At 60.8% G+C, this 55,666-nt stretch carries 59 protein-coding genes (1 of these 59 cut by a window edge); 22 read left to right on the plus strand and 37 right to left on the minus strand.

Features of this window, described 5'->3' with window-relative positions; translation table 11 throughout:
- Nucleotides 1–261: 261 nt before the first annotated feature.
- Nucleotides 262–1,092 (minus strand): hypothetical protein, encoded by an 831-nt coding sequence (locus WA070_RS14440; RefSeq protein WP_422634630.1) that lies wholly within the window; start codon nt 1,090–1,092, stop codon nt 262–264.
- A gap of 332 nt (nt 1,093–1,424) precedes the next feature.
- Here WA070_RS14440 and WA070_RS14445 point away from each other — a divergent pair, with 332 nt between their 5' ends.
- The 5 genes from WA070_RS14445 (at nt 1,425) to WA070_RS14465 (ending at nt 3,711) form a co-directional block, all read left to right on the plus strand.
- On the plus strand, nt 1,425–2,177 hold the full coding sequence (locus WA070_RS14445) for a hypothetical protein (protein WP_422634631.1): 753 nt from the start codon (nt 1,425–1,427) through the stop codon (nt 2,175–2,177).
- Nucleotides 2,178–2,209: 32 nt separating this feature from the next.
- Nucleotides 2,210–2,707, plus strand: a complete 498-nt coding sequence (locus WA070_RS14450; RefSeq protein WP_422634632.1) for a hypothetical protein — start codon at nt 2,210–2,212, stop codon at nt 2,705–2,707.
- Between the two features lie 87 nt (nt 2,708–2,794).
- Complete coding sequence (locus tag WA070_RS14455) at nt 2,795–3,214, plus strand: hypothetical protein (protein ID WP_422634633.1); 420 nt, start codon at nt 2,795–2,797, stop codon at nt 3,212–3,214.
- Between the two features lie 31 nt (nt 3,215–3,245).
- Entirely contained in the window at nt 3,246–3,479 is a 234-nt protein-coding gene (locus tag WA070_RS14460) for a hypothetical protein (RefSeq protein ID WP_422634634.1), read from the plus strand.
- 4 nt (nt 3,480–3,483) lie between these two features.
- Nucleotides 3,484–3,711 (plus strand): hypothetical protein, encoded by a 228-nt coding sequence (locus WA070_RS14465; RefSeq protein WP_422634635.1) that lies wholly within the window; start codon nt 3,484–3,486, stop codon nt 3,709–3,711.
- Between the two features lie 1,053 nt (nt 3,712–4,764).
- Here WA070_RS14465 and WA070_RS14470 read toward each other — a convergent pair.
- From WA070_RS14470 to WA070_RS14505, 8 genes are all read right to left on the minus strand, one after another.
- The gene (locus tag WA070_RS14470) at nt 4,765–6,705 is read right to left on the minus strand and encodes a DUF3732 domain-containing protein (RefSeq protein WP_422634636.1); all 1,941 of its coding nucleotides are present in this window, start codon (nt 6,703–6,705) and stop codon (nt 4,765–4,767) included.
- A complete protein-coding gene (locus WA070_RS14475) occupies nt 6,705–7,217 on the minus strand; it encodes a three component ABC system middle component (protein ID WP_422634637.1) in 513 nt (170 codons plus the stop codon). The genes WA070_RS14470 and WA070_RS14475 overlap by 1 nt, the downstream gene beginning before the upstream one ends.
- The gene (locus tag WA070_RS14480) at nt 7,217–8,434 is read right to left on the minus strand and encodes an ABC-three component system protein (protein ID WP_422634638.1); all 1,218 of its coding nucleotides are present in this window, start codon (nt 8,432–8,434) and stop codon (nt 7,217–7,219) included. Before WA070_RS14480 ends, WA070_RS14475 begins: the two co-directional genes overlap by 1 nt.
- A gap of 278 nt (nt 8,435–8,712) precedes the next feature.
- Complete coding sequence (locus WA070_RS14485) at nt 8,713–10,485, minus strand: ADP-ribosylglycohydrolase family protein (protein WP_422634639.1); 1,773 nt, start codon at nt 10,483–10,485, stop codon at nt 8,713–8,715.
- A complete protein-coding gene (locus tag WA070_RS14490) occupies nt 10,449–11,111 on the minus strand; it encodes a DarT ssDNA thymidine ADP-ribosyltransferase family protein (protein ID WP_422634640.1) in 663 nt (220 codons plus the stop codon). The genes WA070_RS14485 and WA070_RS14490 overlap by 37 nt, the downstream gene beginning before the upstream one ends.
- The gene (locus WA070_RS14495) at nt 11,108–12,511 is read right to left on the minus strand and encodes a 3'-5' exonuclease (protein WP_422634641.1); all 1,404 of its coding nucleotides are present in this window, start codon (nt 12,509–12,511) and stop codon (nt 11,108–11,110) included. Before WA070_RS14495 ends, WA070_RS14490 begins: the two co-directional genes overlap by 4 nt.
- A 333-nt stretch (nt 12,512–12,844) precedes the next feature.
- Nucleotides 12,845–13,519 (minus strand): hypothetical protein, encoded by a 675-nt coding sequence (locus tag WA070_RS14500; RefSeq protein ID WP_422634642.1) that lies wholly within the window; start codon nt 13,517–13,519, stop codon nt 12,845–12,847.
- Nucleotides 13,520–13,555: 36 nt separating this feature from the next.
- A complete protein-coding gene (locus WA070_RS14505) occupies nt 13,556–14,683 on the minus strand; it encodes a competence protein CoiA family protein (protein WP_422634643.1) in 1,128 nt (375 codons plus the stop codon).
- Nucleotides 14,684–15,095: 412 nt separating this feature from the next.
- Between WA070_RS14505 and WA070_RS14510 the strand changes: the two genes are divergently transcribed.
- Genes WA070_RS14510 through WA070_RS14520 form a run of 3 tightly spaced genes read left to right on the plus strand, consistent with a single transcriptional unit; the run spans nt 15,096 to nt 19,250 of the window.
- Entirely contained in the window at nt 15,096–16,832 is a 1,737-nt protein-coding gene (locus WA070_RS14510; RefSeq protein WP_422634644.1) for a hypothetical protein, read from the plus strand.
- Between the two features lie 44 nt (nt 16,833–16,876).
- A complete protein-coding gene (locus WA070_RS14515; protein WP_422634645.1) occupies nt 16,877–18,166 on the plus strand; it encodes a hypothetical protein in 1,290 nt (429 codons plus the stop codon).
- A gap of 1 nt (nt 18,167) precedes the next feature.
- Nucleotides 18,168–19,250, plus strand: a complete 1,083-nt coding sequence (locus WA070_RS14520; RefSeq protein WP_422634646.1) for a DUF2235 domain-containing protein — start codon at nt 18,168–18,170, stop codon at nt 19,248–19,250.
- Nucleotides 19,251–19,471: 221 nt separating this feature from the next.
- Here WA070_RS14520 and WA070_RS14525 read toward each other — a convergent pair whose 3' ends face one another.
- From WA070_RS14525 to WA070_RS14540, 4 genes are read right to left on the minus strand one after another with little or no spacing between them, the layout of a single operon-like run.
- Nucleotides 19,472–19,945, minus strand: a complete 474-nt coding sequence (locus tag WA070_RS14525; protein WP_422634647.1) for a hypothetical protein — start codon at nt 19,943–19,945, stop codon at nt 19,472–19,474.
- A complete protein-coding gene (locus WA070_RS14530) occupies nt 19,942–20,607 on the minus strand; it encodes a YoaK family protein (protein ID WP_422634648.1) in 666 nt (221 codons plus the stop codon). Before WA070_RS14530 ends, WA070_RS14525 begins: the two co-directional genes overlap by 4 nt.
- On the minus strand, nt 20,604–20,822 hold the full coding sequence (locus WA070_RS14535; protein WP_422634649.1) for a hypothetical protein: 219 nt from the start codon (nt 20,820–20,822) through the stop codon (nt 20,604–20,606). Before WA070_RS14535 ends, WA070_RS14530 begins: the two co-directional genes overlap by 4 nt.
- A complete protein-coding gene (locus WA070_RS14540; RefSeq protein WP_422634650.1) occupies nt 20,819–21,085 on the minus strand; it encodes a hypothetical protein in 267 nt (88 codons plus the stop codon). Before WA070_RS14540 ends, WA070_RS14535 begins: the two co-directional genes overlap by 4 nt.
- Before the next feature lie 55 nt (nt 21,086–21,140).
- Between WA070_RS14540 and WA070_RS14545 the strand changes: the two genes are divergently transcribed.
- The 3 genes from WA070_RS14545 (at nt 21,141) to WA070_RS14555 (ending at nt 22,054) form a co-directional block, all read left to right on the plus strand.
- Complete coding sequence (locus WA070_RS14545; protein ID WP_066768166.1) at nt 21,141–21,428, plus strand: helix-turn-helix domain-containing protein; 288 nt, start codon at nt 21,141–21,143, stop codon at nt 21,426–21,428.
- Nucleotides 21,428–21,733, plus strand: a complete 306-nt coding sequence (locus WA070_RS14550) for an alkylphosphonate utilization protein (protein WP_066768176.1) — start codon at nt 21,428–21,430, stop codon at nt 21,731–21,733. The genes WA070_RS14545 and WA070_RS14550 overlap by 1 nt, the downstream gene beginning before the upstream one ends.
- Before the next feature lie 81 nt (nt 21,734–21,814).
- Nucleotides 21,815–22,054: an acyl carrier protein gene (locus WA070_RS14555; RefSeq protein ID WP_066768168.1), complete on the plus strand. Its 240-nt coding sequence runs from the start codon at nt 21,815–21,817 to the stop codon at nt 22,052–22,054.
- A gap of 137 nt (nt 22,055–22,191) precedes the next feature.
- Here the strand turns inward: WA070_RS14555 and WA070_RS14560 are convergent, their stop codons facing one another.
- Nucleotides 22,192–22,758, minus strand: coding sequence for a hypothetical protein (locus WA070_RS14560; protein ID WP_422634651.1), 567 nt, complete (start codon nt 22,756–22,758; stop codon nt 22,192–22,194).
- A 598-nt stretch (nt 22,759–23,356) separates the two neighbouring features.
- Nucleotides 23,357–25,132 carry a hypothetical protein gene (locus tag WA070_RS14565; protein ID WP_422634652.1) on the minus strand — a complete coding sequence of 592 codons (1,776 nt, stop codon included), beginning with the start codon at nt 25,130–25,132 and terminating at the stop codon, nt 23,357–23,359.
- 308 nt (nt 25,133–25,440) lie between these two features.
- Between WA070_RS14565 and WA070_RS14570 the strand changes: the two genes are divergently transcribed.
- The 6 genes from WA070_RS14570 (at nt 25,441) to WA070_RS14595 (ending at nt 31,143) form a co-directional block, all read left to right on the plus strand.
- Entirely contained in the window at nt 25,441–25,650 is a 210-nt protein-coding gene (locus tag WA070_RS14570) for a hypothetical protein (RefSeq protein WP_140419279.1), read from the plus strand.
- Nucleotides 25,651–25,859: 209 nt separating this feature from the next.
- Complete coding sequence (locus tag WA070_RS14575; RefSeq protein WP_422634653.1) at nt 25,860–26,534, plus strand: Fic family protein; 675 nt, start codon at nt 25,860–25,862, stop codon at nt 26,532–26,534.
- A gap of 8 nt (nt 26,535–26,542) precedes the next feature.
- Nucleotides 26,543–27,715 (plus strand): hypothetical protein, encoded by a 1,173-nt coding sequence (locus WA070_RS14580; protein WP_422634654.1) that lies wholly within the window; start codon nt 26,543–26,545, stop codon nt 27,713–27,715.
- Nucleotides 27,716–27,717: 2 nt separating this feature from the next.
- Nucleotides 27,718–28,029, plus strand: a complete 312-nt coding sequence (locus WA070_RS14585) for a hypothetical protein (RefSeq protein WP_422634655.1) — start codon at nt 27,718–27,720, stop codon at nt 28,027–28,029.
- Between the two features lie 17 nt (nt 28,030–28,046).
- Nucleotides 28,047–30,149: a peptidase domain-containing ABC transporter gene (locus tag WA070_RS14590; RefSeq protein ID WP_422634656.1), complete on the plus strand. Its 2,103-nt coding sequence runs from the start codon at nt 28,047–28,049 to the stop codon at nt 30,147–30,149.
- 601 nt (nt 30,150–30,750) lie between these two features.
- Nucleotides 30,751–31,143 carry a hypothetical protein gene (locus tag WA070_RS14595; protein WP_422634657.1) on the plus strand — a complete coding sequence of 131 codons (393 nt, stop codon included), beginning with the start codon at nt 30,751–30,753 and terminating at the stop codon, nt 31,141–31,143.
- Nucleotides 31,144–31,145: 2 nt separating this feature from the next.
- On the opposite strand, the gene WA070_RS14600 is transcribed toward WA070_RS14595, so the two are convergent.
- The 22 genes from WA070_RS14600 to WA070_RS14705 form a co-directional block, all read right to left on the minus strand.
- Nucleotides 31,146–34,889, minus strand: coding sequence for a conjugal transfer protein TraG N-terminal domain-containing protein (locus WA070_RS14600; protein WP_422634658.1), 3,744 nt, complete (start codon nt 34,887–34,889; stop codon nt 31,146–31,148).
- A gap of 8 nt (nt 34,890–34,897) precedes the next feature.
- A complete protein-coding gene (locus tag WA070_RS14605; protein ID WP_422634659.1) occupies nt 34,898–36,322 on the minus strand; it encodes a conjugal transfer protein TraH in 1,425 nt (474 codons plus the stop codon).
- Nucleotides 36,323–36,368: 46 nt separating this feature from the next.
- Nucleotides 36,369–36,971, minus strand: a complete 603-nt coding sequence (locus tag WA070_RS14610; RefSeq protein ID WP_422634660.1) for a hypothetical protein — start codon at nt 36,969–36,971, stop codon at nt 36,369–36,371.
- Entirely contained in the window at nt 36,968–37,855 is an 888-nt protein-coding gene (locus tag WA070_RS14615; protein WP_422634661.1) for a conjugal transfer protein TraF, read from the minus strand. The genes WA070_RS14610 and WA070_RS14615 overlap by 4 nt, the downstream gene beginning before the upstream one ends.
- Nucleotides 37,852–38,448, minus strand: coding sequence for a S26 family signal peptidase (locus tag WA070_RS14620; protein WP_422634662.1), 597 nt, complete (start codon nt 38,446–38,448; stop codon nt 37,852–37,854). The genes WA070_RS14615 and WA070_RS14620 overlap by 4 nt, the downstream gene beginning before the upstream one ends.
- Nucleotides 38,420–39,310 (minus strand): type-F conjugative transfer system pilin assembly protein TrbC, encoded by an 891-nt coding sequence (locus WA070_RS14625; RefSeq protein WP_422634663.1) that lies wholly within the window; start codon nt 39,308–39,310, stop codon nt 38,420–38,422. Before WA070_RS14625 ends, WA070_RS14620 begins: the two co-directional genes overlap by 29 nt.
- Complete coding sequence (gene traN / locus WA070_RS14630) at nt 39,282–40,349, minus strand: conjugal transfer protein TraN (protein WP_422634664.1); 1,068 nt, start codon at nt 40,347–40,349, stop codon at nt 39,282–39,284. Before traN ends, WA070_RS14625 begins: the two co-directional genes overlap by 29 nt.
- A gap of 23 nt (nt 40,350–40,372) precedes the next feature.
- Nucleotides 40,373–42,304 (minus strand): hypothetical protein, encoded by a 1,932-nt coding sequence (locus WA070_RS14635; RefSeq protein WP_422634665.1) that lies wholly within the window; start codon nt 42,302–42,304, stop codon nt 40,373–40,375.
- A complete protein-coding gene (locus WA070_RS14640; RefSeq protein WP_253204236.1) occupies nt 42,301–42,486 on the minus strand; it encodes a hypothetical protein in 186 nt (61 codons plus the stop codon). Before WA070_RS14640 ends, WA070_RS14635 begins: the two co-directional genes overlap by 4 nt.
- A gap of 137 nt (nt 42,487–42,623) precedes the next feature.
- A complete protein-coding gene (locus WA070_RS14645; RefSeq protein ID WP_422634666.1) occupies nt 42,624–43,637 on the minus strand; it encodes a TraU family protein in 1,014 nt (337 codons plus the stop codon).
- Nucleotides 43,634–44,242 (minus strand): conjugal transfer protein TraW, encoded by a 609-nt coding sequence (locus WA070_RS14650; protein WP_422634695.1) that lies wholly within the window; start codon nt 44,240–44,242, stop codon nt 43,634–43,636. The genes WA070_RS14645 and WA070_RS14650 overlap by 4 nt, the downstream gene beginning before the upstream one ends.
- A gap of 40 nt (nt 44,243–44,282) precedes the next feature.
- Nucleotides 44,283–44,519 carry a hypothetical protein gene (locus tag WA070_RS14655; RefSeq protein WP_422634667.1) on the minus strand — a complete coding sequence of 79 codons (237 nt, stop codon included), beginning with the start codon at nt 44,517–44,519 and terminating at the stop codon, nt 44,283–44,285.
- On the minus strand, nt 44,516–44,926 hold the full coding sequence (locus tag WA070_RS14660) for a hypothetical protein (protein WP_422634668.1): 411 nt from the start codon (nt 44,924–44,926) through the stop codon (nt 44,516–44,518). Before WA070_RS14660 ends, WA070_RS14655 begins: the two co-directional genes overlap by 4 nt.
- Complete coding sequence (locus tag WA070_RS14665) at nt 44,923–45,252, minus strand: hypothetical protein (RefSeq protein ID WP_066764188.1); 330 nt, start codon at nt 45,250–45,252, stop codon at nt 44,923–44,925. Before WA070_RS14665 ends, WA070_RS14660 begins: the two co-directional genes overlap by 4 nt.
- Nucleotides 45,249–47,771: a TraC family protein gene (locus WA070_RS14670; RefSeq protein WP_422634669.1), complete on the minus strand. Its 2,523-nt coding sequence runs from the start codon at nt 47,769–47,771 to the stop codon at nt 45,249–45,251. The genes WA070_RS14665 and WA070_RS14670 overlap by 4 nt, the downstream gene beginning before the upstream one ends.
- Complete coding sequence (locus WA070_RS14675) at nt 47,768–48,415, minus strand: TraV family lipoprotein (RefSeq protein ID WP_422634670.1); 648 nt, start codon at nt 48,413–48,415, stop codon at nt 47,768–47,770. The genes WA070_RS14670 and WA070_RS14675 overlap by 4 nt, the downstream gene beginning before the upstream one ends.
- A gap of 23 nt (nt 48,416–48,438) precedes the next feature.
- The gene (locus tag WA070_RS14680) at nt 48,439–49,782 is read right to left on the minus strand and encodes a TraB/VirB10 family protein (protein WP_422634671.1); all 1,344 of its coding nucleotides are present in this window, start codon (nt 49,780–49,782) and stop codon (nt 48,439–48,441) included.
- Entirely contained in the window at nt 49,779–50,552 is a 774-nt protein-coding gene (locus WA070_RS14685) for a type-F conjugative transfer system secretin TraK (RefSeq protein WP_422634672.1), read from the minus strand. The genes WA070_RS14680 and WA070_RS14685 overlap by 4 nt, the downstream gene beginning before the upstream one ends.
- A complete protein-coding gene (locus WA070_RS14690; RefSeq protein ID WP_422634673.1) occupies nt 50,536–51,171 on the minus strand; it encodes a TraE/TraK family type IV conjugative transfer system protein in 636 nt (211 codons plus the stop codon). The genes WA070_RS14685 and WA070_RS14690 overlap by 17 nt, the downstream gene beginning before the upstream one ends.
- 5 nt (nt 51,172–51,176) lie before the next feature.
- Complete coding sequence (locus WA070_RS14695) at nt 51,177–51,443, minus strand: type IV conjugative transfer system protein TraL (protein WP_069064025.1); 267 nt, start codon at nt 51,441–51,443, stop codon at nt 51,177–51,179.
- Nucleotides 51,444–51,571: 128 nt separating this feature from the next.
- The gene (locus WA070_RS14700) at nt 51,572–51,886 is read right to left on the minus strand and encodes a hypothetical protein (protein ID WP_422634696.1); all 315 of its coding nucleotides are present in this window, start codon (nt 51,884–51,886) and stop codon (nt 51,572–51,574) included.
- A gap of 196 nt (nt 51,887–52,082) precedes the next feature.
- On the minus strand, nt 52,083–52,832 hold the full coding sequence (locus tag WA070_RS14705) for a DsbC family protein (RefSeq protein ID WP_422634697.1): 750 nt from the start codon (nt 52,830–52,832) through the stop codon (nt 52,083–52,085).
- Nucleotides 52,833–53,232: 400 nt separating this feature from the next.
- Here WA070_RS14705 and WA070_RS14710 point away from each other — a divergent pair, with 400 nt between their 5' ends.
- The 5 genes from WA070_RS14710 to WA070_RS14730 form a co-directional block, all read left to right on the plus strand.
- Complete coding sequence (locus WA070_RS14710) at nt 53,233–53,670, plus strand: hypothetical protein (protein WP_422634674.1); 438 nt, start codon at nt 53,233–53,235, stop codon at nt 53,668–53,670.
- Nucleotides 53,671–53,821: 151 nt separating this feature from the next.
- Nucleotides 53,822–54,232 carry a transcriptional regulator gene (locus WA070_RS14715; RefSeq protein WP_422634675.1) on the plus strand — a complete coding sequence of 137 codons (411 nt, stop codon included), beginning with the start codon at nt 53,822–53,824 and terminating at the stop codon, nt 54,230–54,232.
- Between the two features lie 18 nt (nt 54,233–54,250).
- On the plus strand, nt 54,251–54,865 hold the full coding sequence (locus WA070_RS14720; RefSeq protein WP_422634676.1) for a GntR family transcriptional regulator: 615 nt from the start codon (nt 54,251–54,253) through the stop codon (nt 54,863–54,865).
- A 175-nt stretch (nt 54,866–55,040) separates the two neighbouring features.
- Nucleotides 55,041–55,175, plus strand: a complete 135-nt coding sequence (locus WA070_RS14725; protein WP_156448003.1) for a benenodin family lasso peptide — start codon at nt 55,041–55,043, stop codon at nt 55,173–55,175.
- A 57-nt stretch (nt 55,176–55,232) separates the two neighbouring features.
- Nucleotides 55,233–55,666 carry the 5' portion of a lasso peptide biosynthesis B2 protein gene (locus WA070_RS14730; RefSeq protein ID WP_422634677.1) on the plus strand. 241 nt of this gene lie beyond the right edge of the window, so only the first 434 of its 675 coding nucleotides appear in the window; the start codon lies at nt 55,233–55,235; its stop codon lies off the right edge, out of view.

Here is a 55,666-nt window from a genome sequence, read left to right on the forward strand (position 1 = left end):
CCTGAAATTACCGTGATCTGACTCATCGCACCGTCCCTAGTACCGGTGCAAACACCGGCGCTTGCACCGGTGCCATCTCGAAATATCAGCCGATCACCGCAAGGTGGCCCTCACCGGAGCGATACGAAAAGTGGGGAGTGTGGTTACAATGTGGGGAAACTGGGTGAAGTGCTAGCAACTCCTCACTTTACCGCTGCCCCCACATTCCCCACTTCACCCAGTTTACCGGGTTCCCCTACGCGCATGTGCGCCCGCGTGTGGTCAATCAGCTTGCGGTTGTGCGTCCGGTGATGGGAGGTCGGCCCGCGCCAATATCCATTGCACGCGATTGGGATGGGCGCACTTCACGCAGACGACTGTGCTCGGTTGCTCATAATCCATTTTGAGAAGCGCACCTCGCGGGGCGAGTGTAATTGCGCCGCACGCCGCGCAAAGAATCTCCACCGAGTCCAATTCGAATGTGAAACTGGCGTCATCCTCCAATGTGACTTTGTAGCCCCGGCTGCATTTGGGATTGAAACAGGATATCGTTTGTCCAGATTTAAGCAGCCCAGCGCGTCTTTTATTCTTCTGACCACAGTGGCACTCGAATGAGACTTCCTCACCGAAGCCGGAAAAGGTCATCGTCCCCTTTGAGATGCGTTCCAACTCTTCAACGACAAGGTCAACCTTCGCGCGTATTCCCGCCTTGTCGCCGTATGAAGATATGTGGTCATCCTTGTGTTCGGGTAGCTTAACGTGAAGAGCTAGATTGGACAGAGCATTCCACATGCTCGCAATCACTCGTGGGCGAAAACCTACTTCGGTCCCAATTTCCGTATAGTCATCGTCCTCGGGCTTGATGCCTAGTGAAACAGGGCTTCCTATCATGAGGGTCATTGTCTTGCCGAGATTCTCGTCAACATCAGCCATGATCTTATTCATTACATAACTTGGTGACCAGCCGCGAAGTTCAGCGTGAGGTATGTAGTCATGACGCTGCCGAAGCCGATCATAACAAACCTTCTCTAAAGCGAGACGTGCTTCAAGAGCAGCATAGGTGACGCTTGCGTCAGTGTCGTCGGCGAGGAGAGATTTGATACGCTCGATCATTGGCGGGATATTTATCATTGCAAGATAGTGCCAGCGTCGCGACCGCTTGTCACCACATGCGGGCCGGCAACCGCCGCGCTAGGGCACGAGCCGCCGCCGTCGCCAGCAGTGGTGCGGCCATACCCGGCCCGCGCTGTAGCGGCGGCACAGCGGCCCACCCGCCTGTGGTCATCACCCGAAAATCGCCGACCCACAAATATGTTATGTCACGGCCACGCGCCGCAGAACTGAACTAAGTGATTGTTATAGCAAAATAATTGCTTGCGGACCTTCAAGCTCCCTCCCTAGCTTGTAGCCAATGTCTAGCCACATCCAACATGGGAGGCAGCCAAATGGCTGATGAAATCGACACCCGCGTAAGTCTCGATCTTGATCCAGAAGCCGCGATGCTCACCATCAATGATTACGACGACGACACCGCATCTTACGTCGCCACTGCCAAGTCGGCGTTCACCGAAGCGTTTACTTCGCTCCGCGCGATCCACGACGCCAAGGCGGCGGTGGCGGATGACCCCACGCTCAATGAGGCAGGGCAGCTTCTGAAGGTCGATGATTTTGCCCGCAACCGGATGCTCGCGAAGGTCTATCCGCTGTGGGACACCGCGTCGTCCAGCCTCAACGCCAAAGTTGAAGCGTGGGAGAAGGAGATGACGAAGGAGGTTGTGTCCCAGTCCTCGCAGATGGTGAGCGGCGAGATACGCGCCCACATGAAGGGCCTCAAGACCGGCGAGCGCCTAGCAGCCATCTCGCAGGCGATCCGCGATGGCGATTCCGTGGTGGCATCCGCCGTGCTGGGCGCGCCTGCGATGTTGAGCGGGCTGGACGAGGAGATGAAGCAAGTTCTGCTCCGCGAGTATCACGAGAAGTTCAATCCCGGCCTCGCCAAGCGCCTGCGCGCTGTCACCGCCGCCCGCGATCTGATCGACGGTCGGATGGGAGTGCTCAAGAAGGAGGTCGCAAAGGCGGTCGGCACCATCAAGATCAAGGGTCCGAGCTACGAGCTTCACGGTCGATATTCGGGTGAGATCACCCCCGGCCAATTGCGCGCACAACGGGACAATTCACACAAGCCGTTCACGGTCTGAGGCGCTTGTTCTAATCAAATCGAGGAAGTTCGATGACCGCCACAATCCAGCCCCCTTGGGGCACGGACTGGAAGCCTGCGCCTCCACCCGTTGCATCTGAACCTCGCGGTCCCGGCAACCCGTCATGGGTAAAAAATGGGCCAAGTCCCAACCCGAACGGACGACCCGCAGGCATTCCCGACCGACGCTTGCTGGCCACACAGCAGATGCTCGATGAGATGCGGAACATCGTGGCGGTGCTGATCGGCAAGGCGCTTGAGGGCGACAGCAACTCGGCCGCGATCTTGATGGCCAAATGCCTCCCCAGCATCAAGGCGCAGGCGGAGAAGGTCAGCTTCGACTTTGATGCGTCCGCGCCGATCAGCGATCAGGTCGCCCAGGTGCTGGACGCTGTTGCCGCTGGCACGGTCGCGCCGGACGTGGGGCGGCTCATTATCGACAGCATCGCTCGCCTCGCGGACGTTCGGGCATCGGAGGAACTGGCCGCTCGGATCGAGGCCCTTGAGGAGGCGAACGGTGCCCGAGGGTAAATCCAATTTTTCCCAGCATATTTTGCAAAAAAGCCGAGTGCGAACGGCGTTGGCGCAGATTGATGCATACCCCGACGGAGGCCGTTCATGACGACGATAACCACACAGCGGAACCGCGTCATCACGGAGGCACCGGAACACGATGACGTGTTTGTCCGCGTGTCGCTCACGGTGCCCGGTGACGAACCCGGCAGGCTGTCAGTGCGCCATCTGCGCTACCAGCCTGTCAGCGACTATCAGGCAGCGGTGGATTGGGCGGTCAGCATGGCGGACCAGATGGCATATCCCATCCATGTCGTGCCGCTTAGCCATAGCGACATTTTCCGCACGGGGCGCTGGACCCCGTTCCGCAACTTCATTGCTGGCATGGACGATCAGGAGCGCGGGAAACTGCGCCAGATTGTGGTCACCACAGCAGCAGAGGTCATGCGGGACTGCGACGACCCGGACGTCCGCGCCGACATGTTCGATGTCCTGCGCCAACTCAAGGTGACTTATGAAAGCTGACGAACCCTACGCGCCCATCGTGAAGTATGGAATGGCCACGGACGAAACGGACCGCATCGTCGCGCGCCACTTTGGCATCGTGGACGATGAAGCTGCCCTTGCTGGCGCACAGGCTGCCCACGACATCAAGATCAGCAAAGCGTTGCGTGCGTCGGCTGATCGACGGAGGCAGGCAGACACGCCAGCGCCTGCACCGCCCGCGCAACCTCTCGCTGAGGCGCTTGAGGAAGCGCAGGACTGGCGCGCGAAGCTCGGTCTGAGCTGACCACATGAGTCTCCGGGCACTCCAACGCCGCGTGAAGCGGATAGAGGATGCTCGGAAGCCGCGACCGTCGCCCTTCACAGTTTGGTTCGGCTCGTTCGACGCTTGGGTTGAACTGGAGGTTCTGCCCGGCATCGAAAGCGGTGCGCTGGACGGTGCCGACATGATCGTCATTGTCGCTGCCCTGCGGGCATGGGAGTGCGGCGGGGCATGGGATACTGCACATGCTCGCTGACGGTGAACCCGCGTGGCTACTAGCGTGGCGGCACCAGCAGGCTCAGCCGCCGCGCCCACCGGCACCCCCTGCGCCTCGTCCGAAGTCGGACGGCCTCCATGTGCCGCTACGGATGCGGGGGCAAGCTGCCGCCATTGGTATCGTAGAACCGGACCCGTGGCCGTTCGACGGTTGTCTGCGCCGGGAGCCAGTGATGGACGCCGACGACCCGCACCGCGTGGTCAGGAGGGTGGGCTGGCACCGCTGCATGAAGTGCCGCCGTCCATTTTTCTCAGAGGACGTGATTCGTCTGCGGTTGTGCAGCGGCGCGCAAGGCTGTCGGGGAGACGAGGACAGATTCAGATAGAGGTTGCGGGAGGTTTCTAGTTTGACTCCCGCGATGAGGGTTAAGGCCACCGACCCCTCGCCTTCATAACATCGGGGCCACCAGCGGGGACGGGCACTCCTTTCCGCCTGACGCTGTGCAGCGCCTCGCGCCTTCGGGAGCGGGGCGTTGCTGTGAAGGCGGCAGCCGCTAGAAATACGCTAGAGCGCAAACGGTAAGAGCGCACGGAGCGACCCGCGAGGCGGTGTAAATGGCTGTATTTATTGGGAATTTTGGTGGACGCACTTGGGCTCGAACCAAGGACCCGCTGATTAAGAGACCGCCTTTCTACTTTGATTTACAAGGATTTTCTTTGTAAACTACTACCTTAAAATGCCACCAAAACTCAAGCTGTCGAGGCCAACCGTAAACCGATGAGCCACGATCAGAAAAGTTTCTTAAGCACCTGCTATATCCATGATCAGGAAGGAGTCCGGGATGATGTTTTCAAATTATTTTTGGGCCGTAGCGGGAAAGCCCATTTTCATCTGTGGCCATTTCAGGCCAATACTTCAGGCTATGCAACGCCATTCGAAATCGCTTGCTTTTGGACAGCTTGGTCGAGCCGTTTTTAGGCAAGGGTTGGGACATTCCCGAATGGCCGGTTCCGAGTGACGTAACGGAAGAATCGGACACTTAAGAGAAATATTTGAGATAAGTCAGTGACAGCTTATTGCTCCCGTCATTAATCACTGGATGTCCTTCAACCAATCGGGCGGTACTAATTTGATGCCGTCACGCCAGCGTTCGACTGTAGATTCGCGGAACCAGTCGTTCAAAAGCTCGACATGGTCTGCGACAATAATTTGCATTCGACCATCTAGCTTGGCGCAATAATCGTAAAGCAGCTTGTAGAGACGCGCGACAGCCTGCTGATCCTCGTCTTCTGTCCCGCTGATTTCCCCGACATCGCGTTCCGGTGGGTAATGGGCCTGGGAAGGCTGATCGATCATCAGCAGCGCTGGAAGCGGCCGTCCGCGAACCCGGAAAAGCCGGTGAAGCGCAAGGTGGGCCGCGATATGATAGCCTACCCAATTTTCGGCGCTGCCCATGTGGAAGAGCTGCAAAGGGCCATTGTCCGTGTCCGCCGTCACGGTCAGGTTGCGTCGGTCGAGCCGGAGCGGGTGGCCGCTATGCTCAAGACGCAGGATCCGGGCATAATCGGTAATGTCGCGGCCGACGAGGCTTAGCGCCGTAGAGATGTTTTCAGTCATTGTCTCAGGATCCAAGGCCTGTTCCAGCTCTGCAACCTCGGCTCGCGCACGGGCAAGTTCGAGCTTGATGCCGGCATCGTCCGTAGCTGTTCTTGTGTTCTCTAGATAATAGCTAATACGGCCCGCGATATGAGCCTGCTCCGTAAAAAGATCCTGATCGATGCGCAGCCTCTCATTCGACGCAATACGATCAGTGATATCCTGCTGGACGGCTTTGAGCTCAGTATCTAGCGCAGCACGACTTCCCTCCAGATGAAGGATGTGGGCCTGCAACCGTGGGGCGTCTCGCCGCGCCGATGAGAGCTGGTCTCCCAGCGTTTGAAGGGATGCTTTGATGGCCTCCACTTTTGGCACCTCGACCGCAAGATTGCTTGCGCAAAGGGGGCAATGCTGGGTGTCTGCATCCGATGACCGCAGGAGACCGATCGATGCAAGCCGGGCAGATTGTTCGTTTGCCTCGATGAGGAAATCATCTGCCTCCCGTTCCAGCCGACTATAGTTGTTGATCTCCTCCCGGACATCTTGAAGCCTTGCTCGCAGATCGCGGCGCTTCTGATCCAAGTCCGCAAGATCGGCGGTACTATCGCTTGTATCTACATAATCGCGCGGGCGGGGCGCTGCTGCATCGGTGAGCAATTGCCGAAGATGAGCCGTGTCCTGACTAACAACGTCGGGAGGGATGAGATTGGCGCGTTTGGCATCGCGGAACAATCGCTCCGCACTTGTGGTCGCTTCGGTACTCAACGCTTTGAGTTCAGCGAACTCCCGCTCCAGTCGACGCAGCTTGATTTTGGCCGCATCATAGCGGCGTTGCTTGAGGTAATAATCCTCCTCCATGGCGCCAAGGAAGTAGGGGAGAGTGTCCTTGATCGCGCGGGGTATCCCTTCCTCACCCTGCCGATGAAAGAGAAGGCGTCGGTTGGCGATCTCATCCTGCGCCTGTAGCGAGAAAAAGATGGCCTGGCTTGCGCTAGCTGGGGTGCCAGGGCGCAGAAGACCGGCTTCGGCGGAATATACATTCTCCGAAATCTTGAGAATGCGGGAGAGCTCTATGCGGAGGCCTTCTGCCGTGATGTTCTTGTGAAATGCGGACGGGTCAGACGGCAGTTCGTCGATATTGCGTTCGAGGTAAAGTTCGTCACTGGCGGAGCGAGACATGCCGGGATTCCGCCGGGCAACCAGAATTCCTTCGCCTTCGTTGTCCCACAGAACTGCAAACCAAGATACCGCCTTGCGGATTTCACCGTGGGGCACTGTGCATTCCGAGCGACCCCAGCAATAATCGACGATCTCCAGAAGAGCCGACTTGCCCGATTTCGATGCGCCCGTGACGATGTTGAGCTGGCCGAGCTCAAAATGCACGTCCCTTCGTTCGCCGGAATGGGAGTAGATGGCGATCGCGCTTAGCTGCAGCATCAGGGTTTAAGTCCCAGAGTTTGAAGGATGAGAAGGGGGTTATTCTGAGCGGCAAACCAGCGCCCGAGAAGGCGAGCAGAGCGCCTGATCTCGTCTGTCTCGGCTGTTCCTGCTTTGATTTTGCGCGTCAGCGCTATCGGCTTTTCGCCTGGAATGAGGCCCGCCGGCGTGAGGTCGAGTGCCTGAAGCTGGATCAGGAAAAGAAGAGCTTCGCGGGTTATCGGCCGCAGACGAGCGATGCGATCGCTCAGCGGTCTGAGCAAAGCGTCATTGTTGACAGCCCAGGTTCGAAGCGTGGTAGACGATTGGCTTGGAAGACGCTCGCGAGATGCCGGATGAAGGGCGAGTGGCAAAATAGTGAATGCCAAAGGAAAGCTCAGCGGACGTTTGCCCGTCTTGAAATGCGCGTGAACGGATTGTGCGATGATCTCACCGCAAAATGCAGGGTTGAACAAGGCAGCCTCTTCCCGAGGTCTTTCATCCCATCCGAGCTCCAACAATTCGCCCGGCATTATTTAGGCTCTTTCGGAAATATGGTCTTGTAATCCCTGTGCCACCCAAGCCTGATATCGTTCGCCAGAATATGGTAAGAACCCACGCTCAGTGACCGCGTCAGGAGCGAACGGAACGGAATGCGCGCTTCCGTTTCGACCCAGTGGAAAAGCTCCTGCCCTGCCGATTGAAGGTGATTTTCACCATCCTCGGCAGGCCGGCTACGATCGCACATCCTCTCGAACCTGGGCTCCCATTCCTCGATAAGGCGTCTTTCGAATGACGCGAGTTCACCATCATGAACCGCATGCTCTCGGGTCCACTTGGATCGCTGGGAAAAGGCCCGGTAATAATCTCTCTTTGCCCACTGGATACGAAGACCGCCTACCCCGATTGCGCGCAACTGCCCGATGAATGGAAAGACTTCAAACCCGATTGCCTGCTCATCGGTAGGCTCCGCCTCTTCGAAATCTAGGTTCAACCCTTCCCGCTTCAGTAATTCCCGCACATCATCCAGTTTCGCTTCAATTTCCCCGATTGCGACCGGGGTGGGAGGCTTGTCGATGAGCGCCTTGCATACCCGGGGCCACCACCAGCCCTCGATCAGTTCGCGAGCTTTATGAGCCTGTCCCCGCGGCGCGAAGAGGCGGAGGCATTCCTCTATCTCGGCTTCGACATCCACTAAATCTGGCTGCTGATCGAGTATTTCGACAGAGCTGAGCAAAGACGCCCTCATCGGCTCGCTCAACGCGAGAAACGCCGTGAAAGCGCGTTTGAGCGCTTCGTTTGTTGAACTTTCCGCGATCAAGGTGAGCCTCAGCGCCGCACCCTTGGGATCGCGCTTGCTTCCTATGGAATAGGTTGGAGCTGGTCTCAAAAGCGAGGCGACCGAAGCGTCAGGCGCATTGCCGGTCGTGATTAGAGCGAAGCGCGTTCTGCCGGGGAGCGATGGGTCAACGGCGATTGCTTCCGCCCATATCCTTATCGTCTTCCAAAGGTCCGAGCTCGAATCCGTAAGCGAAGCGGCTCTATCTAGATGATGCTTGGTTTGCAGCAGATCGAAGGCTGCGCCGTCTCGCTCAAAGCTAATGTCATCGAGCGCTTCGATTGACACTTCGACATTACTATCCCGATTTACGTAGGAGAGAGCCAAGAGAAGGGCGAGGCGCGCCTGATAGAGGTAGCCTGCTGCCGAAGGCGCAGCTGAGAAGTTCGTACTAAGCCCTTGTTCCCCCATCTCCTCAAATTGCCAAGTTTATTCTAAAAGGCAACAGGCATATGTCGTAATTGGCGCTTCCCCTTCCCGAAGGCTCTAACTTTTATACGAACTGATGGGGTAGATGTGGTCCGACAGCTGCCGCTTGAACATAGATCACCTTCGGATGCGCCATCGGAATTCATCATAGTGCTTTCGATAAGGGATCTGCCCTTTGGTCTGTGATGTCCTCGACGCGACATAAGCCCCTCACCATGAGCGGCAGGCCTAGGCTGCGTCTACGCTGGTTCATTGAGATCCTAGTCGCGTCGGCGCCGCCCCCGCGCGAGTTTCGCCTTAGCGATGATCGCCGCGAACGCTACTGCAATGTCGGCCGAACCGGTTTCCTCGAGCAGGCGATTGAACACACGTCCGATCGTTAGATCGTCGAACTCGTTATGTATGACGACGTCGGTCCAGTAGTCGAGGCCGGATCTTGCCGCACGGGCAGCCGGCTCCGACGGCTCATGCCGCCTAGCGGGCTGGCTCACGCCCTGATCGAAAAGGTTCGCTTGGCTATCCTTCGCCGAGATTGACGCCGAAGCCGGGGGTGTTACTGGCGCCGGGCGCGTGGGCGGCTTCCGAGCGGACACGGGTCGCTGACGATCGCCAGGCAGCTGCGACGGATCGAGCCTGTCATTCACCACCTTTCTGCGCTTGGCGAGGACCGTCTGTCCGAAAGGGAGGGCGAACCACTGCCAAAGCGCGTCACCGGCCGCGTAGTCTGGGCCTGAAGGATTGAGTGGGCCCAGACCGGCTAAGGCGAACCCGCTGTCGCTCAATCCGACAGATGCGGTCTGCCGTGTTGGGGGTGACCAGTGTCCCAGATCCGGGTAGGCGAAGCTGTCCTGCGGTCGTCCTGAGGCGATAGCCGCGAGGCGCCGTGCCTCCTGAACAATATAGTCACGATCCTGGACGGCCCATTGTGGCTCGCTCCCACGGACGCAGCCCATAAGGGCGCCAGCCATGGTCGCGATCGTGTCGGTGTCGCTCTCAAGCTCATTAGCTGCCAGGATGAGCGCGTCCTCGATCGACCGGTCACGGTAGAGCCACGCAAGCGCGACGGCCGCAAGGGCTGTCTTGAATCCCGACCCCCGGAAGCGTTGCGTGAGGCACCCCGTCCGCTCGAGTAGCATGCGGTAGGATCGCTCCGCATCGGCCTCGTTGATCCGCTGGACGGCGTAGACATCCTGCAATGCCTCCGAGCGCATGGTCTCGATCGCCGAGACGAGTGACCGGCCAGCACTATTCTCCCAAGCAGACTGCCAGAATGCGGCGAGCTGCGGGTCCGCTGCGATCAACTCCGGCAGGACGCTTAGCCTCTCAACGAACAACGGCCAGTCCGATGGACCGGGCACGGAGCGATGCTCCAGCGCATGTGCCATGCACAAGGCGTGGAAGACAGCGCCGCAAAAGCCGTGCGGATGGCCATGGGTAACAAGGGCGTCCCTGAGGACGTTGCCGATCATCGGTTCTATGAAATCCGCCCCAGCGGCCCAGATATGGGGCTGAATGCGCATGGCCGCGCCATTGCCGCCGCCTGAGATATAATTCTGTCCGCCCGACTCGAAGAAATTCGAGAACCAGTTGACGCCGCGCCGCGATAGATTGCTCGCCGCCGCCTTCGTGCCCAAGCCGGCGCCCAGCGCGTAGCTCGGCCAGACCGTGACCTCCACCTTCGCAAAGGCCTCCACATCGAACTCGCCGTCGCCGCGGATCGCACGGCAGACTGCGAGCCGAAGCTGAGTATCGTCGGAGTAGGTGCCGGCAGGAAGATCGACGCGCGGACCCGCTCGCCCGCCTATCATGCGTTGCCAGTTCACAGGCGCGGTGACAGTGGCAGAGCCGGTGCGGTGGGCGACACCCGACTCGCCGCGCGCCAGTTCGGTCATCCAGCCGAGCGCATCGCCGGCCGCAGCCCACAGGGCGGAACTGATCACCGCCTGCTCCCGGGAGGAGGGCTCAAGGGTGGGTGCGATGGAAGGAGACTCAGCGTTCAATTTTTCTTTCCCAGGAACTTCAATGGTGACCATATAACCTCGACGCCGGCCAAGCCAAATTCTTCAAGCCAGCCGGTCACCTGGTCCTGATATTCCTCCTCGCGAACATAGACCCGCCGCAGATAGTCCGTCGAGACCGCGGCCGGATAGAGGATTTCGGCCTGTTCGCATGTCGCAAGCTCTGCCGCCCTCGCGCCTCGATACACCCTCCAAGACGGCGTCTTACGGCGGATGGGCTGGGCGAAGAGTGCCTCCAGGCCTGCCGCGCCCCGCTCGCGCTCGCACAGATCATAGGAGTTGTTGGTTGTAGCGAACACCACATTCTCATGGGTCATCACCACCGCATCGAAAGACAAGATCGCCCACCAGACATCGCCGCCAGCGTGCCAGCGCTCCGACACTTCGAAATAACGCCGATTGATCTCCGAGATGGAGAGATTGACATAGTCGAGCCAGTTATCGCTCTTGTCAAAAAAGGCGTTGGCCTCTGGCCGGACCGCAGCATTCACATGCAGGATATGCTGGAGATACTGATCCTCCGGCAGCCGGTAGCGCGACTGCAGCGCCCGGCTGGCGAGTGTGCCCACAAGCCCCTTGTGGGTGGTGAAGTGGAGCGCCTCTGCGATGCCGCGCTCATCGATGATCGCCTGGATGGTCATACGTCGATCTGATCGAAGGTGCCCGCGCCGAAATATTGGATGAGGCGCGACTGCTCTCCCGGCTTATAGCCTACGATCACCTCCTTGCGCGCCCGCGCCACCGCGACCGCGAGGAGGCGTCGGAGCACGAGGACCTCATCGTCGAGCTGCTCGTCGGGATAGGGCGTATTTTCGTCGTTGAAGCCCAAGATGAACACATAGTCGAACTCGAGGCCCTTGGCCGAGTGAAAGGTGGACAGCGCCACATTCTCGTCGCCCGCCGGCCAGTCCCGCTCGCGCGTGATGTCCGCCCAGCCGATGCCATGGGCATTGAGCTGCGCCTTGATCGTCGAGAACCATACGCCCGCCTGGGGCTTGAGGAAGGCGACCGAGTCCGTCTCAAGGTCGACATGGCGTGAGATATGGTTGATCGCCCAGGCTGCCTGTCGGCTGTAGAGGCCCCGCAGGACCCTCGGCCTCGGTCCATGGGTCGTGGCGGCAGCGAGATTGGGCAGGACGCCGTCAGGCTCCGCGCCGAAGCCGTGCAAGATCGAGGCGGCGAAGGCCGCGATCTCGACCGTGTTGCGATGATTGGCTCGCAGCGTATGTACACGCTCTGGCCGTACGTCGAAGCCAGCCTCGGCCCAGGTGAACCCCCTGGCATAGATACGCTGGACCGTATCTATGACAAAGGTGATGGCATGATCGGGTGCCAGATGGTGGACGATGGCGCGCAGCTGATTGGCGGAAAAATCCTGGCTCTCGTCGACAATCACGATATCGTAGCCGTGCGTATTGACCTCGCGGGCCATACGCACGGTAATCGAATTCCAATCCTCGATGCCTTCCTCGCGCAGCCAGGCCAGATAGGGATAAATCACCTCGTCGAGGATTCGCCTGCGCAAGGGGCGCCCGACACGGGGCACCGCGCCCCGGCCGGTGCGCTCGGTCGCGATATAATCCTCCAGCCGCTCGGGTTCGAAGCGTCCCAAAAGATATTCCGCCTCCTTGATGATATAGCCGGGCGTCAGCTCTCCAAGGCGTATAGCGAGGGTTCTTAGCCGACCCCGTGACCGGTCCGCCTGCACGTCAGGATTGCCGAGCGATGACATGGCCCAGCGGCCGAAGGTGTCGATCCGCAGCTCGATATTAGCATTGGGCGCGATTTGGGTCTCGGCAAGATTGCGGACATAGCCCGCCAACGTCCTGTTGAAGGTGAGCACAAGCACGCGCACGGGCGTCTCGATTGCGAGTCGGCCATGGCGGGCGGCGAACATGAGGCACAGTGATCGCAGCCGCAGAAGCGCCGTCGATGTTTTGCCGCTCCCGGCTGCGCCGCAAATGACTTCTACGCCGAATCGGTTCTGGCTTATAAGCGGAAGTTGCTCAGCGGTTGCGGTGACCCGCGGCAGCGTCTTCACTTCATTCCCCCACGATCATCAACAGTCCAAGTCACGCGCGACCGTGCAGAATCGAGTCCTGCTTCGATCGATTGCATAGGCCTTGTCGTGCAGAAAGCTCAAGCTCATCCTGCTCCCCACACTGCTTGGGCTATGGGGAGCCACCAGCAGGAGCGCATTCGAGCAGCTGACTTTTCGGTGGGGAAAGAGAATACGCCGTTCAACGGCAACAAAGGTTTGGGGCGGGAAGGACGCACGCGCATAAGTGGTCGGTCGCGGCTTTCCCGCGCACGTTGCAGTATGAATTGCCGAGCGCCCGGGGCATTCCGTTGCTTACCGAGCCTAAGGTAGGGTTTAGAGAGATGCTGGCATGATTTCTTTGCAGGTCCGAAGTGCGCGATCATCCACGCAATAATCGATGGGGCGTTGCCCGCCGAGTTTGGGGTTCGGAGATTTGCACCAGAGATCGGCTCTCACCGGATCACGCGCGCGTTTTCTGGCTAGATCCGCCAGGTCAAAGCGATTTTTCTCCAATGCGGCTTGCTGACGCACTTGGGCGGCCTGTTTCGCTTCGGCTTCACGGCGCTCATTGTGCAACCGTGCAAGTTCTGACGTGGCACAGGCCAGACCTTCATCGGATTCGGTAGTGAGGTCAATCGGTGTCTTGCCATCAAGCTGCGCATTCGCTGCCAACAGCCAATGCTGCGCTAACTCACCCAGCACAGCCGACGCCTTGTCCTGTAATGTTGAAATCCGGCGATCCCGCTCCGCCTGCGTCAATCGGGCGACACGCTCGTGCCCTTTTTGGACCCGGCGCTCCTCCTGCGCGATCTCCTGGCGCTCATATTCCGCCAGCAATGGCAGTCCCAGGAGATCATCGGCAAGGCGTCGCCCGCCTACCACCATATCATACACGGCTTCGTGGAATGCGGGGGCTTCATCCTCATCATACGAGGTCACGAACCAATCGACCCAACTGGCCCGATCAAAGCCGGAGGTCTCGTTTTCCGGGATGTCCGACAATATCATATCAACCCAGTCGGCAACTTCCTCTTTTCGTTCTTGCTACTGCTGCCAGGCTGCTTCCTGCTCCTTGCGGAGATACACGGCGCTACTCGACGGCAACCAATGTTTGCCGAGCACGTGTTTGTCGAACATCCAATGCTGTTCTTTCAACCATTTGAGATAGCTGTGAACGACATGCCAGGGATCCTGAAATGCCGAGAATTCCCTTTGCATCCTGGCCGTGCTGTCCTTGGAGATGGGGTTGAGGCCCGGCCTTATGAGATCCTTGACATATGCGAGGGCATGATTGGTTTCAAAGGCGCTTGGTGACACGGTCGCCTCGTCCCAGAGGAAGCGGTTTACCAGTCGGGCTTGCCAATATGCCGGCGGCACTCGGAAACATGTCGCACCCTTCACCGCATGGCCGAGTTTCTGAGAAAATCCGCGTTTCATCGCCAATTTATATTGGTCGGCCAGATGCTCGTCCGGATCGCCGCAAGACATCAGGGCTTCGTTCCAGATGCCCGCGACCTTCTCATATTCAGCATCCAAAACCTGCTGTTTCGCACTGGCTTCTGATGCTGCCCGTGCCTCCATGTCCTGCTGAACCCTGGCCGCTCTGGCATTGTGCAGCCATTCCCGAGGTGCAGTTTCCAGGATCGCAGCCTCCCATGCGCCACGATCGTCCCATTCCAGTTTCGACAGGTCTATTTCTACCGAGGAAATGCCACGACTTCTCAGCTTCTCAAGTTTGATGGGATCGACCCGATGACGCACATAGATCTCGACATGCAGAACCTTGCCACTGGCCGTGACGAGAAGCAGGTCCGGTCGGACATTCCCATCTGCCTTTTCGACCCGCACCTCTGAGAATTCATACTGCCTGCGATCGGAAATAGCCTCCGTCCGTCCGGCTGCGTTGGCTTGAACGGCAGGAATCCACAGCCATAGCCTGTCCGCCAGCAAGGTCTTGGCGAAGAAATGCAGTTCAGATTCCGGTGTCGGACGACAATTGGTAGGAGCGTGATGGGCAAAATACCAGCGTCGCTTGGTGCCTTGCTTGGCAAGGACTGGCTGCCCGCATTCGAAGCAGACACAGCGACATTGCAGGCCATTGGCGACATCCTTGATGTCAGCCCGTTTACCGTCAGGCCCGATTGCCTGCGTGGGGTGCCAACCGCCATTCATGGAAAGTTAGTTGGATCGAAAGTCTGCATAGCATGTCCAGACTAGCGGGCGGATTTTTAGCCGCAACGCCAAGTTTTGCATCTCAGGTACCGGCGCGCTTAAGGCAGGACTGCCGTTCGCATTACCAGAATCTACCTGTCGGTAATGTCGGAAAGCGGCCGGTCCGCACTTGGATGTCGAAAATTCAAGGCTGAACGACGGTAATGGATCGGTATCGTGGGGAGACTACGACCGCGATCACCGCAGCGCGCCTGCGCCGCAGCAGCCATTAAATTATCCGACGTTTTCGCAGGGTACGGCGCGACATTGCTCACTCGCTGATTTATCTAAACTGTCGTCGATCTGGAAGAATTGCAGAGCGCAAAGTGGCGGCGATCCTGCTATTCTTGGATTCGTTCGGGGGATCAGCGATATGACCGAATTGCAGCCAGTGCGAAAGCTTACTATCGTCGCCAAGGATCCGGGGCTGCGAGTGGGTCCAGATGGCGCTATGCTCTTCGCGCAGGTCGATGTTCCGGCGGAGATTTTGGGGCCTGGTCCGACCGGATACCGGATCAAGGTCGTCGACTATAACGCCACCGAGCGACGTGCCTATGCCGCACGCCAAAGCTATCAAGACGGCGATACGCTGCTCGATCCTTTCGCACCGGTGGAAGGCGAGGGGCTGCTTGATCCGAAATATCAGGCCAAGGCGCTCGCCGATCCAAATTTCCATGCGCAGAATTGCTATGCGATCGCGATGCGGACGCTCGGTCTGTTCGAGCGGGGGCTTGGGCGGCGGGTGAATTGGTCGTCCGGCGGCCATCAGCTTCATATCGCCCCGCACGCCTTCGCGCTCGCCAACGCGTTCTATTCCGAACCTGACCGCTCGCTGATGTTTGGCTACTTCTTCGATGCTGAAGGCAAGCCAATCTTCACCTCGCTCAGCCACGACATCGTCGCACATGAAACCACCCATGCTGTGCTCGATGGGCTGCGCACGCGTTATACCGAACCTTCAGGACCGGATCAGGCCGCGTTCCACGAGGGGTTCGCCGATATCGTCGCGATCCTCTCAATCTTCTCGCTGCCGGAAGTGGTTGCCGCGGGGCTCGGGTTTAGCGGCAAGATGCCGGGAAGTGGCGAGCCGATGGTGCTGATCGCAGCGGACAAGCTCACTATCGAGGCCATCCGTACTTCGATCTTATTGGGTATTGGCGCGGAGATCGGCATGGGGACCGGCGGTGGGCGGCAATCGCTTCGCCAGTCGGTCGAACTGCCGCCGCGTGCCGATATCCTCGACGACCCCGATATGGCCGAGCCCCACAATCGCGGCGAGATTGTCGTAGCTGCAATGACGAGTGCCTTTGTGGAACTGTGGACAACGCGGATCGCGCACCTGGGCACATTCGAAAATGGCGACTATAACCTCTCTGCAGTCGTGGACGAAGGCGCCAAGGCAGCGGCGCAGCTCTTGCAGATGGCGATCCGCGCCATTGATTACTGCCCGCCGACCGATCTGGATTTCGGTCAGTTCCTGGCCGGGCTGCTTACCGCCGATCGGGAGCTGGTTCCCGACGATAGCCGCTTTGGTTATCGCGCCCTGATCCGCAAAGCCTTTGCCAGCTACGGAATTGTCTCGCCGCCCAAGGAGACCGATGGGGAGGGCTGCTGGCCGCGCTTCGCCGCTGCCGAGACGCTGCAATATTCAAGGAGCAACGCCGAGGCGCTGACCCGCGATCGCAACGAGTGCTTCCGGTTTCTCTGGGAAAACCGGGAAGCGCTCGAGATCACTGAGCGGGGCTATACCGAGGTGATCTCGATCGACTCGTCGCTGCGCATCGACCCTGACGGTATCCCGTTCCGCGAGACGATCTGCCAATATGTCCAACTCGGCCATTTCTTCGGCGCAGAGCTTATCGGCATATGTAAGATCAAGCCACTGCCGGAAGGGTTCACGACAACCTCCAGCGTCGATCTGCTCGGCGGCGGTGTGGTCGTGTTCGACCAATATGGCCGGGTCAAATATCATATCGCCAACCGCCTCCTCGATGGGAGACGTCAGCGCCAACGGCTCGAATATCTGCGGGATACCGGCCAGCTGCGAAGCCGGCGCGACGATGCGCGTACCCGGTTCGCGAACCTCCATCTTGCACGCATGGAAGGGTGAAGACGATGCCGGCACCCATCACCGCAGAAATTCGCGCCTATCAAATGGGCTTTGGCGACTGTTTCCTGCTGAGCTTCCGCTACGATCCTTCGGACAATCTGGCGGCACGGCATATCCTCATTGACTTCGGCAGCACTGGCATGCCGGACAAGACCGAGGTGACATTGGACGCGGTCGCTGCCGATATCGCTCGGCAGTGCGGCGGGGCGCTCGACATCGTCGTCGCGACGCACCGGCATAAAGACCATATCAGCGGCTTTGCCACCAAGACGAACGGCAAAGGGTCGGGCGATGTCATTCGTGGCCTGAGCCCCAAGCGTGTCATCCAGCCCTGGACGGAAGCACCCGAAGCGCCGGAGGGGTGGGCCGGGCCGCCGGACGTGAGTACCGCGAAAGCCTTTGCCGACCGGACCCAGTCGCTGGCGGCGATGCAGGCAGTTGCGCAATCGGTGGTTGACCGGCTGGATCGCGAAGGCGGTTTCGATCCGCGCTGGCCGCTTGCCGATCGGCTCCGCTTCATCGGTGAGGACAATATCTCCAATGTCTCGGCGGTGAAGAACCTGATGACGATGGCGGGGGAGGACGGGAAGAATAACCTCTACGTCTTCCACGGCTGCGATCTCGACCTTTCCGATATTTTGCCTGGTGTGAAGGTACACGTGCTGGGACCGCCGACCCTAAACCAGTCGGCGTCGATCAAGGCCTATGCGAAGCGGTCGGACGATTACTGGTTTCGGGCAAGCGGCCTGGCTGCGCTTTCAGCGACCGATACCGTCGCGGCGGACAAGAAGAGCATGTTGTTTCCCAAGCTAAAGAGCCGCGACACCTTCCGCGCATCACGGTTACCGACCGAAATGCGCTGGGTCGCAGGACGGGTTAATGCGGCCGAGGCCGATCAGATGCTGGGGATTGTCACCGCGCTGGATTCGGTGATGAACAACACCAGCGTGATCCTGTTGTTCGAGGCGGGCAGCAAAAAGCTGCTATTTCCCGGCGACGCCCAGCTCGAAGATTGGAGCTACGCACTGCAAAGTGCGATGGCGCCGCTGCTCGATGACGTCGATCTCTACAAGGTCGGCCATCATGGTAGCCTCAATGCAACGCCGAAGCGTATGTGGGAGCGCTTCAAAAAGCGCGGCGAGGCGGGCAAACCGGACCGGCTGCAATCGATTATGTCGACTATGGCCGGCAAACATGGCGGTAAGGACGGTGCTCCCACCGAAGTGCCGCGCGGGCCGCTTGTCAAAGAACTCAAGGCCGAAAGCACGCTGCACAACACCCAGGATTTGAAGCCTGCCGATCTTTGTCAGCTGATCACGATCGATCTGAGGTAGCATGGCACGCAATATCATCGTCTGCTGCGACGGAACGTCCAACCAGCCTTCCAAGGACGCCACAAATGTTGCCAAGCTGACCGAGGCGCTCATCAAAGATCCGGCGCGGCAACTGGTCTATTACCATCCTGGGCTGGGTACTATGGCAGCGCCGGGGTTTACGACCCGGGTGGGCTCCTGGGGCGCGCGTACCGCCGGGCTGGCGCTGGGCTACGGGCTGAAGGACGATCTTCGCGACGCCTATAGCTACGTCATGAACAATTGGCGGCCGGGCGATAGGCTGTTTCTGTTCGGCTTTAGTCGCGGCGCCTATACGGTGCGCGCCCTCGCATCGCTGATCCGGCTCTATGGAATGGCGATGTCGGGCAATGAAGCGCTAGTCCCTTATGCGGTTCGGATGATGTGGCCCGTCAAGGATGGGGAAGGCCATTTCGATGAGACCATGCGAAAGGCCGAGCAGTTTAAGGCGAGTCTTACGACCGGGGATTGCTCGATCCATTTCATCGGAGTCTGGGACACAGTCAGTTCGGTCGGCTGGATTAGCAATCCTGTCTCTTTCCCGTACACGCGCGCCAACGATGCGATCGCGAATGTTCGGCACGCAGTCGCGATCGACGAACGCCGGGCATTTTTCCGCACCAATTTGTTCGATGCCGCACCCGGCCAGGATCTGCGGCAAGTCTGGTTTCCGGGCGATCACTGCGATGTCGGCGGTGGCTATCCCGAGGCCCAGAGCGGCATGTCGAAATATCCGCTAGAATGGATGATCACCGAAGCGCAATCCGAGGGACTGCTGGTCGATCTCGAGCGGGTCACGACGATCTTGGGCAAGAATGGCGGCGGTTATTCCGAGGCAAAGCCCGACGCCAAATTGCACGATTCAATGACCGGCTTCTGGCCGGCGCTCGAATATGTCTCCAAGCGGCATTGGAACAAGCAACTGATGGCCTATGAGCATATTCGCAACCGCGCGTGCCGCCGCGATATGGGGCAGGCGCCTATTGTGCATGATGTCGCCTGGCTAATCCCGGGCTACGCTGCCCGCTTGCCGGCCGATGCAGTTCCGCTGAGCAAGGCATTCTAAGTAGCCCTTGCTATCTGCATGCCGACGCAAAGGGCATCCGGATGCTGCGGAGTCCAGGTAGTATCCATGAAGCGGGCGGCATGATTGGAGTGCCCGACGTGGTGAGGATCAAACGAGTTCGCTCAGGGCCTGAGGCAGCCCTCTGCTGTCGAATCCATCAATGAGGAGAACGTCGGGTTGGGTCGCTGCCGTGGCCAGATAATCGACGCCATCGGCACATATCACGCGAAACCGACGGTCGTCCGGCGGGATTTGGAATTTCTCCCGCAAGGCGATAACCTCCGGATCATCTCGACAACCGTGATATCGCAGTCCGGCAAGCAGCGGTAACAGGCCTTGGCCAGCGATCCACCCCCGAGTCCGATCATCTCTATACGTTTGGGCTTGGGTCTGAACAGCCTGAAGCCCATCATCACGCGCGTATAGTCGAACAGGAGGTGATCCGGATCGCTGATACGCATGGCGCTCTGAATGGTGGACCAGCCGAACAGAAGTGAAAGCATATCACCAAATCTGAACAACATTGGTCCGGCCGGGCCGAATGGAGCATCAAGCGTAACCGGGATATCCGTGGCGCTGTGGTATCGACCTTGAAGAGTTGAGCCGGGCTCGGGACGTTCGAGGCGCAAGCCGAAGACCAAGTCATGGAGCAAATCGAGATCGATGTCTGCCGAGCGGGATGGCCCATCGGTCATTTGCGGGCCTGCGCCATCGAAGCCGCAAGCGGGACGCGTCGATGATGAAGCCAGGAGCCCAGCAGGAATGCCGCGCCAGCAGCGGCCCAGATCGCAGAATTTCCAACCATGCGGTAGCTCACGGCACCCAGCACGGCGCCCGTCACCAAGCCAACCCAGAGCAGCAGATAGGGCAGCCATCCAAGGCGATCGCCCCCCATCAGTGCGGAGAGCAAGCGCTGCCCGAATTTAACCAGCGTCCCGGTCATATAGGTAAGACCGATCTGCACCTCGCCATCGCGCTCAAATAGCGCATTTTCCGCTCCCATCGCCATGGCTAGGGCGGCGGCCGCTGCCCAGTTGGCATCGATGATAGCGAGGATCGCCGAGATCATGAGCAGGGCTGCGATCAGATACATGAGCACGCTGTGCCTGGAGTGCTGGATGACCCGGCCACAGAGCGAACCGAGCATGACCCCGATCACGAACGATGCGATCAATCCGGCTGCGGTCGCCGCATCCGACAAATGCGTGCTCAAGCCGACGGCAAGGCGCGTGGAATTACCGCTCATGAACGAGACGAAGAAACCGCCGAGATAGAGAAAGCCCACTGCATCGACATATCCTGCAAGCGCGGCGAAGCACGCCGCCAATCCCCAAATCTTACGATCGTATCGGTTCATCCATTGCCCTCTTGCGGGGGCGCCATGCCATTGTGCGCAGCTGACAGATCCCTGTCCCACCTGGCCATTTCCTGAATGTTCAGGGCTTCCACCTGGCTCAATCGCGCCGCGTCTTCTGTGGCGAGCGACTGGTTGGCCAGGCCCTGCCGAACGAAATCCTTCAGCATCATATTCTGAAGCAGGAGAAATTCCTTCACATGCTGTCGCAGTTTCATGCTGTCACCTCGTCATAGGTCCGATCCAGGGCTCCGAGGCACACCATCATCATCGCCAACCCCGAATCTTCAGCCTGCTCGCGTTGCAATGGATCGGCGGGGGCGAGATCGGCGCGCGGCCACTGGGCCAACGCTTGAGGAACCAAGTGGACGGCCTTCCTGCCTACAGCCGTGTTGCTGCCAAAAGCCTTTGCACCGACGCACCCACTTGAATCGCTTTTTATGTTTAACGCCACCTCTGAACCGACAAACACCCGTAGCATATATATTGTCAAATCGTAAGGTTGAACTCTGATATCTCACACATCATAAGGGTGCATGATTACGTCACAGCAGATGCGGGCGGCGCGCGCCCTGCTCGGGATCGACCAGAAGGAATTGGCCGCGCTGGCAGGTGTTTCCGTGCCGACGATCCAGCGGATGGAAGCCTCAGACGGACAGGTGCGCTGTGTCGTGGATACTCTCGTCAGAGTGATTTCAGCTTTGGAGCAAGGGGGCATCGAGCTGATCAGCGACGATGCACTCAGTCAGGGCAGGGGGCGGGGTGTGCGCCTGAGGGAAGTCGCCTCCTCCGCCACCATGAGAGAAATGAGTGAGAGCGAATGATGAAAGAAGGCGAAGATTACGTCTATGATGAGGTGAGCGGCGAGTGGCTGAGCGCTGCGGATATGGCTCACCGGAAGGCGGAAAATGTCGACGTCCAGGTGCGCGACGCCGTCGGCAACCCGCTGGTGGATGGAGACAGCGTTACTCTTGTCAAGGATCTGACCGTGAAGGGCGCCAATCAGACGTTGAAACGCGGTACGGTCATCAAATCGATCCGCCTGACCGGCGACCCGCAGGAGATTGATTGTCGATATGATGGCATCAAGGGTCTGGTGCTGCGCGCCGAATTTGTGCGCAAGCGCTGATCCTGAGACATTGGCGCTACATGCTGCGGGGCCAGCCATAAAATGGCCCGCCGACATCGGACATCATACTCAGGAGGCCATATGAGCGACATCGCCGAACGTGTTATCAAAATCGTGATCGAGCATATGGGGGTCTACCCCGACAAGGTGACGCCCGAGGCCAGTTTTCTAGATGACCTCGGTGGCGACAGCCTTGATGTCGTGGAACTGGTGATGGCGCTCGAAGATGAGTTCGGCATTACGATACCCGATGCGGATGCCGAGAAGATCGATACGGTACAGGATGCCATTCGCTATGTCGGTGCTGCCAAGCCTGGCTGAAGCGCGACAACCTTGAGGGGCATGTCGAGGACCGCATGAAGCGATCTGAGAATTATCGGGTTCCGTTGCATAGCCACTTGATGCCTGGTGGCGCTCATTGAGGTGACGCGCTTCTCGAGTTGCTTTTGTGCAATGCCTCACGACACTGCGGGACTTGGTGGCAGCGGTAGGCGGGCCCGCAAATCCAGGATGCGCCGGGTTTTCTGGATGTTCGCATGGACTGCTGCGCCTGTGACTCCAAAATGCTTGCCGATTTCCGCTCCGCTCAGGCCTTCCTCATCGTTAAGCCGCAGCATCGTCTCGCCGATTGCAAATCTTTCCGATCGTTTGGCAGCAGCCTGAGCGATCATGTGCAGATGACGGGGGAGCGCAGGTCCCAAAAGGTCGAGTGCCGGTGGTTCCGGTTTACCGGTCCATTGATCGTGAAACCGCCAACCATAGCGATCCATGACGGAGGCGATCTCGCAGTAGCAGACCCGGCCAAGATTGGGCAGACGCAAGATGCCCGCCCGTTCGCAACGAGACAAATGGCTCAGCTGCATCTTTTCGATAGGAACCCCCGCTACGGTTGATGCGAGGTCGGTCGGTTTGTCCAACTGGCCCAGGCAGTTGCGTGTGCGGGAAGAAATAACATGCCAAGCTTCGAGCGCCAGCATGGATGCATCTGTTGTTGGTGCGATTAATCTCGGTTTGGTCTGTGACATCCTGGACAACCATTTCCAAAATTCATTGCGCCTGGCATAATATCAGTCCTGCAACCTTCCGGCGAGACATCGTATCTACAAAATCAATGGTGGCTGACGGGACCGTGCCCCATTGCGTGGTGTAGTATCGAGGGCGCGGCCACGTCGATCTCCGGCTATGCCGGGTTGATCAGGCTGCCATGCGTTGCAACGTATGACGCTGTTATCGGTCAATCCCACGCGCTAAAAGCCATGTCTGGCAACATCAACTTTGGTGTGGATGGTGCTTGCCGCCGGGTCGGCAGGCATGGGCAAGCACGCCAGGAAAAGACTTTGCGTGAGGGCATTCCGATGCCCAGATATTCTCTGGACGACTCGCATTTCAAAACAGCAAGGGCGTTTTCGGCCTGCCAGCATCATTGCTGGAGCCTCCACGCCCACATCGTGGCCGGCCGCTGATATTTTTTCGGCTGCGACGAGCGAGGGATCCGTGTCGTCAAGAAAGTCAAGGCGCCGCCTGCGGCGAGGCCGTTTTTTGCTGCAACAGGGTCATTCAACCATAGTCGACGCGGCCAGCGCATAGGTGGGCCATGACGCGCGGGGTGCTTAGGTCATGCGCCTATCCGCCGGCACGGGTGGACATTCCGACAGTAGAGGCCGAGGCCGATAGCATGGCCTGCGCCGCCTTCTTTTCGGGCGAGTCATATGGACCGTAGAGCACCGGCCCCAGAAGTTTGCGAGCAAGATCGGACTTGCCCTGGCGAACCAACTCGCTGCCCAGGAGTACCCGGGGTGTAGGTGCTCCCGGAACCGCTGCGGCGACTTTGGCGAGGATCGCCAGCGCGCTATCCGGTACTTTCGCGCCAGCTCTTGCGTAGCTTTGAAAATTGGCGATCGCAGTGACAGGATCGCGAGGATCGGATTGAAGCGCGCGCCCGATCGTCTCGCGCGCTGCGACCAGAGCGCTTTCGCGGTCAGCGGCAGGGCCAGCTAGGGCCTCGCCTGTCTGAGCAATGCCTTTCCACGCCAGCGCCCGGACGTTTCCGGGGTCCTGGGCGAGAATGCGTTCGGCATCGTCCCGGCATTCGCGAGCTAGGGCGGCGCGACACTCCGCTTCCGTAGCCACCAGCATCGCGCCGACATTAAAGGGCGACTTGCTCGCTTCCGCCCGCACCGCGGATATCCAGGTGAGCGCGGCAGATCGAGAGTCACCGATTTCCGGCAAACTACCAGAAGCATCGGGCGATGGCAGATTGCCGAGCCGGAGCTTCGCCTTGACGGCGGTGACCTTGACCGGCGAAAGCATGGTCACTAACGGCGCTCCCTGTACAACGGATGGGGCAGCGGTCGCATACGCCTTCGCTCTCGAAGCGTAACCCATGATATCTCGATTGAGTCTTCCGGGGTCTTTGAAGACCCGGGCGGCTTCAGCCAGGGAAGCGCCCTGCGCAATCGCGGTCATATACTGGGCGAATTGCGCCCGGACCACCGGCTTGGGATTAGAAAATACGAAGAAATGCGTGATCAGCCAGGCATGGTAAGGGGTCCAGGTCATCCGGCGCGATCGCGCGTCAAGATAGCCGCCAGTCAGTACGTCCCGGGCGTTCACATCGCCGTAGGAACGGAAGACCTGGCGAGAGAGTTCGGGCGGCTTGGCATAATCGAGCGAACCGTCTTTTCTGACCTCGATCGTCGAAAACAGCGCGCCTATCCCATCAAGATACCAGCGGGGATAGGGAGCCGGAACATTCGAGAGGATGAAGTGCTGCGCAACGGCAGAGTAGACGACAGATTCCCAGGGCCTTACCACCGGAGGAAGATAGGGCTCTCGTTTTCCTATGCAGTCCGTTCCTTGGGCGGCCAAATCCTCGCAGAAACGATCATGAGCAAGACTGGTGTTGAGATCGACAAGTTGGTCGCTGCGGGCAATCGCCAGCACCGCGCCGTCCGGACGAGGGTCGTAGTAGCGCTGGTCCGCGAAGCTCCTGGCGTAAGGACCTTCATGCGCGCGGATGTTTCGCAGGCCCAATTCGTCCAGATCGCCGCGCGAACCGAACAGGGTGATTTCGAGCTTCGGCGCACCATCTTGCTGTCCGGCGGCGCCGTAGAGCCGCGTCATCAGCGCGTGCAGCCGCTCGACATTGCCCGCGATTCGGACTAGTTCGGGTTCGCTTCCGTCGCTGAAGATGACGACATGATCGGTTTCGGCCCGTTTCCACCCGCTACGCTTCTGCGCGTGCTTTTGCGCCGTGACAACAATATCGGGGTCGGCCTTCCCGCCGACCGGGGCGCGGGCGACATCATCTGCCTGAGAGCCGAGTGCTGGTGCTGTAACCAACAACGACTGCGCGAGCAATGCGGCGATGCTCAGGCAAGGCCAACGTCCGATCGGCATGCATTAAGCCTCGCGATCCAGCGCTACGCGCGCTCAAGGTTGATAGAGTTGGAGTATGCACGACTCGCACCGCCTTTTCCAGCGCATCAAAGCGCCACTCCCTGAAAAGGAGACAAAGGGATGCCGGAGCATTTCATGCCTGTATAAAGTTTGATGACAATGCAGTCTTTTCAGACGGAACGAAGGTTACCTGGAAGGTAATCATTATTCAATACTGCTTGCACGGTGAATCTGTTTGACTTGCACTTGCAAAAATAAATATCCTTCCTGTGCCACACCAGTGGCTACTCGCAAGACAGGAGCTGTTTATGTCCGGTTCTGTTCGATCGATTCATTCACTGCTTGCCCGAGAATTAACGATCTCCGAAATAAAAATGGTCTCTGGTGGCCAAACCTGCGGTGAGGGCAATACCGAGGTCACCACCGAGCCCACTTATTGCGATACCGCCGGCGGTTCGCCCTGGGATACGTCGGATCGATGTGACGACGATGGAAGCTGGGATGTCAGCTGCGACTGAAGTTGAAGATTATATTGCCAGTGACGATGCCAAGCCCAGCAACAGGGGACACGGAAGATAGAAAAATCTGGTCGCCTGTTGCACCCGGCTTCCGATACCGAAATAGACATGCGCTCGATTGGCGGTCCCTCGAAGACCGGATCGTCCGGCTCAACGAACAATACAGGCATTCCCCCTGGCGCTGCTTCGGCAACGAAGCGAAATGCGCATTGCTGTTGCGGGCCGGGCTGCGCGTTCCAGGCTCGCTCGATTTTTCCGTTCCCGCCGGTTTCGAAGCGCCGCAGTTCGATCGGTTTCTGGTCAGACCTGGCATCGAACCGATTGTATATACCAATTGGCAGCGGTTCTCCGCTTGGCAGATCGACCGGCGCTGGATCGAGCGGGCAGCCGCGTTGCTGACCGGCACCAGCAGGAAGATGCGAAGCGCGGGCGTCGACAAGCCGGCGATTTGTGGCCTTGCGCCAATGCGATATGCGCGATTGGACGACATTCCCTCCTGGCCTGAGGCGATTGAGGTCATTCATAGCTGTGAGGGCCTTACCCCCGTGCAGGAGGCAGTGCTGACCCACGCCACATTCGTCCTCTATCACCCGCTCGATGATGGCAACGGCCGTGTCGCGCGATCGTTGTTTCACGCTTCGCTGCGCCGCCGGGACCAGGTCGACGCCCCTTTTCTGCCGCTTGGACCGAGCTTCTACAGCGCATCCTATCTCAAGCTGGGGCTTCTGCGCAGATTGTCTCAAATCGGCGACTGGGAGGCTTATCTGGATGGTGTGCACCCCATAGTCGAATTTGCGATTTCGCTTCAGGAGCATGTCGATGACGCTGACGCGCTGTCGGGCAGCATCAGCGCCCTATCGCAGACAATGACATCACTGGATTGACGAGCGAGGTGCAAGCGATGGACAAACGCATTCTGATTGTGACCAAGCTCAACGATGAGCACGCCCATCTCATCGCGACGGGCCTCGAGATGATGGGCGCAACGCCGAGCATCTTCCGCTTCGGCATGATGCCTGTTCACGAAACCCATACGATTTCATTGGGCGATAAGGCGACATTCTATGTCGATGGCGCCGCGCTCCTTGATGAAGATATCCCTTATGATCGGGTCTGGCTGCGGCGCATAGGTGGCTCGTCGGTAAAGTTGCTGGACGTTCAGGAAAGCGACAAGGCCTATGTCTCCAACATAATGACCGCCTATCGCGCGTCGCTTTTCGCCTTTCTGGATCGTCTTGCGGCCCAGCGGCCCGGTGTCATGGTCAACGGATATTGGGGAAAGCTGGCGGCGGAAAGCAAGGTGCTGCAGCTCTGGCAGGCGCGCATAGTCGGCCTGTCGGTACCCGCAACATTGCAGTCCAACGACGTTGAAGCAATCCGCAGCTTCCAAGACGGGCATGGCGGGCGAATTATCTGCAAGCCTCTCATTCCGCAGATGTGGCAAGGCGAGGATAGCCTGGCCTTTGCCTATACCTCGATCATGCCGCCGGTCGCCTCGTTACCGGCCGATGCGCTGTCCTTGCACCCGGCCATCTACCAGCCCTATGTCGAGAAGGCGTTTGAAGCGCGGGTGATCATCTTCGGCGGTCGGCAATTCGGTATAAAGATCGATTCCCAGAGCGACCCCTTGTCGGTTGTCGACTGGCGCGGAAAGCGTCTTCTCAAAGACAATAATGACAATTATCGGTTGCCGCCGGAAGTCTTTGACCAGTGCCAGGATCTGATGCGGGCGCTAGGCATATCCTATGGCGCATTCGACTTCATTGTCACGCCCGCTGGCGAGCATGTCTTTTTGGAAGTGAACGAAGCCGGGCAATTCCTGTTCGTCGAGGACTGCGCGCCCGGGGACAAGATTGCCCACGCCTTCTGCCATTTTCTCATTCACGGGACCCTGCAGGACTGGAGCGAGAAGGACGTGACTTTCACACTGAAGGATTTGCTGTCCTCTGCCGGCGCGCTGGCCCGCAAACAGGCGGATTCCCGCTACCGCGACCACGACCGAACCTCCCGGATATCCAGGATGGATAATCTTGTGGGATCGCATTACGTGTCCGAAGCGCGCTGAACATGTCCCCGCGCGCTTCCGCGCCCCCGCCGCCCCTTCACGAGGCTGGCGCGGAGGGCAACGGCCCATCGTCGCTGTTCCGATCTGAAATGTTCCGCGCGCGCCGGGCACGGGATGGCGCGGCCAAGGTTCCCGCGATGCCCTGGGCATGGATTGTCCTGCTGGGTGCCGTCCTGTTTGCCGAGATCGGCGGGCTCTCTGCGATCATTCTAGTTCAGTTCGATGTTGGGTTTGAAGCCGTCGCCGGCCCGCGCATGGCTAAGCCTGAAGACCGCGCCGCTCCGGCACCTGCCCCCTTGCCGCGCAATCCGTGATGTTCATTTCCCCTATCTTGGGTCGGCGTTCCTCGCGCGTCGAGATGGTGCGCCAGACGGAATCGGGCGAATGTGCCCTCGCTGCGTTGGCCATGATCGCCAATTATCACGGCAACCCGATTGGTCTTGCCGAACTGCGCCGCCGCTTTCGCGCCTCGAGCCGTGGAAACACGCTGGAATATTTGATGCACATGGCTGAGGCGATCGGCTTTTCCGCCAGACCCATCAGCATCCCGCTGGAAGGTCTGGCGCATATTCACCTGCCGGCTATTCTGCATTGGAACATGAACCACTTTGTCGTCGTCGAGCGCATCCGTGCCGACAGGGTCCTCATTCATGATCCCGAGGGGATGTCCGACTGGCTCCCTATAGAGGCGGTGTCCCGGCATTTTACCGGCATCGCGCTGGAATTGCGGCAGGTCAGGCAATTCGATCAGGCGCAGCCACGGCGGCGCCTCGATCCGGTCAAATTGCTACAGGGCGCGTCGGGAATACGCAGATCGCTGTTCCAGATACTGACCCTCAGCATATTCCTCGAACTCTACACCTTGATCTCCCCTTTTTACCTGCGGCTTGCGGTCGACGTCGTGCTGCCGTCGCGGGGCCTGAATTTGATGACTGTACTGGCGATCGGCTTTGCCCTGTTGACTGCCACCAATGTGCTGACCTCGCTGCTACGATCCCTGGTGATCGCCTTCGCCAATGCCGCGGTCGGCCACACGCTCTACGTCAATGTCGCGCGCAAGCTCTTGCGATTGCCCATTGATTGGTATGAGCGGCGGCACATCGGCGATGTGATGTCGCGCCTCCAGTCGACCGCCCCGATCAGGCAATTCCTGACGGAAAACAGTATCGGTGCTTTCATCGACGGATGCCTTGGCGCGCTCAGTCTGGTGGTGATGCTTACATACAGCCTGCAATTGTCGATGGTGGCCATCGGCTTTCTGGTGATGATTCTGATCGGCAAGATGGCATTCCTTGCCCCAAAGCAGCGTGCCCAGGAGACGGCCATCGCGATGGCTGGCCGGGAACAATCGGTAATGATGGAGACGCTCAGGGGGATAACGACTTTGCGCGTTCTCGGCGGAGAGGACGATCGGCTGCAATATTGGCAGCGCCGGCTCGCCGATTCCGTTACGGCGAATCTGGCCGTCGCCCGGGTGAATGTGTGGCAGGAGTCCGTCGGCACATCGCTGAATGCCCTTGAATCGGTCATATCCATCTATCTTGCGATCGGGCTCGTGCTGTCTGCCGATTTCAGTCTGGGCATGGTCTTTGCCTATATGGCTTACAAGACCCAGTTCCTGCGCCGCACATCCTCCCTGCTGGACCAGACCATCGCCTTCAGGATGCTGAGGCTGCATGTGGATCGCCTTGCCGACATCATGCTCACTGACGAGGACAAGGCATTCGATCGTGAGGCGATATCGGCCAGGACATTGTCAGGCCGGATCGAACTGCGCGGCGTGGCTTTCCGATATGCGCCTACCGATCCCTATGTGCTGTCCGGGGTCGACCTCGTGATCGAACCCGGAGAGCATGTGGCAATCACCGGGCCGTCCGGCGAAGGCAAGAGTACGCTCATCAAGATCATTCTCGGCCTCATCGAACCGTCGGAAGGCGCCGTATTCGTCGATGGTATCCGGCTCACGGACTTCGGCTTGAAAAGCTATCGGGCGCAAGTCGGCGCAGTCCTGCAGAATGACGGAATATTCGCCGGATCGATCGCCGAGAATATTGCACTTTTTGATAATGCTTCGGACATGGACCGGGTTATCGCGTCCGCCAAGGCTGCGGCGTTGCATGACGATATAGCAGCCATGCCCATGGTCTATGAAACGCTGGTCGGCGACATGGGCGCTGCGATTTCGGGCGGGCAGAAGCAGCGGCTGATACTGGCCCGTGCCCTCTACAGACAGCCTCGCCTTCTCGTAGTCGATGAAGGGACGTCGCATCTGGACGAAGATAAGGAACGCCTGGTCAATGCGGCGATATCGGCGCTGGGCGTGACGCGAATAGTGGTCGCGCACCGCCGACAGACGATTGCCTCGGCGGATCGGATTATCCGCTTATCTGACGGGAAACTGGGAGACGTAGCTCATTCGGCTATGGAGGAGTGAGGCTCTTTTATAGGCGGAGCGGGCATATTCCTGCCAGACTTCCACCCGCATCTCCTGTCTTCACCTTTCCCGCGACCTCGTCCAAAAATCTGATATGCCGAGCGTTTCATAGGCCGTGGTGACCGCAAAGTCGTGCAATCCATACACTCACGAGCACGCGGGGCCTGGCTCGCATGGCCGCACCAGTCATATCGGAAGGAGGTGCTTGCAATCCCGCTCGCCGGGTTCAGACAATGGGTCTGAAGCTTCAGACGGCTTCTGGGCGCGCTTTTCGCGTTCCTTCTGCTCCTCGTCGAGTTCACGCGCAATCTGGCGAACCAGAAGCCTGGCAAGACGCAGAATAGCTGCGTCCGCTCTTGGCGAGAGCTGGGGTAGCATATCCGAGGATCGCCGCTTCTTACTTATCGGGGCTTGCGTTCCGTCGCTGAACCCGCCCGCATTTCAAGCCCAGACCGCAAATCGGGGCGGGGTGAGGGTGGAAAGAACGAAGGGGAGGGGATCTGGATGGATTCCCCCGTAAAGGCGGGCCACCATACTGATTGTCGGCCGATTTCATGCCCAGCGAAGCTGTGCTATTCTCTTCTCTGGAAGGGCTCTGCGAATGCAGGATGTTGATCACATCGAAACGACAAAGGAGGCGCCCCCGCCGTCGCCGCGAGCTGCGGACTGGTTCTGGCGTCCATGGTATGCAAAACTGACCTGGGCTCTGACGCTGTTCTACTGGATATGCCTCGAGCTTATGATCACCATCCCCTACGACCGGCTGAACATCTACCTTGTCAATGTCATGGTGCTGCTGATCTTTGTCTTCAATCCGATCACGGTAGTAGCGGTTCTGGGATATAGCTTCCTCAAAGCCAAGGTCGCATGCGGCGAATGGGTGATAACGCCGGGACAGCCGTCGCAACGGCCATTGATTGATCCCTATACAGATACATCCGATGCTCGGTCGGGTGACATACATCTCCGACATATCGGCGTTATTCAGGACTAAAATCATGGATCCCGCCGCTCCTTGAAGCTGGGATCGCCATCGGCCATTCCGTTATCCCGATCGAACAGCAGTCGTCCGGAACTAAGGATCGAAGACTGCTCCATCGATGTGATCGGACCCGTTACATCGACTGTGCCACGGCCCGCATCCGCCTGCCTCAGATAGCGGTTGCGCAAGCCGTCATTGCCAAGCACTTGCTCACTCAAGTGTTTCGCAAAAGTCTCCTCCGGGCGACCGGAGCGGGCAGCCGTTTTCTCTGCGGAGGCAATTGCCTCCCGAACATCGTAATTCACGATGTCGATCGACGAGCGAGCCGAAACTGAAGCGATTCCGCGATCCGTTATGTCCGCACTCAACTTGCCCGTTAGCGAACCGACGGCACTACCTTTGGCGCCACCTTTTTCTTCGCCCTCTTTCCCACCTGAACTAATCCCCCGTGATGCGGTAGCAGTAAGGTCGCCAGAAAAGCCCTGAGTATCGCCCGTCTGATGTTCTGCATTTCGAGAAAGCGATCTTTGCCACCCGGTTTGCACCATGATCGCAGTGACATCGCGCTCCAGCGTATCGGCGACCTGCGGTTTCAACCGCCAGTTGCCCTGCCGATCCATCTCGAACCCGCCGCGCAACCAGTTAGCCATGGCGGTCTGGCCTTGCGCCCCGCTGCCCAGAAAATGCTCGATCGTGTCCGGGCCCGCCTGTTTGCCGGCTTCGAACCGCGTACTCGTGTCGTTTCGCGCAGACTGGCTGAACCCAGTGCTGCTGGAGACGAGCAGATCATTGTGCGCGAAGCTAAACCGGGCATGCCCGCCATTGGCGATCGCGCCGAGCTGGCTCTCGTTAATGAGCCCGCCCCGCCACATCTGTGCCGCGAGCTCGGGTGTCAGGTTAAGGCCGACGTCGCCATTCTGATCCATGGCGATCTGGCGCTTCGACATCTCGATCCCATGCGTGCGGAGCAGCGCCTGGGTACGGGTGAGACGCTCCTTGTCGACGATCGCGCTCAGCCGTTCATTGCGGGCGCGATCCGCGACGCCTTCTGCGCCGCCTTCCGCCATATCGACCTGGTTTCCGGCGGTGCCGGCGAGCGCGCGGATGAAGGAATCGAGGCGTGCGGCCTCTCGGACAGATACACCGGCGGCGGCTGCGCCCTCGGCAAAGCCTGCATTATCCGCCTGCCGTCGTTGCTCGCCAATATGGGCATTGCCGCGTACCCCATCCGGGCCAATCTCGCGCTGGGCATCGAGCTTCCCGGACCGCTCGGCAAAGTCGTAACCCGCCGCTTCACGCGTGCGGCCGTAGACACTCGTGCCCTCGCGGGCGGCTTCCGCGCTCGCTCCGTCGGCGGTACCGACCTGGACAGCGGCATTGTAGCTTTCCAGCGCCCGCAGCACCTGCGCCTCATTGCGCCCGGTCGAACGCGAGAGTTGCGTAATGGCGGTCGAACGCGCTTCGCCCGACAATGCATTGATGAACCCGATGCGTCGGCTGGTTTCGGTGACCGAAAGGCCAAGCATGGCCGCAGCCTGCCGTTGCCCCTGATTGCCGCCGGTGCGGTGCGCCTGCTCGGTTGCGACATTGCCCCGCTCGACGGCGGCAATCCTGTCACCGGCATAGTCGCGCCGGCCTTCCATCGCGCCGACCTGGGTCTGCGCGGCAGTCAGGTCATTACGCAGCATCTGCTCCTGATCGAAGGCGTTGGCGGTCAGCTTGGCGAAGGTTGGATCGGCGCTTGCCTGGCCGATCACAGTCGATGCCTTGAGTGCGGCGTCCTTCGCCTCATAACCGCCGCGCTCGAAGTGCCGCTGCGCACCCGACTGCATCATGTCGTACGCTTGGCTGTCCCCGAACGCTTTCCACTGCACCATGTTCTGCGCGAAGGCAGCAAAGGCACGCTCGCCGGTCTGGCCTTCCCCGAAGTAGGTGGTGCCAAGCTTGCGCAGCGCATCGCCCTGGGCAAAATTTTGAATGGCAGACGTCGCGGCGTTGCTGCGGATCGCGCGGGAAGTCGCGGGATCGCTCAGATCCCGCCCGACGAGGGCAGGGGAGAGGCTTCCCAGCTCCCGCGCGGCGTCTGTACGACCCAGGCCAAAGGCCGCCGTTCCCGCTGCCCCACCACCATGTTCGCCCAGTACCGATCCGGCAGAGGCAAAAGCGCGGTCCAGACCGAAGCTGCTGCGTTCACCAAAATCGCCGAACCCGGACGATGTCGCTCGCCGCGCCGTGGTGCCACTGGCCGACGCCTGCGCTTCCAGTGCCGAGGCGTAGCCCTCGCTGGTTCCCACCGTCGCGGCCGCCATGCTGCCCTGGCCCTGGACACCGAGCATGCCCGAGGTGAAGGCGGTGAACATATTGCCCGAGAAGCGGAACACGGTGAACACGAAGGCGCCGGCGAGGCCCGCAGCGGCGGTGCGGAACGACCCAAAGATGGCCAGCGCCTTCATCGCGGCCGACGGTGCCAGGATCCAGCTATCGGCTGCGACGCTGGTCGCGCGCAGTTCGGCGAGCACGTCCATCGCCCGGCCGAGGGTCAGCTGGTATATGCCCGCATCGATCACACCCCACAGCGCAACGAACACGAAGAGGCCGAGCGCGAAGCTGGCGACCCTGAGGTTAATCGGCGTCAGGATGAACAGGAGTGCGATCGGCATCATCATGAGCATGATCGCGAACACTGAGGCGCGGATGGTCGGCATCCATTCATTGGCAGTCGAGAGCGTGGCAAGGCCATTGGATTCGATGGCCCGGTTCGCCATGACTCGCGCGGTCGCCGCCGGCGAATCCTCGAAGAGGACGTCGCCCACGGTCTGGCCGAGCAGGACGTTGGTGAGGAACTTCTGCCGGCTCATCGACTGGCCCAGCATCATGTCGCCCAGCGCATCGATCTGCTGGCGGCAGCGATCGCGCTGGGTGGCCTGGGTGACATCGAAGCCGGTGCGGGCGCAGACCTGATCGCTGTAGGCGTCGAACAATGTCGCGTCCGACAGGCGGTCGGCAATGTAGCCCCAGGCCGCATCGCAGTTCATCGTCGTCCCGGCCTTGTCGCTCGCCGTGAACACGGTTGAGAAGGTGGCGGGGCCGGCCATCGCCGCGAACGAGGCGGGCAGGTCGGTCGACGTCCGGAAAAGCTGATCGTCGTCGACCCCATAGGCCGGCGAGACTCGCGCAACCGGATAGCATTGGCGCACATAATCCTTCACGCTCGCGTCGAGGAACGTGTCCACGATCGGGCTGCGTGGGCTAACCGCGTTCAGGAACAGGTCGAATGCATGTCCACCTGCGCCAAACTCCAGCTTGGCATTGGGATCGGTCGTGTTGTCGTCGATGGTTTCGGCAAGTGCGCGTTCCATGAGGTTGGTGACGCCAGCGACCAGCACGATCAGGTTGGGGACATCGCCGACCGGCTGATAGGCGTTGCGCACCCGGTCATAGATGTGGACGGTGCCGGTGGTGGCGATCATGCCGGCGAACAGGCCGATGCCGACCAGCATCTGGAAGCCGAAGGCGACAAGGCCCATGCCGGAGCCCTTGATGCTGGCGATGACAGCGCCAAATGCGATGCCGACCACCGCGATGATGACGACCAGCGTCTCGTAGCGCGGATCGCCGAAGATCATCGCTACGAGGTGGAACGCGTCGACGGTTTCGGAAAACCCGTCCCATGTGTGGTAACTGGCATCGATGGCCAGCGCGGGTGTGGCGCCCAGACATCCCAGAAGGACGCATGCCAGGCGGATAAGATGACGCATGGTTTGCCTCACCGGTTGCGATTGGCGTTGGCGCCCGCGGCGTCGCGGGCATCGCGGTCGCGCTGGCGCACAACACCGGCATAGTTAGCCGACAGGTTCGCCTGGCTCATCGCGGCCATGTAGGACTGGCGCATCTGCGCACGTTGGCGAAGCACCTCGTCGCGCAACTCCCGCAACTGCTCGATGCCCTTGGTCAGAATGCGGGTCTGGCAGATGTTGCTATTCTCGGCATCGGCGGCGCCCGCGGTGGTTGCGCCGCGCTCGGCATTCTGCAGTGCGAAGTCGATCGAGCGGGTCAGATCATTGAGCATCTGATAAGCGAGGGTGAGGGCGACAAGTTCGTCGGTATCGGCGATCACGCTGTCCGTGAGGCCCTGCCGCACGCCCCATTCCAGCAGGCGGTAGACCGGCAGGGTCCGCACATTGGCGACGAACTGCTTTTCCTCAATGGTGAGCGCAGCGCGCGTCCGGATCTTGACGGAGATCGCCTCCATCCTCTCGCGCGCCAAAATGAGCGCGCCGCGCCCCGCACCGTTCACCGAACAATCCGCTCCAGTCGCAGGGATGTTGAGCGCGCGGGTCGGAACACGTCCCGTCAGGAAGTCATCGGCGCTTTCGGTATCCTGGCGCGGACATGCAGGAATAGCCGAAAAGATCGGCACCTTGTCGTTGGCGTCCCAGCGCATATAGACATCGCCGACGCGGGCCCGCATCACGCCCGCCCAATCGGATGCACCCACCCGCGCGGCGGCATGCGCTAGCAGCGAGCCAGTCTTGAAGACGTCCGTGACCTCTGCCGGGCAATTGGCGAGTGCGTCCTTGAGATCCTCCGTTGGGTTGCCCTTGTTCGACTGGATTTTCTCGCGGCTCTGCTGCCAGCTATTGGCATAGCCCTCGCGGATCGACTTGTAGCCGGTCATCTCCTCGACGATTCCTGACATGTTGTCGTCGCCTTTGGCGATCTGGACCATGCGATTGGCAAGGCGGCAGTCGTTCACCTGGATTGAGTTCAGGTAATTGGTGGCCGCCTCCATTTTTGAGATTATATTCCCCATCTTCTCGTCGAGCGTTTCGAGAAGATACTGGAAGGCGACGGCCGGCGCGGCCTGCAGGATCGTCTCCAGCTTCTGGACGAGATAGTCGGGGTCGAGGAACGACATTCCCCCTAAGAACATGTCGATGCCGCCACAGCCCGCTTTCACCTTGGGCAACGTCAGGCTCATGAGATAGTCGTCATGGACGTCGACACGGCCCGACATTCCGCCCGCGGTCACATAGCCGCGGGTCTGATCCTCGAAGCTGCCCGGTGAGGTGTAGGTGACATTATCGAACCAGCTCTCGGCCCAGCTTTGGGCATGAGCAGGCACCGCCTGGCCGCATGAAGCTGCAATCAGGCAGAGAGCAAGAAAAGGACGGCGTACATTATGGACCATGACAGATTTCCTGATGGGAAAAGTTGACGACACAGCCCCCGCACGATCAGCGTATTCTCCGATGGGAAGAGACCGGCACCCTCACGCCGACAATTCCGGTAAATTTCGACATGGCGCGCACGCCGACGGCAGCCCGGGTTCCGGACAGCATCCGGGCGGCCAGCCAGGTGTTGCGCGCGATATTGGCGCCGTGATCGGTACCGATTGCGACCGGTACCATGCGACCCGGATCGACCAGCGGTCGCACCCAGGCGACGGGGTTGCCGACCCAGGGAAGGCCAAGACGCCCCGAGCGCAGCGCCGCTTCCTCCGTCCCCAGTGTTCGGACCTGCCAGCCGTAGCGACCACGGAATGCCAGAAGCTTTGACCATAGATCGCCGCACGGCAGGCAACCTGGCGCGGTGCTCATTTCGATCACATAGAGCGATACCTGACCGCGCAGCATGGGTTCGAAATCGGGCGGAAAGTCTCGCGTCACTGGCACGCGCGAAAGCCAAAGTCGCATGTCCGCAACTGTCGACACCGGATGAATGGCGGCCCGCCGCGCGGCATCCCGGCCTTTCTGCTGCGCGAGGGCAGTGGCCGGCAGCAATGCCGATGGCGCGAGCAGGAGGAGGCTGGAGACCAGCATGTGGACCAGTCGCCTCATGGCCTGGGCTCCCGTGCATCGATGAGATCGCCGCCGATCACGCGCGGATCGGTCGAGGAGACGGGACCATTGGCCAGCGCGTCGAAGAACCCGTCTTCCTCGCCCGCGCCGGTCAGCCATTGCTCTGGCCGGATATCGCCGCTCAGCAGCCGTACTGCCTGATAGGCCATCTGCGCGAGATTGGGATAAGTCTCGACGCCCGCGGCGATCACCATGCGCTGGGGACTGCCCCGGCGGATGACCATGGTGGTCGGCGTCACTTCGACCCCGAAACGCTGTCCCATCTCAGGCCGGCGATCAAGGTCCATCAGGCTTACCTGCCAGCCCATGTCATCCTGGAACCGCTGGACGATCGGCCATTGCACCTTGCAGTAGCCGCAGGACGCGCGGGCGAACATGACGAGCGCGAACTCGTTTCGATGCGCACGCAGATATTGCCGGCGGACCTGATCCTTCTGCGCGCCCAATACATCGCGCGCCTCCCCGACCATCGGATTGGCCGCTCTGGCATTGAGCTGCGGATGGGTGAGCATGGCCAGCTGGGTGACGCCGGCAAAGGCGCGGGCCTTGCGCCGGGCGAAGTCCTGCAGACGCCAGAAATCCGCGACCGCATCGATCGTCAGGACGGTAGCGGCATAGTCGCGCTGCTCCACGATGAGCTTCGCGATCCTGGGCGGCGACCATTTGGCCAACTCGACCATTGGCGGGATGAGGGGCTTTGAAACGGCGTCATCTTCCGCCTCTTCCGCAGGGCCGGATTTGGGCGTCTCGTACCACCAATAACCCCGTGCCGCATGATCGGTTGCGGGCGCAGATGTCGCTTGGGCGCATGCGGGACCGGCGGACATGAGCAGGACCGCACCCATGGAGAACAAGCGCTTCATAGCAGTTTCTCCATGCGAGAGAGCCGCTCGATCGCCACCGGGCCATAATAGCGGCTGTCATACCCGTCAGGATGACGCGAGCCGACGAAGATCATCCCTTCGGGAATACGCGCGCTTTCCGGCTGCCAATGGTCAAGCGCCTTGCCGCTGCGTGCGGCGGATTTGCTGATGCCCATCAACTGGCCATTGCAATAATACCAGCCATTCCGGCCCCCGCCCAGGCTGGCGGGCCTTTCGACCATGACGATCTGGTCTCCGGGCAGGCACAGTGCATATTTGGTGACGGAGACGGGGGCCGGGCCCGCCACCGGGTCGGAAAGCGTGAATGATACGAGATCGCCGCGCTCAACAACGCCAGGGGAACGGTGCACCACCCAGGCGTCGATCGATGGCGTCATGACCAGGGTGATCTGCGGCATCACCCACCAGGCGAAGAGACCGATCGGCAGCACGATCCCATAGGCTTTGAGAAGCTGTGCAGGCCGCGCCGGCTGCCCCAGGCCGCTTGCGCCCAGCGCCACGGCTGCCCGGAGCGGCAAATCCTTGAGTTCGCGCCAGAGCCGGTTACCGGCCCGCCAACTGAGCAAGAGCATCTCGTACCTCCTCTTTGCCGCCCAAGCGGCCATATTCCTCGAGCAATCCGGAAAGGGCGGCATCGCCCAGGACGATATGCGCGGCGCGAGGACTGGCCTCGTCGCGCTCGCAATAGGGCAGGGTCGGATCGCCGGGGACCATTGCCAGCGCGGGCACCTGGGTGACGCCATGCTGCCGGAACACCAGCGGATCGACGATGAGCTGCACGTCGCGCATCGCGCAGGCCGGGCCTTCGCAGCCGGGGTCGTGCCGCAAAATGGCGGCCGACAATTTCGCCATCGGGCCAACCTGCCGCATCCCGCCCGGCATGCCCCGGAAGGCCATAACACCCCCGGCACGCTCGAGCTGCCCTGCATAGGTGCGCAGCGTTTCGACCGGCATGGAGGACGACACAAACAGCACCGGAACCCAGCGTCTCGTGCCGCCCGTGGTCACGACCCCTGCCAGCGCTGCCTCTTCGGGCTGTTCCAGACCCAGAGCCTGCGCAATACGATGGCTGGCCTTCTCGCGCTCGATGGCCAGTGCTTCGCGCGCTGCCGCGACGTCGGCCTCCACCCGTTTCGCCATGGCGGGGTCCTGCTTGCGCCTGTTGATACCCTCGAAGGCGCGTCGCTCCGCGCCAGCTTCGGCTTTTGAGGGCAGAACGGGCGAAGCTTTCGTTGAAGCCTTAGCCTTGGCGGCAGCCCGCTTCACGCGCTCCATAGCTGCCTCGCCCTGGTCCTGGATGCGCGCACGCGCATTTTCGCTTGTCGGCTGATCGGCTACAGCCCGCGGTTCACTTGCACGCACCGATGCGGGGTCGAGCGTGAGAGCCGCCAAAAGCAGGGCGCGACTAGTTGCTGATCGTCTGCATATGGGCATCGATCTTGTCCTTCATATCGATCTGGATTTCGAATTGGGCGCGTGCCTCGATTTCCGCATAATATTCGGAGAGGTCCATTTTGCTGAAGTCGAGCGCCTGGAATTCTTCTGGCGTAAATCCCCGGCAATAGGGTTCCTTGGGTGTACCCCAGCCAATTGCACTGAAGGCTTTGAGTTGAGGCCGACCCTGTTCCTGAATGATACGGCCAAGCTTGGTGTTGAAGCAGCAGTGGCCCCGGGCCTTCTGCACGCAGATACCCAGGATCTTCGAGGAGCAATAGCTGCCCACCTCATGGCACATGCCCGAGCCGCGCAGCATGCCCACTTCCATGTCCTGTTGGTCGCAGCCCTGGAGCAGCACCTCGATCATGAAATTGACGGCCAGGCTGATCGCGATCGATGTCGGATCGATGCCGACGATGATTGCGTTGGCACCGGCACTGGCGGCCTGGCTCGCCGTCGCGCCGGCCTTGAAGGCCGTGTAAGCCGCTTTCATGCCGGTAAACACGCCCTTGGCGACCGCGATCTTGGTCGAGATCGACGAGATCGAGCCGCCCATGCCGTCCTTGACGATCTTGCCCTTGTCCTTGCAGCAATTCTGGAACGTGGTGCTGAGCCCCGCGGGGCGACAGCGCGCGGCGCGTCCGGAAAAGATCTCGATCGTGCCAAGGCAATTGCCCTCGGCATCGACGCCCCCATCCGCATCGACTCCCGGATCATCGACCGGCGGGTGCTCGACGACGGGATTGGCGCTGGTGTCGATGCAGGCATTGGCCGAGCAGCTTGGCGCGCCGCCGCTTGCCGGTACGGCGCACGCATATTGATCGCCGAGTGGGCAGTGCATCGTCCCGGCCGGATCGGCCTCGCAGCGCGTTTCGCCGATCGGACACATCCATCCGCCTGAACCGGTCAGGTGACAGCTCGCCGTTTCGCCGTCGTCGGCCGCATCGCCATTGCCGTTCAAATCAACCGCGCATAATTGCTGGGCCATGGCAGTCGCCGGGAACAGCGCCAGGCTCGCCGCGACAAGCAGGAACATTAAGAGATGGGGGCGTAGCTGCATCATCGCACCGCACTCGTGCAGACCATGTCCGCGCCGCCGAGGCGTACGGTCTGCATCATCACCACCGCTTCGGGAAAATCATCAATGCAGCCGCAACCCTGCACCAGCTCTTCGCCCTCGCCGGCGGGGCAGACATTACTGTCCTGGCAGGCGTGATAGAAAGTGTCCCAGCCGGTCGGGTTCGTCTGTTTCGAACCGGTCACGCCGTCCGGGGCCGCGGCGCTATTGGCTTGCGCCTTGCGGGTCTTGCAGATGGGCTCGCAGGCATTGACGCTGCCGGACACAGGAAGGGCGAAATTGCGAGTGGTAAGGCTATAGCCGCCATCGGCATTCCTCACCCGATCGGCCAGCAGCGTCTCTGTCGAATGGTCGATGATATAGGCGCCGCGCGATAGATCGGGCTGTGGGACGGTGCCCTGGTCGATCGTGCAGGCATAATTGCGCCGGCGTTCAAAGAAATCGCGGCTGATCAAGGTCTTGCAGGCGCCAGTGCCGATCAACCGGGTCTGGGGCAGGGGGGTAAGTCCCGTCTTGATGCCGTTGCGGTAGGTGACGACGCCGTCGACCTCTTCGTCGTCGAGACGGCATGTGTCGTTCGACGCATAGCCCGAACAGGTATCGACACGCTGCTCGGTCGTTTTGCAGCCGGCGTCCACTTTCGCTTCGATCGAGGCATAGGCTTCGCCGCCATCGGCGACCGCGACACGCAGCCAGATATCGTGATCGCCTTGCGTCAGCTTTGCTGTGAGATCGAGATTGGGATAGACATAGAAGGCGCCCTTCTTCTCGCATTTGCCTGGCGGCAAACCCGTTCCGGTCCATGTTTGCGGCCCGGAACCGATCAATTCGCCATCGATCCGTATCTGCGCCCAGTCGTCACCGCCAAAGCGGGTCAATAGAACCTGCTGCAGCCTTTCAGTGTCCTTGACCCTCAGCGTCATATGAAAATCGATGAGAGTGCAGGATCCGCCAGAAAGGCTGTTGTCGGTGGGGGAGCCCATGACGAAGGTGCGGCTGTCGGAGCTCGAGGCATAGCTTGCGTAGCCGCCGGACACGCGATCGATGATCTTCTCCGCAATCATCTCTTCCTGCGTGATCTGCCGGGTGATGGTACAGCTTCGACGCAGCTGCGATGTGCCGGTTCCGGTCGAAGACGCGGAAAGCGCCTGGAACACGCTGCTCGTCTGCGCTGCGCCAAAAGCATCGCCAGCTATGGCGCCCGGATTGGCCTTGTACGCCGTCGTGCCGATCTGCGGCTGCGATGTGCAGGATGTGGTCTGCGCGCCCGTATAGCGGATCACCGGGCCATCGACGGAGGCCTGCGCGATGCCGATCCGTGGATCGGCCGTGGTGAGCGCGCCGACCACGCCGCCACCCAGGTCTTTCAGCACCGAGGCCATATTACCCCAGACCAGGTTGTTGCCGCAGCTGTTGTTGACGCAGTAACAGCCGGCAAGATCGGTCAGCTCGATCTCGCTGAGCTTGAGCGATCCCGCCCCCGCAACATCCCAGCGGAAGAAGCGGCAGGCGTTCCAGGTACCCGGCGTACAGGAGATGATTCCGTTGGCGCAGATACCCGAGACGGGAACAGGTACCGTCATCGCCTCATCGAAGCTGCCGTCTAGATCGCGGTCCCGCGAAATGCTCAGCGTCCCGATATCGCCGGTGGCATTGGGCTGCGCGAGCAGTTCGAGCAACGTGGCGCTTTTCTGGCAGGCAAGTTTAGGCGTGAACGCCTGCGAGGAATCCACCGTGGTGATCGCCTCTCCGCCAAGGCCCGGCTGCACATAATTGCCGAGCAGCGCATCGCTGTCCGCGCTCTTTGCCCTGGCGGCTTGCGCCGCGGCACGGGCGCGTTCCTCCGCGGTCTGGGCATGAAGCGGCAATGGCAAGCTGAACGCCGCCAGCAGCAGCAGGGCGCTCTTCCTCATGGCCGGATATCGCTCGGTATGATCCGGCGGGATCCGCGGCGCAGCCGGAACAACAGGATGGCTGGAACCGGGCGGGGCAGTTCTGCCCGAAACACTGCCTGTCCTTCAAAAACGGTCAGCGTGGCCACGACGACATGCGGCGGGGAGGGGGGTGCCGCATCATCGTTGGTTGTGGTGGCCACGCCGACCGCCCGACCGGCGCCGCGGGGGCTATGCGGCGCCGGTCTAGCCGCGCAAGAGACGTCTGGCTCCTTGAGGTGACGGACAGGCGATCGGCTGATCCCAGACGATCTGGCGCGGGTTTGGCGAGACGGGTTGCTCATGGCGTGGAGACCCCGGCGCAGCAGATCGTCTTCTCGAACAGCATGAACTGGGCATTGTCCTTGCCCGGCGCGTGCTTTGCGCTGGTCCAGAGCGCGCCTGGTCGCCCGACATTGACGCAACTGCCACCCTTGACCGGCTCCATGAGCTGGAACTTGTAGCGGCTCTTGGTCCAGACCAGTTGGGGAATGAAGGAGCAGCCATCGGCAGAACTGACGGTGAGTGCGCCGAGGCGACCCATCATGAAGACCCCGCGCGCGGCGAGCCCCGCCCAGGCCTCGACGCTGTCCCCGAAATGGATGTCGCCCGCGACCGGATAGGTCGCTCCCCAGGATCCCATGCACCAGAAGAGCGGATCGACGACCTTGCCCGCAGCCGCTGCGGCGCTGTCGGCCATGCAGGCAAGGCCCGCGGCCGGATTGCCGAACAAGATCGCCTCGGGTTGGATGATCGCGCCCAGCGTTGCCGATTGCCAGGTCGGCAGCACTTCGGTGATCAGCACCACATCGAAGCCGTCATCCTCGATGCAGGGCAAGTCCGTGAACATGTCGAGCATCTTCCAGACCGGCGCGATATAATAGTGCATCTGCGCGAACATCTTGGCGGTATTGGTGCCGTCGGAAATGCTGCTCTGGCTCCCCTGGAGCCTGCCGCCGGTCGGCATGATGTCGGCGCCGAGCGCCATCATGCAGCCCGGTTCGGTCACGACATCGACCATCCGATTGGGCGACCAGAAGCTGACCTTGACGCCAAACCAGAAGGTCACGCCCTTGCGGCAGGCGCATAGCGGCTTGGAGGCGGACTGGGCATCGAGGGCCTTGCCCAGCAGATCGCTCGGGCCGACCTTCACCCCGCCGATCGTGATCGGGAAAATGCAGTTCCAGCGCACCTTGGTGATCGGATTGAACACCGTGCCGGCCTCGCATTTGGAGGCATGGGCGGGAGCCGCGACCGCCAAGGCGGCAAAGGCGCAGCCCAGCGCCAGCAGTCTGCGGAGCGATACCTGTTTCATCGCGCGGTTCTCCGCTTGGATTCGCTCCGATCGACTTCGGTCAGCACCAACTTCTGCCCGGCCTGCGCGACGATCACCGGTGCGACCGTCAGTCCCAGCCGCACCTTGACGCGCTCTTCGAGCAGGAACAGCGCCCGGCCATGACGTTCGCCGAGCGTAATCGCATCGCCATCGCCGGGAGTCCCAGCCGCCAGCAGAATGAAATCCGCCGGCCTGGCGGTACGCAGCGCCCAGGCGAGATCACGGGGGTGGACCACGATGAGCCTCTGCGGGAGCGACACATAGGCAAGGGGATTAAAGCTGTAGCCCTTGGCGTAGAGCAGCTTGCCGTCGGCAAGCCGGATATCCTGATCAAGAGTATAGAAAGGCACCACCGTCCGCTTCCTGTCGGCATGGGCGATCCCGAGCGTCGCCGCCTTCATGGCCGACCAGTTCTGGCGCGGCCCGTAGGCACTCTTCATGTCGGGAACATGAGCGGCCCGACCCTCGATCTCGCTCAGGGCGTCCGGCTCGGCGATGGGCCAGACGCGTCCGATCTTGCTGGTCGCCGACATGCCCGCCGAGGGCATCAGCGAGCTCACCGTCGTCGCGATCGCAGCCAGCATGGACAGGGAGAGGCAGCGACCGAAATGCCGATGCTGCGATCTAGCGACCATGGCGCCGTCTCCAATAGAGCTGAGAACTCTCGCGATCCTTGCCGACCGCGGCACTGATCAGGGCTGCCATGGCGACAATTGCCGTGATCCCGACGAGTATACGGAACAGGTTCGGCACGGCGGGCAGCTGCCACGCGATGAAGGACTGCACCAGCAACAGACCCTGGCTGCCGACCATGAGGCGGATCGGTCCCGGCGCGGGTGTGGATGAGAAGATGCCGTTCATACCGGTTCGACCTCCGCCGGTTCGGAACGAACCGGGCGCAGACGCCAGAGCAGCTTGCATCCGGCTTCTGCGACGACAGGCCCAAGGCAGACGATGCCAAGCCACAAAGCGTAGATGACGACAGGACGGCCGAGCAAAAACATGAACGGAATGAGCGGCACGACCGCGCAGCAGGTCTGCATCACGGAACCCAGAACGGGGACGCGCCGAGAGTCCTTCAGAAAACCGGCTATCAGCTTGTCAGCCGTCTCAAGGCTGCGCGCGCACTCGCCATGGGTTTCGTGAAGCGAAAGGATCGCGCGACCCAGAAAATCATTCTGACTCTCCCCAGGATAGCGCTTGCAACGGCAGATCGCGCCGATGTCATCGATCATTTTGGGGGTGAAGGGTTCGATCCTTTCGGTCATTTGCGCCTCCACCGCGACAAGCGCGTGAGAAGCATCCCGCATGCGCCCGACAGGCCGATGAGCAGCATCCCACTCGCAAAGCAGGCAGCGGCGACGATAAGCCCTGTGCGAATGGTCTGAAGTGGCGGCTGGTCGAGCGCGAGGCCGGCCGCGATGACGAGGCTGCCCATCATGCAGGTTTCAATGCCCACCAGGCGCAGCCGCCACTGGAAGGCGGCCGCTTCGGCGCGTTTGGCAACGCGCGCTTCGATCAACGCCTCGATCGCCGGATCATTTTCCCAGTCGAGCGCCAGCTGGTCGGGATGGGGGAGTGCCTTGTGCGTCATGCCGCCCTCCAATCCTGAACGCTCGCAAAGCCCATCACCTCGACCGGATCGACACCGGCCAGTTCGCACACCGCCTCCAAGGGGTTGCGGCCGGCCCGCACCAAGGCTTCGAAGGCGGCGACCTCATTGGGCGCAGACGTGTTGATCCAGTAGCTGAAGGGATCGACCACGAGGCGGGCGATGCCGAGGCCCAGCGGACTGTCTATGAAGACCTCGCTGTAATTGGGCTTGGCGTTGCGGACCGATTTCAGCAGATCGAGAACGAACCCCGTATAGTCGAGGATCTTGTTGTCCACCGCCTTGTCGTAGGTGGAACCCTGCAACAGGAATTTGGTGGCGGCATTTTCGAGGATCACCTGACCCGTACCGCCGAAGAGCATGAGATCGTTCATGCTCTGCAGCACGATGCCGAAACTGCCCTGATATTTGCGCGCGCGGCGATAGCCCTGGCCGAAGGCCTCGGCGAGGCGCGAGAGGTCCTGCCCGTCGCTGCGCGTCATGAACTGCGCGGCTTCGTCGCACAGCACGAAGCGGGGCTTGTCTCGCGCGGAGAGATAGAGATCCTGGGTGACGGCGTTCACCACCACCATGACGATCACGTTGAAGAGGTCCGGGAGCGCCTTGAGGCGCTCAAGTTCCAGCACCACGAACTCGTCGCGGGAAATGTCGAAAGTGGAGGGGCCGTTGAAGAAATGGCCATAGGCGCCCTGCGACCCGAAATCGCGCAGGTTGAACGCCAGTTCGCGCGCGACCGGCACGAGATGGTCGACCCGATCGAGGTCGGAGGCTGCATTGTCGGGATAGCGGCCGAGCCAGTCGCGCACCGCATCGATGCCGTCCACGCCCCGACCGCTGTCGACGGTCCATTGCACGGCGGACTTGAGGAGATTCCATTCCGACGTGGTGACGGGCTTGCGGGTCGAGGCATTGGCCATTTCCGCGACGATCGCGACCGCCATGGCGATCGCCGACTGCTTGTCCTCGCCGTCGAGCGCGAGTCCCATGTCAAAGGGGTTGAGGACCAGACGCTCCTCGCCGATATCGATATAGCGCCCGGAACAGAGCGTGCAGAGCTTGCGATAGGAGCCGCCGATATCGATGATCCGGATGAGCGCGCCTTGCGCATAATATTGTTGGCACAGATTATTGAGCAGGAAGCTCTTGCCCGCGCCGCTCTCAGCCGAAACGATAAAATTGTAATTGTTGATCCGCGGATCGAAGAGATCGAGCGTGATGAGCTGCCCCTTTCGTCCGACATAGAGCAGGGCAGGGCGGCCGCCGCCGCGAAAATCGGTCTGCACGGGCGCCATCAAGGTTGCGGCCTTGACCGGCATGCGGAAATCCCGCTCCAGCAGCTTCAAGGTCCGCTTTTCCGGGTAGAGGCCGAAGGGCAGGCTGGCGGCCAGCAAGACCGGGAGCAGATAACTCTCCTCCTGCACCATGAAGGGCAGGGGTTCGGATTCCCACAGCCGCTTGGCGCGGGCCGCCATTTCCCGCGCCTGCGCGCTGTCGCGGCCGAACACCCACATCGTCGGGATCACCGAAACGAACCGGCTGTTCGACGCTTCATCGAGAATCCAGCCGATCTCCTCGATCTGCTTGCCGACCTCGACCGCGAAGCTGCCGGCGGCCTTTTGCGCCGAAAGGATCTGCGCGCGCTTGTGGATCTCGAACTGCGAATGATCGAAGAGCACCGAGAGACAGTAGAGGAACGGCCCGCCGATCTGATCGCTGTCTTCGGCGCTTCCGCGCATGCCTCCCAGGAGGCGATTGGCGCGCTCGGCGGTGATCCGGCGTGCAGGCGCTTTGGGTGTGAGACAGCGCGCCACCTGGTTGCCGAGATAAACCTCGGGACCCTCGAAGCAGAGGTCCGGGCCCGCCTCGATAATCTGCCGCGCGATAGTCGGGGCGGGCATGCCACCGATACTTTCGCTGAGAAACACCCCTGGGGCCGGTGCGAACACACCGTTGAAAATCCGCCGATAGAAGCTGACCAGTTCGTCCGGCGGCAAGCGCCGGATACCCATCTTCGCCAGTTGCTCCTCGACTTGCCGGCGCAGGTCAGCGCCGAGACTGCTCCGCGTCTTGATAGAGAGAAATAGCCGGAAATCGCGTACCGGGATCGAATGCAGCGCATCGAGACCCCTGGTTCCGCTGCGAAGGTAATCCGCCGTGCGCCGGGCCGAGGCCTGGACCAGCGGGTCCGGTCGCACCTTGAGGTCGAGATAGGCGTCGAGCGCCGGATCGATCAGCGGATCGGCGAAGGTGATGAGCTGAAGAACCGTGCCTTCGGGAAAATGGATGTTGAGAAGGCCGAGAAGGGCCTGCTGGACATGCGCGAACATATAGGCGGACGGGACAAGCTCCCAGGCCTGGCCCCAGCCATCGTCGATGCACAGGAAGGCGTCCTCCTCTTCGACCCACGCGACCATCGGCAGGAAATCCGAATAGGCGTCACGGGTCACGGCGGCGCGCAGGCGCTGGTAGCTGAGATTTTTGTGGGCGGGCCGCGCGGTCATGGCCGGTTCTCCCGATCGACGGCCAGCGGGATGGCTTCCCCGGTCGGCACGACCACGGCGTCAGGCGCGGACTCGCGTGTCGTGCGGAGCACCGGCGGCGCCGGCGTCCTGCCACCCGGTTCGACGAGATAGTCGCCCACAACCCAGGCCGGCCGATCCATGATCGAATAGACATAGCGCGCCATGTAGAGGCGGTCGGGCCGCTGCTTGTCGGCATAGGGCAGAATCAATGTCCGGATCGTGCGCGATGGGCGCAGCATCGGTGACCCAGGTCCCTCGATCAGCGTGCCGACATTGCGCGGGCTCGATGCCGTCGCAGGAGTCGGTGGCGCTCCGGCTCCGCCATCACGCTTGCCCGTCGTCCGCGCTCGCCCCTTCGCATCCGGGCCAAGCAGCTTGCGATCGTTGGTGACGGCGGGATCGGATTTTGAGGCGCGGCCTGCGACGGCGTCGGCATAGGCCTGGTCCGGATGGATGCACTGGCCGTGGTCGCTGTTCTTGCAGGAGAATTTCTCGCTGTAGGGCGACATTACCGATCCCACGGTGGCGCAGCCCGGAAGCCCAAACAGGGGCAGCGCGACCAGCGATAGCGCGCGCGTCACGTGCCAGCAGATATTGATGCGGGAGTGAAGCTGGCGTGGCATGGTATCTCCTGTCGCTGGGCGCATCAGAACTTCGCTCCTGCGCCGGGTTTGATTTCGAGGGTGGCGCCCTCCTGGATCACCACGACCACATCCTTGGCCGCGCCCACCTCGACGATGGGACCAGCCTGGCGGGCGAGATCGAGATAGAAGTCGGTGAGCTTGTCGGAGGATTTGGAGAGGCCGCCGGCGATCCCGGTTTTGGCCGCGTCGCCCGCATCAAGCGTGCGAACTGTCCCCAGAGCCGAGGTCGAGGTGTTGCCGAAGGTGCTTTCGACCGATTGCGAGATACCGCTGATGGTGCCCGCGATGAAGGCGCGCGCCAATGTCGCCCCGGCCCGCGTCACCACCTTGCCCGACAGGCCCTTCTTGCCATCGGTATCGACGAAGAAGCCCTTCACCGGCTGATCGACGATCGAATGCTCGTCGAAATCGACGCAGGAGAGGGAGACGAGCTGGACCTCGACCCGCTCCTTGGCGAGACTGCCGGTGGCGTTGCCGACGACGAAGCATCCGGCAAGATTTGCCTTCACCTCATTGGGCAGGACGGCGGGCGCCTGCACCCGAGCGATGATGGGTTCGGGATTACTGGTCGCATCCCGGCTCGCCAGCGCGTCGATCCCGGTCAGCAGTCGCGCTTTCATGAAACCAGGCGGTAAATAGATCGTCCGATTCTTTTTTTTGGATGAGGCGGAATTGTCGGCCGCGCCCTGGGCCACGACCTGACCGGTCGCTGTCCCGATCGCGCCGACCGTCTTCTCGACCGGCGGCGCCGGCGGCGCCGGCGGGGCGGGTGGGGCTACCGGACCGGTGGGCGGCGCTGGAAGCTTGTCGGCATCCGCGCTGATGTCGCCGGTTTCCGGTGGATAGGGGAGGGCGGGCACGCTGTCCGGCAGGGCAGGCGGCAGATCGCCATCGATACCTCCCGGTGCCCTGTTGCCGGGGGTGAGTGACCCGGGGACGACCTTGCCTTCCTCGATCGCGCTGACCCTGTCGCCCAGAAGTTGCTGGCCATCGAGGACCTTCTTCAGGTCGCCCCGCAGCTTCACCTCAAGACTGTCGCCGCGCAGCCCTGCGCCCATGTTCAGCGAGGATGCGGGATTGGCGGGTTTGATCTCCTCCTGGCTGCCCGAAGCGACATAGAGACCGATCCCCAGCGCACCGACCGCGACGCCGACAAGGAGCTGGCGCGCGCGCAGCTTCTGCTTTGCCGACAGCCTGCCCCATAGCGCCTTCCAGTCAGGCAAGGCCGTGGCGGGACGGCGCATGGCTGTCTCTTCGTCGCGCGCATTCTGCGCGGCAAGATGCGCCTGGTAGGGCGACAGGCTTTCCGGTCCCTCTGCCTGATCCTTGTCCATCTCGCCGTTCATTGCCCGGCTCCCCGGCGCACGACGACGAGACGCGCGGTTTCACCTGCGTCGAGGCGGACCCGGTCCAGGGTGACCGAGAAGATGCGCTCCCCAAGCGCCGGATCGGCGAGCTGGCGCTCGTCCAGCGTGACCGCGGCCAGTGATCGCACGTGATATTGGGAAGCTGAAAGCCCGGTGCCTTCGACGGCGATACGGCGTTGTTCGGTGATCGACAGGTCTGGGGCCCCCGCAATGCGGAGCGAGCCGGCCGATGGCGCGACCTCGCTGAACGAGGCGGGGATGCGATCGTCCAGCAGCGCCATGGTGATGGAAACGGCGCGGTCCTCATCGGCCAACGCCGCCATCAACGCGCTATTGGTCTGGGCGCGTTGCCGGGCGCCGGGCACAAGCACTACCGTCTGGGCCGGGATCTCGGCTGGCTCGGCATAGAGCGGATAGGTGGCGCCGTTGCAATGCACGAAGAATTCCGAAGGCTGCGTCACATAAGTGCGCGTCACCTGACCGGCATCGTCGATCTCTCGGGCCAGGAACTTGATCCAGGCGTCAGGGCCGCCCTTTTCCACGGCAAGGCCCTTCTCGGCGGAGAATTTGATGTCCTCGATTTCGCCGCCCTCGCACACGACATGATTGATGTCGCGGTTGGACAGGCGAATATGGCTGGTCTGGTCAGGAAGCGCATGGATGGTCTGCGCAGCCGCCGGCACTGCCAGGAAGAGCAGGGGAAGCATCAGGGCGCCGCGGATCGCGCGGCAGTCAGTGGGTTTCGGCATCGAACTGCTCCTCGGAAAGACGCGTCAGCCAGAAGCGGCCATTTTCGATGCCGTAGCCGATGCGTATAATGCCCCGGAATTTGCGGATTACGCCGCCGATGACCCGCACTTTCTCGATGGGTACGACGATCTCATGGGCGGTCCACCGCACCGGCTGATCGCCCCGGATATAGGTGGCGATCGACAGCGTCGGGTTGTTCGCCAGTTCGTCGAGAATGACGTTCAGGCTGTCGCGCATTGCGCCGTAAGCGGACGGGTGGACGAGGCCGAGCAGTTCCTGGAATTGCCGGTCCGCCGAATAGGCTGACCATGTTCCCGACAGCGCCACGATGTTGCGCGTCATCGAGACGATATAGGCTTCCGAGGGCGTGTTCCCCGAGACATGAAGATCGCCTGTGGCGCCGAACGGCACGATGATGGTCCGGGCATTCTGGTTCGTCGTGTAGATCACCACGCCCAGGACCGCGGTAACACCGAACATGCCGGCGATCGCGACCTTGAGCAGCCGGTTCTCCTCGAAAAGGTTCGCCGAGCCTTGCAGATAGCGATGGATGCCATAGCTTGCCGGCTTGCCCAGCAAGGGGTCATCGCCCCGTTCCTTGCGCATGAAGATGCCCATGGCGCTTACTCGAAGAACCGGGTCTGCGTGGGACCCGGATAGTGTGGGAAGGACACAAGTCCCCAGCGCCAGGCGAGATGAGGCAGATAGCCCCTGGGCTTGGTCCGCTTCCACGGGATGAAAAGGAGAAGGGCAGCGATCAGCGCCCAGCCGACAAGTCCGCCTACGATCGCAGCCACGAAGATGCTCGAGGTCGCGAGCAGGAACTCGTCCGATCCGAACCACAGGATCTGGACCGGCCGATGCAGATATTGCGGAAGGCGTTCGTCCATCTGCCCTTCTCCTCCTGCTTCATGACACCTGTGAAGGTGCCGGTTTCCGGGGACCGACCATCGGTCCCCAGCTTGGTGGCGGCATAGGCATGTCCCCGGTCAGCCGGGGCGCAGTCCTGCCGCGCGTCTCAGACGACCATCCCGAAAGTCTGGAGAATGGAGTCCGCCTTGATGAGGCAGACGGCCGCGACGATGGTCGGGATGCCAATCATTATGTTGGAAAAGAGGCGCGAGACGCCGAACAGGAAGGCGGCGACACCGCCCACAAATCCCATCGGACCCTTCACACCCTGGTTCACGACGATATCGTAGATATCGTAGCCGAGATCGCCCTGGGCCGGCGCCGAGAAGGCATGGACCGGACCACCGACCAGGGCCATCGCCCCGAAAGGGAGGCCGAAATTGGCCACCGCCAGGACCTTGTTGCCGAGTTTACGCATCATATCACTGCTCCAAAAAGGAGCCGTCCAACGAAAGCCTGCCGGCATCGAAAGAGGATCGGTGTCGGCCGGGGCGTCGGTGGACGGCTCCATGAGCCCGCCGCCGCCGGCATCCTGGTTCATCCAACCGGCACGGTTGAGGCCGGGCGGGATGCCCTCCGGAATGAGAATGTGCGTCGCCCCGATGGCGCGCTTCACGTCAGCGCTGCACATCGGATACAGCCTTTGCCGGTGCCGACTTCGCGTGCCGGGCGAGAAACGCCTCGAGTTCAGCCTGCTGGAAGCCTGAAATAAGCTTGCCGTCGGCGATCAGCGTCGGTGTCCCCGAGATGCCGACCTTGGCGACCAGTTCGGCGTCCTCGGCCACTTTGTCATGGCCAGCGGCGCATTGCCGCAGCACGGGCGGGGTCTGACCGGAATAGGCTGCCTTGAAGGCTGTATCGCGATCGGGCGAGCAGAGGATATGTTCCGCCTTCGCCGCTGCGGTCGGGTGAATGCCGCTTACGAAGAAGATGAGCCGCCTCACCGGTTTGCCCTCCGCCGCCTTGGCGCTCCAGAAACGATCCAGCGCCTGGCAATAGGGGCAATCGGGGTCGGTGAATTCGATGACGGTCGGGGCATCTACAGGGCCGATCGCCAGCGCTTTGCCAGGATCGATTGCCTTCAGCCGCCGCGTTGCATCCTGCTCCTGCGCCAGCGCGGTTAGATTGACGCCGTTGCGGTCATAGACCGTCGCGAACAGCAGATGTTCGCTCCGTGGCGCATAATAGACGATCTTTCCGCCCGCCATAGCCTGATAGATCGGTCCTTCGACCGGGGCGGGACCGAAATCCTCGAACTGCAGGTTCGTGAAGGTCTGCTGCAGTTTCACCTGGGCTTCGGCGGCAGCCTCGTGCAGCGAGGCCGAGCCCTGTGTGCTTCGGGCAGGTTCGTGCCTTTCTGGCGACATGTCTTGCGCCGCCGCACCATGGAGGGGCATAATACCCGTCAAGAGAGCGACGAGCATCGCTGTGCGACTGGAATGCTTTCTGGTCATAACCGCAATTCTCCCTAAGTGGGGATGAGGCGGGCACAGGCTGCCGATCACTCGGTAATTCTCGCCCTTGCTTCCGTCTCGACACGGTCTTGAGTGGCGAAAAATCCCTTCCCCGCACAAGGGAGGAGGAATCTCACTTCCGGTTTAAGGCACTTCAGTTCCGGTTATCGGAAATTCACTTCCGCAAACCGGAAGTATATTTCCGGTTTCACCTTCTGTTGCTTGTCTCGGGATCGCTCACTTCGCGCAGAGTCGATAACCTCGCAGGCATATCGAGCGCTAAAGAATCGCTGCCTGCGCCGGGAGAACGACTATGGGGAGTCAGCAGTCCAGGGCCTACAAGCTTCAACTGTCCGACGAGGGCATCCATCTGTTCCTGCAATGCCATTGCCGGCTATGTCATCTCGCCGGAGATTTTCTGCCTTATGGAACAACATTGTTCATTGCCGTCGATCTTCTCCATCAATGTGCGGCGGACGATCTCATCGCGGAATTGGTTGACCCGAAGCTGGACCGTCTTGGTGGACGTAAAGTTCGACATGTCGGTACCTCCAACACCCTCTCACGCCTCGTCGATGAGATTGTCGAAGCCGCAGGTAGGTCGGAGGCCATCCATCCTTTGCCACAGGTCTGGAGACTCTACCTGTCGGCCCTGATCCACATGCAGGAAGCCGAAGACATCAGGGTCATCCAATCTTTCCGCGAAATGCCCCTCAAGACCGGGCGTTCTGCCCGTCGTTCTCCCCGATAGTCGCGTACGCTGGATAATTTCGAGCGGCTGCCAGAAATTGGTCTCGCATGCGCAATGATCTGTATCTTGACGATCGGTTTTATTTACAACAAATTGCCACGCATAGGCGATGTGACTTGGACTTTTGAGCCGCTGCCAGGGAGACCTGCAGATGACGCTTCCAAGTCCCCAAGCGATCGATGGTGACATCTTCTCATCGATCAAGGAGCTTTCCGGAAAGCTCGTCGAACGGTGGCGGCGCAGAGACCGAATTTCCCAGCGCAGCCTCGGAAAATCTGTCGGCCGCACCGAACGCTGGATCCGCGAACTCGAGGGCGGGGCCGGCACGGCCTCGCTTGAGGACCATATCCGCTGTGCGCATGCGCTACGGATGACGGCCTCTCACCTGTTTATTTTCCTCTTCGCAGTGGAGCACAAGATGCCAATACCTAACGAACTTCTTCTCCAGGATGACCTGTGGGATCTGGAACGCGACATTCTTGACGTCGTGAGCCGTCATCAGGCAACGGCTGTCGCACGGCTCGCTTCAAGGGGCGGCGCTGCCGCCATACGGCCAGCTTGATGAACGGCGGACTCCGGCATGTCTCCCGAGCCCGTCCTGGCCGAAAGGGCATATCTGCTCCTTAAGGCCGATATCATGGCCGGACGGTTTGCGTCCGGCAGTATTATCAACGAAAGAGCGCTGGCCGCCGAATATGGCGTATCCGTGTCGCCACTCAGGGACGCGGCGCAGCGCCTGGTCGGCGAGCATATGCTAGAGATTGCTTTTGGGGGTGGCTATCGTTTGCCGACGATAACAACCGATGCCCTCCGGGATCTCTACCGCTGGCATGGTCACCTGGTACGCCTGATACTCAAGGCAAACCGTCTGGCCATTGATTTCGACGCAAAACCCTATGCCGGGACGGAAGTCGATGGACAGGTACTCGCGAGGGCTGCGACGAACCTGTTTCTGGCGATCGCACAGGCTTGCGGTGATCATGAACATAGAAGGGCGCTTAAATCGGCAACGGAGCGACTCCATATAGCCCGCCTCGGAGAAGTTCGGGTGTTGGGCAACCTGACAGAAGAACTCGAAGCGGTCAGGATCGCGACCGCTTCCGGTCAAGGTCCCGACCGTTTCGAGGTTCTCTGGGCCTATCACCGGCGAAGGATTCGCCGCGTGAGCAGGATATGGGAAGCAATCTCTTCATAGTCGCGTCGAATAAAATCAAATGGTTACACGGTACGATCGTCGCAGAAAAGGGTCCGTCGGAGAAGTAGTACCAGTTAGTCGCGCGCGCGCGACCTTATAAGATCGCTGATCATGCATTTCCTGCTTTACTCTGTTGGAGCTGCAACTTCGCAGCATATCTAAGAAGGAGGTAAGTATGGAACGCGACAACCATTCGGACACCGACCTGATCGACCTCGGCCTTGTGGTCGAGGAGACCAAGGGATCTGGCAACAGATACAATGACGGAATCGGCGGTCTGCAAAATCAACCCGGTCTTACGGACGACTGATGTGCGAGGGCACGTGGGTCAACTCCGGCGCGCGTGCCCTTCATCCAGGAAACAAAGATGCCATTCATGCTCCGTGACGATCTTTGCTTTTGCAAAAGTGCCGGCGCCATCATATTCCTAGATGCACGCATTGGCCGTTATTTTGCGTTACCAGAGCGGTTCGTGGAACCCTTTTCGCGCTGGCTTGATGGCCGTCCGCCATCTTTCGACGATGTGCCGATACTGCAGCACCTTGTCGCACAAGGGTTCCTGGTAGAAACTGCGGATCTCCCGCAAAGGCTCAACATCAAATTTGCATCCCTTCCACCACCGGAAGTCGAGGTTGACCCTGACGGCCGATTTCCTTCCATTCCACTCGCTGTCTGTGCGATCGCAAGCCGTCTGATTTGGACATGGCGTGTGCGTCATCAGCCTTTTTCAAGCCTGATAGATAGAATCAAAAGCATTCGGCGTCCGTCTTCCTGCGGGATGAAAAAGGCGTCGCGGCGCGA

This window comes from Sphingobium sp., from assembly GCF_049304695.1.
Taxonomy (GTDB): Bacteria; Pseudomonadota; Alphaproteobacteria; order Sphingomonadales; family Sphingomonadaceae; genus Sphingobium.

What these genes read in the sequence shown, in the direction of transcription:
- WA070_RS14440 (WP_422634630.1), bottom strand. Translation starts at nt 1,092, where the DNA reads ATGATCGAGCGTATCAAATCTCTCCTCGCCGACGACACTGACGCAAGC.
- WA070_RS14445 (WP_422634631.1), top strand. Translation starts at nt 1,425, where the DNA reads ATGGCTGATGAAATCGACACCCGCGTAAGTCTCGATCTTGATCCAGAA.
- WA070_RS14450 (WP_422634632.1), top strand. Translation starts at nt 2,210, where the DNA reads ATGACCGCCACAATCCAGCCCCCTTGGGGCACGGACTGGAAGCCTGCG.
- WA070_RS14455 (WP_422634633.1), top strand. Translation starts at nt 2,795, where the DNA reads ATGACGACGATAACCACACAGCGGAACCGCGTCATCACGGAGGCACCG.
- WA070_RS14460 (WP_422634634.1), top strand. Translation starts at nt 3,246, where the DNA reads ATGGCCACGGACGAAACGGACCGCATCGTCGCGCGCCACTTTGGCATC.
- WA070_RS14465 (WP_422634635.1), top strand. Translation starts at nt 3,484, where the DNA reads ATGAGTCTCCGGGCACTCCAACGCCGCGTGAAGCGGATAGAGGATGCT.
- WA070_RS14470 (WP_422634636.1), bottom strand. Translation starts at nt 6,705, where the DNA reads ATGCTGCAGCTAAGCGCGATCGCCATCTACTCCCATTCCGGCGAACGA.
- WA070_RS14475 (WP_422634637.1), bottom strand. Translation starts at nt 7,217, where the DNA reads ATGCCGGGCGAATTGTTGGAGCTCGGATGGGATGAAAGACCTCGGGAA.
- WA070_RS14480 (WP_422634638.1), bottom strand. Translation starts at nt 8,434, where the DNA reads ATGGGGGAACAAGGGCTTAGTACGAACTTCTCAGCTGCGCCTTCGGCA.
- WA070_RS14485 (WP_422634639.1), bottom strand. Translation starts at nt 10,485, where the DNA reads ATGGTCACCATTGAAGTTCCTGGGAAAGAAAAATTGAACGCTGAGTCT.
- WA070_RS14490 (WP_422634640.1), bottom strand. Translation starts at nt 11,111, where the DNA reads ATGACCATCCAGGCGATCATCGATGAGCGCGGCATCGCAGAGGCGCTC.
- WA070_RS14500 (WP_422634642.1), bottom strand. Translation starts at nt 13,519, where the DNA reads ATGATATTGTCGGACATCCCGGAAAACGAGACCTCCGGCTTTGATCGG.
- WA070_RS14505 (WP_422634643.1), bottom strand. Translation starts at nt 14,683, where the DNA reads ATGAATGGCGGTTGGCACCCCACGCAGGCAATCGGGCCTGACGGTAAA.
- WA070_RS14510 (WP_422634644.1), top strand. Translation starts at nt 15,096, where the DNA reads ATGACCGAATTGCAGCCAGTGCGAAAGCTTACTATCGTCGCCAAGGAT.
- WA070_RS14515 (WP_422634645.1), top strand. Translation starts at nt 16,877, where the DNA reads ATGGGCTTTGGCGACTGTTTCCTGCTGAGCTTCCGCTACGATCCTTCG.
- WA070_RS14520 (WP_422634646.1), top strand. Translation starts at nt 18,168, where the DNA reads ATGGCACGCAATATCATCGTCTGCTGCGACGGAACGTCCAACCAGCCT.
- WA070_RS14525 (WP_422634647.1), bottom strand. Translation starts at nt 19,945, where the DNA reads ATGACCGATGGGCCATCCCGCTCGGCAGACATCGATCTCGATTTGCTC.
- WA070_RS14530 (WP_422634648.1), bottom strand. Translation starts at nt 20,607, where the DNA reads ATGAACCGATACGATCGTAAGATTTGGGGATTGGCGGCGTGCTTCGCC.
- WA070_RS14535 (WP_422634649.1), bottom strand. Translation starts at nt 20,822, where the DNA reads ATGAAACTGCGACAGCATGTGAAGGAATTTCTCCTGCTTCAGAATATG.
- WA070_RS14540 (WP_422634650.1), bottom strand. Translation starts at nt 21,085, where the DNA reads ATGCTACGGGTGTTTGTCGGTTCAGAGGTGGCGTTAAACATAAAAAGC.
- WA070_RS14545 (WP_066768166.1), top strand. Translation starts at nt 21,141, where the DNA reads ATGATTACGTCACAGCAGATGCGGGCGGCGCGCGCCCTGCTCGGGATC.
- WA070_RS14550 (WP_066768176.1), top strand. Translation starts at nt 21,428, where the DNA reads ATGAAAGAAGGCGAAGATTACGTCTATGATGAGGTGAGCGGCGAGTGG.
- WA070_RS14555 (WP_066768168.1), top strand. Translation starts at nt 21,815, where the DNA reads ATGAGCGACATCGCCGAACGTGTTATCAAAATCGTGATCGAGCATATG.
- WA070_RS14560 (WP_422634651.1), bottom strand. Translation starts at nt 22,758, where the DNA reads ATGTCACAGACCAAACCGAGATTAATCGCACCAACAACAGATGCATCC.
- WA070_RS14565 (WP_422634652.1), bottom strand. Translation starts at nt 25,132, where the DNA reads ATGCCGATCGGACGTTGGCCTTGCCTGAGCATCGCCGCATTGCTCGCG.
- WA070_RS14570 (WP_140419279.1), top strand. Translation starts at nt 25,441, where the DNA reads ATGTCCGGTTCTGTTCGATCGATTCATTCACTGCTTGCCCGAGAATTA.
- WA070_RS14585 (WP_422634655.1), top strand. Translation starts at nt 27,718, where the DNA reads ATGTCCCCGCGCGCTTCCGCGCCCCCGCCGCCCCTTCACGAGGCTGGC.
- WA070_RS14595 (WP_422634657.1), top strand. Translation starts at nt 30,751, where the DNA reads ATGCAGGATGTTGATCACATCGAAACGACAAAGGAGGCGCCCCCGCCG.
- WA070_RS14600 (WP_422634658.1), bottom strand. Translation starts at nt 34,889, where the DNA reads ATGCGTCATCTTATCCGCCTGGCATGCGTCCTTCTGGGATGTCTGGGC.
- WA070_RS14605 (WP_422634659.1), bottom strand. Translation starts at nt 36,322, where the DNA reads ATGGTCCATAATGTACGCCGTCCTTTTCTTGCTCTCTGCCTGATTGCA.
- WA070_RS14610 (WP_422634660.1), bottom strand. Translation starts at nt 36,971, where the DNA reads ATGAGGCGACTGGTCCACATGCTGGTCTCCAGCCTCCTCCTGCTCGCG.
- WA070_RS14615 (WP_422634661.1), bottom strand. Translation starts at nt 37,855, where the DNA reads ATGAAGCGCTTGTTCTCCATGGGTGCGGTCCTGCTCATGTCCGCCGGT.
- WA070_RS14620 (WP_422634662.1), bottom strand. Translation starts at nt 38,448, where the DNA reads ATGCTCTTGCTCAGTTGGCGGGCCGGTAACCGGCTCTGGCGCGAACTC.
- WA070_RS14625 (WP_422634663.1), bottom strand. Translation starts at nt 39,310, where the DNA reads ATGCCCATATGCAGACGATCAGCAACTAGTCGCGCCCTGCTTTTGGCG.
- traN (WP_422634664.1), bottom strand. Translation starts at nt 40,349, where the DNA reads ATGTTCCTGCTTGTCGCGGCGAGCCTGGCGCTGTTCCCGGCGACTGCC.
- WA070_RS14635 (WP_422634665.1), bottom strand. Translation starts at nt 42,304, where the DNA reads ATGAGGAAGAGCGCCCTGCTGCTGCTGGCGGCGTTCAGCTTGCCATTG.
- WA070_RS14645 (WP_422634666.1), bottom strand. Translation starts at nt 43,637, where the DNA reads ATGAAACAGGTATCGCTCCGCAGACTGCTGGCGCTGGGCTGCGCCTTT.
- WA070_RS14650 (WP_422634695.1), bottom strand. Translation starts at nt 44,242, where the DNA reads ATGCTGGCTGCGATCGCGACGACGGTGAGCTCGCTGATGCCCTCGGCG.
- WA070_RS14655 (WP_422634667.1), bottom strand. Translation starts at nt 44,519, where the DNA reads ATGAACGGCATCTTCTCATCCACACCCGCGCCGGGACCGATCCGCCTC.
- WA070_RS14660 (WP_422634668.1), bottom strand. Translation starts at nt 44,926, where the DNA reads ATGACCGAAAGGATCGAACCCTTCACCCCCAAAATGATCGATGACATC.
- WA070_RS14665 (WP_066764188.1), bottom strand. Translation starts at nt 45,252, where the DNA reads ATGACGCACAAGGCACTCCCCCATCCCGACCAGCTGGCGCTCGACTGG.
- WA070_RS14670 (WP_422634669.1), bottom strand. Translation starts at nt 47,771, where the DNA reads ATGACCGCGCGGCCCGCCCACAAAAATCTCAGCTACCAGCGCCTGCGC.
- WA070_RS14675 (WP_422634670.1), bottom strand. Translation starts at nt 48,415, where the DNA reads ATGCCACGCCAGCTTCACTCCCGCATCAATATCTGCTGGCACGTGACG.
- WA070_RS14680 (WP_422634671.1), bottom strand. Translation starts at nt 49,782, where the DNA reads ATGAACGGCGAGATGGACAAGGATCAGGCAGAGGGACCGGAAAGCCTG.
- WA070_RS14685 (WP_422634672.1), bottom strand. Translation starts at nt 50,552, where the DNA reads ATGCCGAAACCCACTGACTGCCGCGCGATCCGCGGCGCCCTGATGCTT.
- WA070_RS14690 (WP_422634673.1), bottom strand. Translation starts at nt 51,171, where the DNA reads ATGGGCATCTTCATGCGCAAGGAACGGGGCGATGACCCCTTGCTGGGC.
- WA070_RS14695 (WP_069064025.1), bottom strand. Translation starts at nt 51,443, where the DNA reads ATGGACGAACGCCTTCCGCAATATCTGCATCGGCCGGTCCAGATCCTG.
- WA070_RS14700 (WP_422634696.1), bottom strand. Translation starts at nt 51,886, where the DNA reads ATGATGCGTAAACTCGGCAACAAGGTCCTGGCGGTGGCCAATTTCGGC.
- WA070_RS14705 (WP_422634697.1), bottom strand. Translation starts at nt 52,832, where the DNA reads ATGTCGCCAGAAAGGCACGAACCTGCCCGAAGCACACAGGGCTCGGCC.
- WA070_RS14710 (WP_422634674.1), top strand. Translation starts at nt 53,233, where the DNA reads ATGGGGAGTCAGCAGTCCAGGGCCTACAAGCTTCAACTGTCCGACGAG.
- WA070_RS14715 (WP_422634675.1), top strand. Translation starts at nt 53,822, where the DNA reads ATGACGCTTCCAAGTCCCCAAGCGATCGATGGTGACATCTTCTCATCG.
- WA070_RS14720 (WP_422634676.1), top strand. Translation starts at nt 54,251, where the DNA reads ATGTCTCCCGAGCCCGTCCTGGCCGAAAGGGCATATCTGCTCCTTAAG.
- WA070_RS14725 (WP_156448003.1), top strand. Translation starts at nt 55,041, where the DNA reads ATGGAACGCGACAACCATTCGGACACCGACCTGATCGACCTCGGCCTT.